The following is a 57,671-nucleotide window of genomic DNA, read 5'->3' as shown; positions in this document are numbered from 1 at the left end:
CGACACCCTGCCCCCGAACATCCCCAGCGACTCCGCGGCCCAGACCCAGCTCAACTCGCTCACCGTCGCCCCCAAGGGCCCGCAGTCCGGCTACGACCGAAGCCTCTTCCCGCACTGGAACGTGGTCGACAGCCCCTGCACCGCCCGCCAGGTCGTGCTCAAGCGCGACGGACAGGACGTCGTCACCGACTCCAACTGCCAGCCCACCGCGGGCAGCTGGTGGAGCGCCTTCGACGACGAGTGGGTGAACGACGTCCCCGGCGACATCAGCGTCGACCACCTGGTCCCGCTCAGCGAGGCCTGGAAGACCGGCGCCGCCGACTGGTCCACGAGCCAGCGCACCGACTTCGCCAACGACGTCACCAGCTCCCAGCTGTGGCTGGCCACCCCCTCCAGCAACAGCGCCAAGGGCGACAAGGACCCCTCGGAGTGGATGCCCACCAACACGGCCGTCCACTGCGACTACGTGAAGTCCTGGATCAACGTGAAGCACGTCTACGACCTCACGATCACCTCGACCGAGGAGTCCACCCTCCAGAGCACCCTCGACACCGCCTGCTAACGGCGACGTCGGCTGACCTCCGCGGACACGACGGAGAGTGACGCGGCCCGGCACCCGTGAGGGGCCGGGCCGCGTCCGCGCTCCCGCCCGCGCAGCGCCTCCGGTTTCTGGCACACCGACGCCTCCGCTTCTCACCCCCCGGCCTCATGCAGCACTATGGGTGATGGCTAAGGGCGGAACTCGTCAGCGCCGTCACGAGGAAGGGCTAGCAGATGACCGGTACCAGGGGCACCCGGGGCGCGACCCGTCTCGCGGTTCGCTACTTCGACGACCGAGTGCTCTTCAGCGACAACGAGGCCTGGGCCTACTTCCGGCTCCCCACGGTGTCCTACGAGTTCACGACTCCCGAGGAGCGCCAGGCGCTGGCCACCAACATCACCATCGCCCTCGCCGCCATCCGCATGAACGACGCCGAGGTGCACCTGCGCGTCGCCCACCGCACCTACCCGGCCGCCCAGTGGGCCACCAGACTGGACGAGACCGCCGACGCCGGGCCCGGCTGGTACGACTACCTCGAAGAGATGTACCGGCACGTGTGGGCCAAGGACTTCTGGACCAAGGAGGTCTACCTCGGCGTGCGCCTGGGGCTGCGCAACGCCGGCGCGGGCCTGGGGCTGTTCTCCCAGCTCTTCGGCGCCTACCAGCGCACCGAGCAGGTCCTGGGGATCAACGACGACGCGATCGACGACAAGGAGATCGCGCGCTGGACCGACCAGTCCGAGCGCCTCGGCCGCGCCCTGGCCGCCAGCTCCCTGCACGCCCGGCACGCCACCTCCGACGAGATCGCCTGGCTCATCCGGCACGCCGTGAGCGGCACCGCCGAGGAGATCCACCCCTCGGCCACGGGCCGCCGCACCTGGGGCCGGGGCGAGATCGAGCAGCTCGTGGACGGGGTCATCCACAACGGCCGCTCCACGCTCCGCCTCGAACAGCCCGCGGGCTCCACCCACGTGGCGTTCCTGTCGTTCGCGCGCTTCCCGGACCTCATGCCCTTCCCCGACGGCGAACCCTGGCTGCACCACGCGGACGCGCTGCCGTTCCCCGTGGAGATCTCCCTGCGGATGAAGCTCATCCCGCCCGCGAAGGCCTCCAAGGACGTCGGCCGCAAGCTCGCGCACGCCCGCGACATGGACGCCCACATCCGCGAGGCCGGGGTGGAGGCGCCCATCGCGCTGGCCGAGCAGATCGACGCCGCCCGCATGCTGGAGCACGGCATCACCAAGGAGCGCCTGCCGTTCGTCTACGGGTGGCACCGGCTCATGGTGTCCGCGCCCACCGAACGCCTCCTGGGCCAGCACGTCGAGGCCGTGGTGGAGCACTACCGCGACATCGGCATCGACGTCATCAACTCCACCGGCGACCAGTTCTCCCTCTTCAACGAGTCGCTGCCCGGCGACCGCATCCGCCTCAACGCCTACGCCCAGCGCCAGCCGCTGCGCACCATCGCGGGCGGCATGCCCACCGCGACCGTGGACGTCGGCGACCGCACGGACCACCACGGCGGCGGCTGGGTCGGCCCGTACGTGGGGGAGACCATCGGCCGGGCCCGGTCCATCGTGCACTTCGACCCCATGGTCGCCGCGGCCCGCAACCGCCCCACCGCCATCGCCATCACCGGTGAGCCCGGCGGCGGCAAGACCACCCTCGCGCTGCTGATGATCTACCAGCTGGCCCTGCGCGGGGTCACCGTGGCCGCCATCGACCCCAAGGGCGACGCCGAGTCCCTCGTGGAGCTGCTCAAGCACCGGGGTCGCAAGGCCCGCGTCATGTCGCTCGGATCGGCCCAGCCCGGCCTGCTCGACCCCTTCGCCTTCGGGGACGACCTCGCCGCGAAGAAGACCATGGCCACCGAGACGCTGCGGCTCCTGCTGCCCCGCATGAGCGAGGAGCGCGAGTCGGCCATGATCCAGGCGGTCGCCACCGTCGCCAACCAGCCTCAGCCGTCCCTGGCCAAGGTGGTCGACCACCTCGTCTCCGCCGAGGACGCCGCCTCGCGCAACCTGGGCGCCGTCCTGGGCTCCATGGCGGAGATGCGGCTGGCGTCGCTGTGCTTCGACCCCCAGGGGGAGGCGCGCATCGACACCGAGGGGTGGACCACCGTGTTCACCCTGGGCGGTCTCACCCTGCCCGACTCCGGGGTCAACCGCGACGACTACTCCTACGAACAGCGCCTGTCCGTCGCGCTCCTCTACCTGGTGTCCCAGTTCGCCCGGCGCCTGATGAACGGCCTGGACCGGCGCCTGCCCAAGGCGATCTTCCTCGACGAGGCGTGGGCGGTCACCTCCACCCCCGAGGGGGCCAAGCTCGTCCCCGAGGTCTCCAGGATGGGCCGCTCCCGCAACACCGCGCTCATCCTCGTGTCCCAGAACGCGGGCGACATGCTCAACGAGCAGGTCACCAACTGTCTGTCCTCGGTGTTCGCCTTCCGTTCCAGCGAGGCGCACGAGGTCGCCGACGTCATGGCGCTGCTCGGGGTGGACGTCAACGAGGACCACATGGCGGTGCTGCGCAACCTCGGCAACGGTGAGTGCCTCTTCCGCGACCTCGACGGCCGCTCCGGGCGGATCGGCGTCGACCTGGTCTCCGAGGGGCTGCTGCGCTGGCTGGACACCAACCCCACCCGCGAGCGGCCCGCCGGGGACCCGCTGGTGTCCGCTAACGGCCGCGAGCAGTAACGCGCGGTTCCGGAGCAGGTCAGCGGCGGCGTCCGCGGCCACGGGCGGACATCGGATGACAAAGGGTGCGGGGAAGTCGGGTTCGGGCATGACGAGGATGGGGATCAAGGAGATTACCCCCGGCCCTCCGATCCCGGCCCGCTGAACCCCGCCTCCCCGCACCCCCCGACCGACACTCACGAGGGACCGCCCATGAGTGAGGACGTCATCCGGCCGCGCCCCGTCGTCGACACCACCCTGCCCGAGGAACTTCGTGAGGACCTCCTCCGGGAGGCCGTCGCCCCGGAGTCGAGACACGCGCGCGACGACGGGCAGGCCGCCAGCCGGGCCCTGCGCCTGCGTGAGGGCGGGGTGCAACTGCTGGGGGTCGGCTTCACCCTCGTCCTGGCCCTGCTCACCGCCGGGTGGTACCTCGGCATGGTGATCGTCAGCATCGGCCTGATCGCCTACGTGGGCGCGCTGGCCGTGCGCAAGGAGGCCGACCCGCTGGTGCGGGCCGTCGGCGGCGCGATCGGCGCGGGCGCCTTCGCGGCCGCGCCCCTGTGGTTGTTCGACCTGCTCCCGCAGGACCCGCCGGGCGGCGTCCCGTGGCTGCTGTTCGGTCTCCTGGTGGGCCTGGTCACCGCCGACACGCTCACGGCCCAGGTACCGGAAACCCCCGAGGAGCACCACCGGGACCGCGTCCTGTTACCGGACGACATCAGCGCGGCCGACCACGGCCTCCTCGTGGCGGTCCAGCAGACCATAGACAGGGTCACCGACGCCCGCGTGGAACTGGGCTCCTCCGACACCCTGGACACCGCGCGGGGCCTCTCGGTCCTGCGGGAACAGGAGTGGCGGATCGCGTCCCTGCTGGCTCGCCAGCGCGAACTGCGGCGGGGCTACGTCCGGCGCTGGCAGCAGGCGTCCTCACCCCGGGTGCGGGAGGTCCTGCGCCCCCAGCGGGAACACCTCACCGCGGTGGAGGGGCACATCCGCGCCAGGGTCGACCAGATCGTCGAGTACGGGCGCCTGGTGGACGAGTCGGTCCTGGCCCACCGGGAGTGGGAACAGTGCCAGGAGGCCCTGGCCGCCACGGACGACTACGCGGATCTGCGGGCCGAGGCCTCCCTGATGTCCCTCCCGTCGCCGGAGGTGGCCGACCTCGCCGACACCGCCGAGGTGGCGCGCCGGGTGCGCGACGACAGCGTCGCCAGGGTCCACGCCGCCACCACCGGCCTCGCTGAACTCCCCGAGCACTAGCCGAGGCCGAAGTAGGCCCGCGACCTGGCCGGGACGAGCAGCAGCCCACCGATCGTCAGGGTGTAGATCAGCATCAACGCGTAGATGACCATCAGTTCGGGCGTGTAGATGAACACCGTGAACATGCTCATCGCCAGCGTCACCGCGCCGATCCCCTGCACGACCACCACCAGACCGAACACCAGGCGTGACCTCGTGAGGAGACCGAAGGCGGCGAAGGCCGACAGCACGCCCCACACCGCGAGGTACACCACGGTGCCCCAGCCCGTGGCGGCGTCATCGTCCCCCACCCGCCCCAGGTTCACCGCCGTGAGCACGAACAACACCAGGGCGTTGAGCGCCAGCATGGCCATGACGGTGAGGACGGCGGTGGGCTTCTCCCGGCTGTTCCCCCCGGCAGGGCGGGCGCCGGTGTGCCCGGTGCCCGGTACGAACCGGGCGCTCGCGTCCTGCGCGGGCGCGGCGGCCGTCGATCCCGGATACCCCACCATCGGGGGCCCGACAGGGTGCGGCCGAGGTCCGGAGGAGGCACCGTTCGCCGGTCGTACCGGGTTCGGGGTGGGACGGCCCCCACCGGCCGTCCCGCTCCGCGGGTACGCGGCCTGGGTACCACCGGTGGGACGGAACGAGGGCCGTGCCCCCGAGGCCTCCGGGCCCGGCGACGGACCCCGGTGCGTCTCCACGAGCCCCTGCGTCGCGTGACGCTCCCGCTCCAACAGTTCCAGGGCCTCCCGCGGGCTCGGCCGTGCCGCGGCGTCCCGGGTGAGCAGAGCCGCTATGAGGGCGAGCAGGGCCAGGCTCCTCGGGGAGTTCGCGGCCTCGTTCCTCGACGGCCTCGGCACCGGGGCGGTCATCACCGCGCTGATCATCCCCGTGATGCTGTCCCGCCTGAACGGTGAACGCCCTTCCATGAGGCAGTACAGGGTCACCCCGAGGCTCCACAGGTCCGAGGCCGGCAGGGCCCGTTCGCCCTCGAACCGTTCCGGGGCCATGTACTCGGGAGAGCCGATGAACACACCGGTCTGGGTGAGTGCCGTGCCGCCGTCCACGTTCGCGATCCCGAAGTCCGTGAGGACCGTCCGGTCGTCCGCGGTGAACATGATGTTGGCGGGCTTGACGTCCCGGTGGGTGACCCCCGCCGCGTGCGCCGCCGCCAACCCGCCCAGAAGTGAGCGGGCGGCCTGTTCGACCCGCTCGACCGGCATCGGCCCGCCGGCGTCGATGTGGTGCTGCAACGAGGTCCCGCTCAGCAGCTCCATCACGATCCACGGGCTGGCGTCGTGCTCCAGCACGTCGTGGATGGTCACCACCGCCGTGTGGCTGATGCGCGCGGTCGCCTGGGCCTCCCGGAGCGTGCGGGCGTGCGCCTCGGCCCTGTCCTCGGCGGACATCCCCTGGGGGAGGAGGACCTCCTTGACCGCCACGTCCCTTTGCAGGGCGGGGTCCCAGGCGTGCCAGACCGTGCCCATGCCGCCCGCGCCCAACCTCTCGCGCAACTCGTAGCGGCCGATGGAGGTACGCCCGGGGGTCGGCATGGGGGTGCTTCCCTTCTGGCGGTGTGGGGGAACCGTTCCGCCGTGCGGAAAGGGGACGCCGTGGGTACGAACCGGACCTGCGGGGGGCCGATCGATGAGGATGGTCCGGCGAACTCCAAGAGTAAGCCTGCCCACAACCCCTCGTACCAGAGCCGGAGAAGGTGACCGATAGCGGTCAAAGCCCACTGCGACCCTCGGAGAAACGGCACCGAGTCCGCAGGCGGGGACGGAGAGGAACGCCTTTAGTGCCGAGAGTCACAAACCGTCCGGGCGCTTTCCCGCGCGGGTCGGTTTCCGGGGATCTCCACAGAGGACCTCGCTCCGATTCCGGGAGAAGTTCCGGGAGCCCGGGGGGGGGCTTGGTCGGACCTGATCGGACCTGGTTGGGCCTGGTGGGACTGGTGGGACCCGGTGTGGCCCGGTGGGTGCCAGACGGGTCTGGTGGAGGAGGGTTCGTCGGTGTGAGGTGGCTGTTCCCGTGGCCCCGCCACGTCACTCCCAGGTGGCCGTCTCAGGGTCGACGCCGTGCGTGCGGGCGTTGGCGTCGATGGCGTCGCGCAGCCACACGGACAGGCCGGGTTCGATGGCCTCGTAGTTGGACCGGAACCCGGGGTCGTCCACGTTCGTGCGGCCGAGGATCACGTGCATGGAGTGGGTGCAGTCGAAGTACTCACTCATGGCCTCCCGGTGCCGTTCGGCCAGGGCGTCGGCCCTTCGGCTCCCCGGCTCGACACCCTCCCGCACCGCCTGGGCCAGGTCCGCGTGCAGGGCCTCGACCCCCGCCGCGATCCGTCGCCAGTCCTCGGCCGTGCGGTCGGCCGCGCGCTCGGCGAACTCCGCCCACTGGGCGGTGTCACCCCACTGCTCGCGGGCCTGCGCGGCCCAGGAGGGCCGCCAGGTGTCACCGAAGATCTCGACCTGCTCCTCTGGCGGAAGCAGGACGCCCTCCCGTCTGGCCTCGGCGAGGCGGTCCAGGGCGTCGGCCATGCGCTCCAGCCTGCGGATGCGTGCGCGCAGCTGGTCGCGTTGGTTGATCAGGGAGTCGGCGGCCTCGTCGGCGTCCGCCTCCAGGAGCTTCGCGGTCTCCTCAAGCGAGACGCCGAGCTCGCGGTAGACCAGCACCCTCTGGATGCGGGCGACGTCCGAGGCGGTGTAGAGCCGGTAACCGGCGGCGGAACGCTCGCTCGGACCGGCCAGACCGATCTCGTCCCAGTGGTGCAGGGTCCTGACGGTGACCCCGACGAACGCGGCCACCGCGCCGACCGTCCTCGCGCCGTAGTTCATTGATCCACGCTATCCACAGACCGAAGCAGGCCCCTGAGGACCCGTCGGGCCGGGTTCCTGGTTCCGGAAGGCTGGGAACCAGGAACCCGGAACCCGGCTCTCGGTCCTTGGTCCTAGTTCTCGCGGCTCCGGACCTCGGGGCCCTCGATCCCGTTCTCCCGCAGGTACCGGGCGGTCTCCGGGTCCTGGGGGTCGTACGGGCGGGCCGCGGTCATGATCACCCGGGCGTTCTCAGGGGTGCGGACCTCGACCTCCACCGAGTTCCACGGCATCCGCCGAGGACCGGTGGTGGACCCGGGCAGCCGCTCCTCGCAGGCCGCCACGATGTCGTCGATCTGGTTCAGCACGCAGGAGAAGCTCACGCTCGTCGAGGGAGTCTGCTCGGGGCGCTCACCCGGTACGAGCAGGACGTCCTGGAACGCCCAGCGCCGCAGGTGGACGATCTGGCCGGGGACGGAGAAGAGGTCGAAGAACCCGAGGCCGCTGATCCAGAACTCCTTGGAGGCCTCGAGGTCGTGCGTGGGCACGGTCACGAACATCGGCATCCCGTAGATGCCCCGGAACAGTTCCGGGGGTGCCGTGTCGGGGCCGGGCTGGGGTACGGGGCTGACGCTGAACGCGTGGAAGGTTTCGCTCATGAGGCTGATCGTGGAGCCTCACGCCGCGTGAGGGTCAAGCCGCTGGGGCTCGGGGGCAGGAAGGGCTCGTGGACCGCGCTCCGTTTCGGTCCTCCTCCAATAGGGACTGCGGGTTCCGCGTAAGACCGGGCTGGTACCGGGTCTCAGTCCGCTTGGTTGTCGTATGTCCACTTTTGGCTGCGAAAGGTTCTGTGACGCCCCTCATAGTCCACATCTGGTGAGGAAATTGTGGCCTTGAGGATTTTGGGTGTTACGGCCGCCCCGAGAAGCCCGCTACCTGCACAAATGAGGGGAACACCCGCATTTGGCCATGAGTCTCCGGCCCGTTCGGGGACGACGACCGAAAAACCGGTCGCGTTGCAGCCATCTCCCAACCCCGTGATGACGCACCATAGAGGATGGGGTAAAGACATGCGGGGGCCTTGTGTCCGTGTGCGGTCGCGCGCCAGGTGGTGTCGCGGCGGGCGTGCGGTCGGGAGGCCCTGGTGTCTGCCAACGATTTCCCCGCACGAACCACGACGCAGGAGCTCAGCAGATGACTCATCAGCACGTCCACCGGCGGGGTTGGCGACGCATCCTGATGACGTTCCTGATGTTGTGTGGACTCATCCTCATCCCGCTGAGCTCCGCGCAGGCGAACCCGATGTGTCCCGGCAACCCGGCACCGCTCCCGGAGTCCGCGGGCAGTGGTTCGGACGGGCTCCTGGTGCCGCCGCAGTCCCAGTCGGCGATCGAGGGTGCGCCTGACTCGATGCCACCCGATGCCAGCATGTACGGCCAGTACGGAACTGCCGGACAACAGTGGCACATGATCACAGAGTCCTGTGTGGACAAGATGGGGCTGGGCGCTCAGGCCACCATCGCGAATTCCGCCTGGGACCTGTCGAAGACCATCAACCAGTCGACCATCACTGTCTATCAGGCCGCGACTTCAGACGGCCTCCTGGCCAGCTTCACTGAAGCAGTCGAAAGCGTGATTGTCGCGCTGCGAGAGGGTATTTGGCGGCCTCTTATCCCGACGATGGTCATCTTGGGAGCGATCTGGCTGGGCTGGTATGGACTCATCCGTAAGAGGATGACTCTAACGCTCGAGTCTTCGGTTTGGATGATTGCCGCCACGGCGATCGGTATGTGGATTCTTGTGAACCCTGCTCAAGTAATGGGCATGGGCAGTGCCCTCGTCAATTCCGGTACCCAGCTGGTCACCAGTGCTGTTGGGCAGGTTCCCTACGGCGGGGGATCGGGGGCGTGTCCTGCTGGCGCTGAACCCCCCGAGCGTGCCAGTTGGGAATCCGAGGCTGATTTCCAGGTTCGCCGGAACGCCGACATGCTTTGGTCGAGCCTGGTTTGCCAGCCTTGGGTGGCTGGGCAGTTTGGTAGTTCGAGTCTGGCTGAAGACGCCTCGATCGACCATTCGATGGATCTGATTTCGGCCCAAGGTATCAGCCGAATCGAGCAACAGCAGATCTCTGATGGGGAACTCGACCCCAGTGCGCTCGCCGCTGAGAAGCAAGAGTCCTATGAGGCGATTGCGGCAGACGTTGAATCCACGTACCCAAGCGTGTATCCGCTCTTTGCGGGGGATGATCAGGGTAGTCGCTTGGGTGTGGCGACCCTGGCTCTCTTTGCATCTATTTTTGCGGGGGGTTTGATCCTTGCCGCCGCAGTGGCGCTCATCGTTCTGAAGATCGCTTTTATTCTGCTTTTCATGCTCGCCCCGGTGTTCCTGCTGATCGGTATCCACCCTGGTTACGGGCGGATGGTTTTGCTGCGTTGGGTCGAGCTGATGGTCGGGTTCCTGCTTAAACAGATTTTCATCGTCCTTTTGATGGCTCTACTTGTCATGAGCTATGGAATCGTGATGTCCACCAGTCTTGGGTGGGGGTTGCAGATGATTCTGCTTGCCCTGTTCACTGTGGCAATCTTCATCTACCGCAAGACGTTCGCCTACCTCTTCGCCTCGGTCAACGCGAACACGTTCACCTCGCGCATCGTGACCGACGCGGCTCGTAGCCAGGCACTGGACAAGAGCGCGATGGTTCTTCCTCCGGTCGCCTACCTCAAGACGCAGAACTGGGGTCGCCGTCGCGGGGCCATGATCGCCGGTGCGGCCGCAGGGGTTCCCGCTGGCGGAGGCGCTTCCGCAGGCGCCACCGAAACCGCGGAAGAGGTTCCGGAGAGCGGTGGCAGCACCCGTGCCGAGGGCGCCCGTGTCCGAGGGACTGCGGGCTACGGACGGGTCCGAGGAAACGACAACGCTCCGCCGCTCAACGTCAGTCGGAGCGGTGGGCCCGGTTCGCAGCGCCCCACCACCGGTGCTCGGAACGGCGACCAGGCGCCGAGTCTTTCTGGGAACGGCGGCACGGGTACCGGCGGTGGTGCAGCCAGCAGCGGACCCATTCCGCCCCGGCCTGCTGGCGGCTACACCGGCACTGGCGACAGTGGATGGGCGGGCGTCTTCGGTACCGGCGGTGGAGGTAACGGCCCGAACCGCAACGACGGCGCCGGCTCCGGCACACGCTCCGGTGGCGGCGTGTTCGGTGGCGGAACGAGCAACTCCCGAGCGGCGAGCGCTGATCGCGCCGAGCCCAGCACGGGGCGCGGCATCTTCAACGGCCGCGAGGACACCCCGGCACACGGAAACCTCGGCCGGGGTTCGCGCTGGGGCGGTCCGAAGGAGAAGCGTGAGCGGCCCGCTCCGCAGCGCCCCGCACGACCGGCCCCCGCTGATCGCGGAAGGCGCGACGGCGGTGAGGGCGGCTGGCTGACCGGGTCCGGCAAGAGCAAGGACAACGCTCCCATCACCCCCTTCTGGGGGGAGGGCGGCTCCTCCAGCACACGGGACCGTAAGCGAGACGTCCCCTTCTGGCTGAACGACGACTAGTGACCCGGTCACTGAGCAGACGACAAGGCAACCGACCACCATGCCCAACCCTCTCCCCGAACGCACCCAGCGACTGGTCGTCATCGGCCTGATCGCCACTCTGGCCGGGTTCGGGATCTACTTCAGCCTCGGCGGGTTCGGAGGCGACCAGACGGAGGACCCCGCTGGTCCACCGCGTGAACCCGGGACCGCCCAGGGGGAGGCCGAGCCACCCTCCTCCAATTCGGGAGGCCTGGCCACCGTCCCGCCCAGTCCGATTCCGACCACCGCAGCAGAGGACCTGGAGGTCCTTGCCTGGCTTCCGTTCGCCGAAGAGGAGCTCCAGGCGGCGGGGGCGACCGCGCAGGCCTTCGCCGAGGCCTACGGAACCATCGACTACTCACAGGACCCCGAGACCTACTACGCGTCCATGGAGGCGCTGGCGACCGACGAGTACGCGGAGGTGCTCTCCGACGCGAACCGGGTGGGCGCCTTCTGGGCTGAGATGAGCGAGGCCGAGGCGGTCGCGGAGGGACGCGCGGAGGTTCAGGAGATCCGCACCTTCGGCACTGACTCGGTCACCTTCGTGGTCACCACGCAGTCCATCACCGAGACCGGTGACTCCGAGTTCGACGAGGACCTCGGCGACTTCGCCGTCACCGTGGTTCGCGACGGCGGAACCTGGGCGGTCTTCGACTTCCAGCCAGCCGACGCCGGACAGTTCGGGGAGGAGTGACCGCTTGATCTCCGCTTTTCGCACCGCCGCCCCCAACGGACGGACGGGTTCCTGCCTGACCAGGGTCGCCGTACTGGCCGCCATCGGTGTGGCAGGTCTGGTGTTCCTGACGCTCATGGTGATTCCAGCCCTCACCAACAACACCCAGGTGGCCTCCTGGTTGGCTTCGGGAGTGGTCTGCGCACCCAACGCCGACGCAGACCAGCCCGACAGCAGTGCCTACGCCATGGACACCATCCCGGAGAACTACCTGGAGCTGTACCAGGAGGCGGGGGAGGACCGGGGGGTTCCGTGGAACATCCTCGCGGGCATCGGGCAGGTGGAGTCCCATCACGGACGTTGGGAGGGGCCGGGGATCACCGAGGGCCACAACGACTGGGGAGCCTCCGGGCCCATGCAGTTCGGGTCGCTGGACGGTTCCGCGGCGGGGAACAGTTGGGGCGGCGAGCCGATCCAGCCGGTCGAGGAGCGGCCGGAGGTGGGCTACGGAGTGGACGGCAACGACGACGGGGTCGTCAATGTCTACGACCCCGCCGACGCCATTCCCGCAGCCGCCGACTACCTCCTGGCGCACGGCCTGGAGGACGACGTTCGCCAGGCGATCTTCGGTTACAACCATGCCTGGTGGTACGTGGATGATGTGATGGAGTGGGCGGAACGGTATGCCGACGGCGACTTCAACACCTCGGACTCCATTCGGACCGCGGTTCTCTGTGAGCTGGACGAGGACGGAGTGCCGATCGGACGGGCACCCGACGACCTGACCCAGGCGGTTGTGGACTGGGCGCTTGACCAGCGTGGAAAGCCATACATCTGGGGAGGGACCGGGCCGGACGGATACGACTGTTCCGGTCTGACGATGAAGGCCTACGAGAGCATCGGTGTGACGGTTCCACGTGTTTCCCAGGACCAGTGGAACTTCGGACCGAAGATTCCCCCGGGTGAGGAACAACCCGGTGACCTGGTCTTCTTTGACGTGACCCGAGCCGGAGAACCGCCTGGGCCCGGCCACATGGCAATGGTGATCGGGGACGGCCTGATGGTCGAGGCCTGGTGCACCAACTGTGGACCGATCGCGGTGCGCGAGTACGATGACCCCAATCGTGCGGACATCGTGGGGTTCACCCGTCCGCTTGAGCACCCCGAAGTGAAGGCTCAGCTGGAGGCGCAGGCGTAATCGTGGTGGAGACCGAGGAAACGGATTCGAAGCGCGGGAAGCCAGCGAAGAAGGGCCTACACGGCTGGAGGGCGACGCTCACGGTCTTCGGATGCGGCACGCTCGCGGCCTTCGGTGTGTTCGGTGTGGTCGTCGGAGTTCTGAGTCTGCTCGTCAGTTCCGTTTCTTCCGGAATTTCAGGAGACACTCCTGAGGCCCCGGTCGCTGTTGAACAGCGGGGGAATCCTCGAGCTGAACTGGATCCGGGCGGGCTCGAGGTCTGCGGTGACTACATGGCTCTGCCCAGCATGAGGGATATCCATGTAGAAGAGACGATCTCCATTGTTCATTCGGATCCTGCCGAGGACGCGGGTTTCGAGCAGGATTCTCAGCGCTTGGTTTCGGGTGAGTGCAGTTTCACTGTACGGCCACAGTTCGGCACGACTGCGCTCTGGTACTTCGATTTTGACTTCGAAGCTGTTGTTCATGATCCAAACGAGAACAAGGATCAGCTTGCTTCAGGGATCTTTGAAAAAGCTCTCGAAACTGTCCCGGAAGAATTCTCCCAGATTGAGTCTCAGTCCACCCCTAACTGGGCAGACGCCGCGCAGTCCTACTTTGGCGAGAACTCCAGCGGAGTTTCCCAGTACCTGGTTGTGGCGCGGACCCGAAGCGCGGTATACACGATCACTTTCTCAGGGGACCCTGAGGGAATCGAAAGCGGTCGGGTGCCAGATTTTGACTTTGAAAGGCAGGCCGATGCCCTTGGGTCGCGGTTGCATGACAGGTTCTTCAGTCTCATTCCGGAGTAGATTCCCGAAGAGGATTTCTCGGCTTCCCAGAGGGATGCCCTAGGCCACGCCTGCCATGAAGTGGTGGCGGCACAGGGTCGTGTACGACTCGTTCCCGCCGATGTGGACCTGCTCGCCCTCGTAGATCATGACTCCGTCGACCACACGGGCGTTGTGCGTGGCGCGGTTCCCGCACCAGCAGCGCGCATAGACCGGCAGGATCTCTATCTTGTCCGCGAGTTCCACCAGACGCTTCGACCCCGGGAACAGGGCGCCCTGGAAGTCGGTCAGGATGCCGTAGCAGTACACATCGATGCCCATGCCGTCCACGACGCCCGCCAGCTGCCCCACCTGCTTGAACGACAGGAACTGGGCCTCGTCGCAGATGACGTAGGACGCCTTGCGCTCGGCGACGTCGTCGTACAGGTCCAGGGAGTCGCCGACCTCGACGGCCGGTGAGGTCAGGCCCAGCCGGGAGGAGATGATCCCCGAACCCGCGCGGTCCTGTTTCGTGTACAGGACGCCCTCACCCCCGCGGGAGTGGTGCTCCTGGAGCGCCATGGTGCTCTTGCCCGAGTTCATCGAACCGGTGAAGTACTTCAGCTCCGCCATGTCTCTTCCTCGGTCGCGGGCGCTGCTTGGGGGAGGCCCGGACTGCCGCCGAGGCCAGCAGCGAAGATACCAGCGGGGAGCAGGGGCCGTTCACACCCGTCCGGGCTCCTCCTGCCCGTGATCGCGGTTTCGGTGTGGGGTTCACGGGCTGTTGCGGGGCTTGTGCGGTCCGGCTTGGGGCCGGTCCGAAACCGGCTGACTCTGCTTGTGGGAAGTAGCACGCGCGGGTGCGCGTCCGCGGTTATGGGTTCGTGACGACGCGGGAGGCGGGGGAGCGTACCGTCTTGGGGTGCGCGGTTCCCTTGTGGGCCCGATCGGTCACCTCCGGCGCTCCCTGGTTGTGGTGGTTCGGGAATCCGCGCCAAGTATGGACGCGCTTGGAAGCGTCCGAAACGGCTTCGATATATTTGGGTGCGCCTGGTACTCATTCAAGGTGCCGGTGTGAGGGGGAAAGTGACGTTGCGGCGGGATCAGGTCACCCAGTTCGTGGAAAGCCGTGGGTTCTCCAACGCCATGCTTGCCGTGATTCTGGTCAATGCCGTCATATTGGGTTGGGCAACCTATGGGGGTTCTGCCCTTCCGTATCTCGAAGGCGTCGAGTGGTTCGTGATCGGCCTGTTCGTGGTCGAGATGTTCCTCAAGTTGTACGCCTGGCGCGGGGGCTTCTGGCGGGACGGCTGGAACTGGTTCGACTTCGCGGTGGTCGTGATCTCGTTGATTCCGGCGGCCGGTCCCTTCGCGGTGCTGCGCATCCTCCGGGTCCTGCGCGTGCTGCGCGTGGTCACCGCGGTCCCGCAGATGCGCCAGATCATAGGCGCGCTCTTCAAGGCCGTCCCTGGCATGGGCACGGTGATCGGGCTGCTGCTCATCGTCGTCTACACGTCCGCGATCCTCGCCCAGCAGATGTTCGGTGAGACCGTCCCGGAGTTCTTCGGGAACCTCGGCACGACCCTGTACACGATGTTCCTGCTCATGACCACGGAGAACTGGCCGGACGTCTCGGACGCGGTGCTGGAGCACCATCCGTCCGCCTGGATCTTCTTCGTCATCTACATCGTGCTCACCGCGTTCATCATCCTGAACCTGGTGATCGGTGTGATCGTCACGTCGATGGAGCAGGAGTTCAGCAAGGGCCGTTGGGCGGAGGACCAGGAACTCGAACTGGTCCAGCACAACGCGGTCATGGACCGCCTGGTCGAGCTGAGCGAACAGGTGCGCCGACTCGAGGACCGGCTCGGGGCAGAGGGTGGCGACGCTCAGGACGGGGACGACGCCACCGCGAAGGTCTCCGTCGGGGACGGCGGGGATCCACCGTCCGGCCAGGAGTCTTCGGGTGGCGGCTCGGGCTGACTCGGCTCCGCTCCCGGTGAAGTCAGGGCGGCGGTTCGTGTTGGCACCCTCGCCCTGAGCGGTGGAGAGCCGGAGCGTCAGGGGAGATCCCGAGGGGGTCCATCCCGATCTCCCTTCGCTCCCTCACCTCCTGAAGCTGTCAGTCGCGAGGGAGGACAAAGGCTCCCTTGCCGTTGACGATGCGAACATAGCCGCGTTCCTCAAGAAAGCCGGTCGTCTTTCGGACGGTCCCTCGTGCCAGGCCGAACTCCTGGACGAGCCCGGTGATGCTCGGGATCTGCCTGTTGGGTGGATAGTCGCCACGTTCGATCCGCGCGATCAGTACGGCGGCCAGCTGTAGCCACACAGGATCTGGGCCTTCGTAGTCCAACTCGCTATCGGCGTTGTAACCAGCGGGAATGCTCGCTTCTGCCATGTACCCGAGGCTGGCATGCAGTGGTCAAGCTAGTTTGTCTGGGGCAGGCTATGGCCAGGCATGGCATGGTCAAGTTATGGTTACATGCACCTGAACGAGAAACCCCGGCGACGTGCTGGAACACGCCCCGGGGCCATGGCCGACCTGAAGAAAGCAGGACGACATGCAGATCCTACTGGGCCTCCTGGCCGTGCTCGCCGTACCCGTGCGGCTCGCACGCCCGGCGCGCGGCCTCCACACCTCCCCCTACGGCTTCACCCGGGGACTGGTCGCGGAACTCCGACGACGCTCCCGCAGGGTGCGTCGGTACGCGGACACCCTCCCCGAGGCCGTGAGGGTGTGCTGCGCGTGAACGCCCCCACCCCGTTCGAGTCCGGTACCCGTCACCGTCTCCCGCAGCGCACCGCCTCCAAGTACCACTCTCGGCAGTCACTCCGCTCCGGATCCGGCCCCAGCGCCGACGATCTGGTCGCGGAGATCCAATGGGTCCTCGACAACCCGGGGCGGCCCGCGCACGCGACCCGCACCCTCGCGCGGGCGGATCTGCTGTTCTCCGAACTGGATCGCCTGGTCGTCTCCGGTGGGTTCCTGCCGAGTACCTGGCGGGCGTCCTCGCACCCCATCGAGGCCCGCGTACGTCACGGGATCGCCCACGAGTACGCGACCCAGTGCTACGACGCGGTCAGCGAGGAGTTGAGGGAGACAGGGGGAGTGGTCGTCGCGTGGCGGGCGCTCCGTGCGGCGGCCCGGGCCTGGGAGCGGCTGGACAGGGCCCTGACGGAACGCGCTCCGCTCCCCGAACCCTGGAACCGCGAATAGCCCACGTCCCGGGGTGAACCGCCCGGGCACACCGCGACCCGCGCCGGGTCAGGGGCCGGTCAGGACGACCAGCTGCCGGGTCGCCCGGGTCATCGCGACGTAGCGGTCGACGGCCCCCTCCACACCTTCCCCGAAGCGTTCCGGGTCGACGAGGACGACCAGGTCGAACTCGAGCCCCTTGGCGAGTTGCGGGGTGAGGGAGCGGACCCTCGCCGTGGCTCGGAACGCGGGGTCGCCGATGACACAGGCGGTTCCCTCGGCGTTCTCGGCGAGCCAGGAGTCGAGGACCGCGTCCAGTTCCGTGCGCCGCCCGTACTGGACGGGCACTCCGCCGCTGCGGATGGAGGTCGGGACGTTGGCGTCCGGCAGTACGGCGCGGATGACCGGCTCGGCCTCCGCCATGACCTCCTCCGGCGTCCGGTAGTTGACGCTCAGGGACGCGAGGGTGACCCGGTCGAAGCCCACGCGCTCCAGGCGTTCGCGCCACGACTCCGCGCGGCCCTGGCCGTCGGTGAAACCGTGCCGGGCCTGGGCCCGGTCGCCGACGACGGTGAAGCTCCTGGACGGGCACCGGAGCAGCAGCATCCGCCACTCCGCGTCAGTCAGCTCCTGGGCCTCGTCCACCACGATGTGCGCGAACGGACCGGCGAGAAGGTCGGGGTCCGTGCCGGGCAGCCCGTCCTCGTCGATGAGGGTGTCCTGGAGGTCCCGGTGGTTCAGCATCGTCACCAGCCCCTCGCCGTCGTCGTCGGCCTCCAGCAGGTTCTCGATCACGGAGGACCTGCGCTCGTGCTCGGCGGCGACGGAGGCCTCTCGGCGGCGCCTGCGTTCGGAGGCCCTCGGGTCGCCGAGGCGCTGCCGCGCCGCGTCGAGGAAGGGGAGGTCGGAGACCGTCCAGGCCTGGGCTTCCTCGCGCTGGAGCCTTCTGACCTGGTCAGTCTCCAGCCAGGACGCGCACAGCCGCAGGTAGGCGGGGACGGACCACAGGTCCCCGACGAGGTCGGTCGGCTCCAGCAGCGGCCAGGCCCGGTGCAGGGTGTCGAGCAGCTCCGCGTCCCGCAGCAGCGTCCCCTTCAGCATCGGCGGGCTGATCTCCTCGTCGTGCCGGTCGGCCAGCTGGTCCGAGAGGATCTCCACCAGCTCGTCGAGGATGTGCTCCCGGGCGTCGTTGTGCGCGACGCCCGGGTCCACCGACCCGAACGCCTCGGCCCAGTCGGCGGCGCTCAGCCAGAGGTCGCACCAGGGGGTCGAGACCGTCATCCCCTCCTTGGGCGGCCGTTCGTAGAACCGGACCGCCGGTTCGATCGCGCCCACCAGGTCCACGGACTCCTTCAGCCGCGCGGCCTCGGGATCGGTCTCGGTCCTCGTGGTGCGGCCCTCGGGCACGAGGTCGCGCACCGTGCAGGTCTGGACGCCCTCCTCGCCGAGACTGGGCAGGACGTCGGCGACGTAGGCCAGGTACGGCTGGTGGGGGCCGACGAACAGGACCCCGCCCCGGCGGTGGCCCAGACGCGAGTCCGAGTAGAGCAGGTGGGCGGTGCGGTGCAGGGCGACCACGGTCTTGCCCGTCCCCGGGCCGCCGTCGACCACGAGGGCGCCGCCGGCCCCGGCGCGGACGATGGCGTCCTGGTCGGCCTGGATGGTGCTGAGCACGTCGCGCATCCGGCCCGAACGGTTGGCGCCCAGGCTGGCGATGAAGGCGGACTGGTCGTCGAGTGCGGCGTGGCCCTCGAAGCCGTCCTCCGTGAACACCTCGTCCCAGTAGTCGCTGACGCGGCCGAGGTTCCAGCGGTACCGGCGGCGGCTGGCCAGGCCCATCGGGTTGGCGTGGGTGGCCGCGAAGAAGGGTTCGGCGGCGGGGGAGCGCCAGTCGATCAGGAGGCGGTCGCCCTCGTCGTCGGTGAGGCCGAGCCGCCCGACGTACACGGGTTCGAGGTCGTCCGCACGGACCATGCGTCCCAGGCACAGGTCCGACCCGAACCGCCGCAGCGTGCGCAGGCGGGCGGAGAGCCGGTGCACCTCCATGTCCCGGTCCATGACCTCGCGCACCTTGCCCGTGGGCGCCCTGCGTCGCTCGTCCAGTCGGGCGGAGAGGTCGCTGACGGACCGTTCGAGGGTGTCCCGGATGGCCGCCAGGTGCCGTTCGTCGTCGGAGACCAGGGCCGGGTCGGCTTTGGGAGAGAGGTGTTCGGGAAGCTCGAAGACGCTTCTGGCCTGCTGTTTCACAACGTCCCCCGTGTCGTTGGTTCTGCTCACGGTCGACCATTCTGAGGGGCGAGGGGGGTCTTGCGGCAAGCCCCGGGGTGAGCTATAAGTTAAGGGTGGCAGGGAGTGTCCTTGGACCCCCGAAGCCCTTCTGAACCGTCCTCCGCCGGTCGCACGGCGTGGCAGGACGCGACCCCCTGGTGAGTTCGCGCTCCGGCGCGCCCGTGGGCAACGGGCCCGCCCGAGCGCGCCCGAAACGGCGCGAGGTCCGGCCCGTCATGGGCCCTGGCGGGCGGCCCCAGCTCCGGACCGCCCGCCCGGACCGAGCCCGAGAACGGGCTCACTGAGCGCTCTCGGACAGAGCCCGTACCGGTTCGTAGAGGGGGCGGCCGAACGTAGTGTCCGTTTGTGGTGGGAACATCCTCTGTGTCGCTGGGTGTCTGTTTGGTGGCGAGAAGGTTCTGGGTCGGCCTCGATCTTGGGTTTTCTCTGTTCTCCGAGGCGAAAGCGGTATAGGAACGACGGGGACGGAAGGCCAGCGGGGCGCCGCGTGCCCCCTGCTTAGGAGAGAGCGACATCGATGGACGTTGAGCCCGAAAACGACGGCCGGACCCCCAGGCAGCGGGACCGGGACCGCAAGTACCGGGAGCACGTCGCCAGAGTCCAGCGCCGGGACCGGCTCGACAGCTGTGTCACCGACGTGCGGCTGATCTACCAGGGCCTGCGGCACCGCGCCGAGCGCGGCTCCCTGGAGTGGAGCGAGTTCGACCGGCTCTGGCGCTACCACGGAGAGGTCGAGAAGACCGTCTCCCAGTTCACCGCCGCCGAACAGGACCAGATCCTGGAGGAGTACCCGAGGCTCGCCGCGCAGCTGCGGTCCGAGTACCGGCTCTGAGCCAGCCGAGCCCGTGTCGCCCGGGGAAACGCGGAGGGCACGTCGGTAGTGTGCCGTCCATGACCTTCGCGAACGTCGGCACCCTGGAGACCGCCCCGGGCAGGCGGGACGAGGTCGTGGCCGTCCTGACCCGACCCAACCCCGAGCTGCGTGCGGCCGGTTGCCTGTCGTACGAGGTGGGCGTCGACGACGGCGCCCCCGACAAGGTGTTCGTCATCGAACTCTGGGAGTCGGAGCGCGCGCACCGCGCCTCCCTCGAACTCTCCAGCGTCCGGGCCGCGATCGCCGAGGCCCGGCCCCTGCTGAGCGGCCGGACCGGCGGGGAGCGCTTCACCGTGGTCGGTTCGCCCCTGCACGACTGACCGGGCTCAGATCCAGGACTGGTTGAGGGCCTGCGGTCCGGTGGGTTCGTCGTTGGGGCCGACCTCGTGGTTGCCTCCGTTTCCGTTCGTCCCGTCCTCGCGCGCGCCGCTGTCGTCGGGATCGCGGTCACCGGGGTGGCTTCGCGCGCGGGAACGCAGCTCGCGGCGCAACCTCTCCAGCTGACGCAGGCTGGACAGGGTGTCGGGGTGTTCGGGCCCCTGCACGCGGCGGCGGTCCGCCACCAGGTCCTCCAGGGCGCGGACGGCGCCGTCCGTGTCGTGCGCGCGCGCCTGCCAGCACGCCAGGTTGTGCCTGCTGGTCAGAGTGCCGGGATGGTCCGCGCCCAGCACCTCCTCCTGGACCTCGACGAGTTCGCGGAGCTCGCTCACCGCGCCCTCCGGATCCCCCGCGACGCCGCGCCAGTGGGCGAGGTTGTGCAGGGTACTGAGGGTGTTCGGGTGGTCGGGTCCCAGGTGCTCGCGCTGGTCGGCCAGGAGCGAGCGGGAGGCGTGGACCGCCGTGGGCAGGTCGCCGGACTCGGCCTGGCACACCGCCAGGTTGCCCCGGGTGCTCAGGGTCTCCACCCGGTCCGCGCCCACCACGCGGTCCAGGTCCGCGAGGAGTCTCCGGTAGAGGGTGATCGCCCCGGAGGTGTCCCCCGCCTGCGCGCGGAGGTAGGCCAGCCCGTGGCGGGTGCGCAGCGTGTCCAGGTGGTCGGGGCCCAGGACCCGGAGCTGGCGTTCGTACAGCTCCTCGAAGGCGCGTTGGGCCTGTGAGAGGTCGGCGGTCGCCCCCGTCCAGTACGCGAGGGGGTCGCCGGTGACGGGTGTCCCTCCCCGGACGCCGTGCCGGAGGAAGTTCCCCGTCTGCTCGGCGCGGTTGACCGGTCCGGGTTCCAGGGTGTGCGCGACCGCCTCGGTCAGCACCTCCCAGTACGTCACGGCCCACTCCACCTGCCGGGACGAGTCGAGGCCGCTCCCGGCGCGGAACAGCACCGGGTGGATGCCCTCCTCCCACAGCCAGCTCCACACCCGGACCCGTCCCGTGGTGCGTTCGCGCAGCACGGCGGTGTTCGAGCGCAGACGGCGGCCCAGGGCGGAGTCCCGGGCGGTGTCCGGCCACACGTCCACCAGCCCGTCGGCGATGGCGCGGACCGCCTCCCTGGTGGGCCTCGTGCGGGTGTGTTCGAGGGTGGCGCGCTGGGTGAGGTGATGGGCACCGATCACCAGAGGCGTGTCCCGGGCCACGAGGTTGAGGCGCTCCAGGGAGGCCAGCGCGAGCCGGACCTCGTGGCGGGTCAGGGTGCGCGCGGGGAAGGTGCGCCGCCCCAGATAGGTGCGGACGGGGCGGGAGACGGCGACCTGCTCCGGAGTGGCGGCGGAGTCCAGGAGGGCGATCAGCCCCATGAGGGGTCGGGCCACCCCCTCGGGGCGGTGGGCGTCGGCGCGTTCCACGGCCAGCTCCCACGTGGCGGAGACCGGGGAGTCGGTGTCCCAGTGGGGGAAGGACTCCCGGCGCTCGGCCGCGCGCCGGTGGAACAGGGCCAGGTAGGCGGAGGGGGAGAGCTGGAGGTCGGCCATGTACGCGGTCGCCTGGGAGAGGGCCAGGGGCAGGTGGTCGAGGGCGGCCGCGAGCTGGCGCAGTTCGCCGTCGGTCTGCGCGATCCCGGCTTCCACGAGTGCGGCGCGAAGGTAGCCGCCCGCCTCCGCCTCGGAGAACCCCGGGACGGTGTGCGGGGGGTGTCCGTGCGGGGCGAGGTCGTGGCGGGTGGTGACGAGCATCCGGCCGTGGGCGCGCTCCGGCGGCGGCCACAGGTCCTCGACCTCGTCCGGGTCGGTGAGGTCGTCCCACACCACCAGCCAGCGGTGCCCCTCGGCGTCCACGGGGTCGTGCAGCCAGGACAGGAATTGCCCGGCGGCGAGCTCGGGGTCGTCGGGGACCCGGGCGAACAGCTGCCGTGCGGCCTGGGCGTAGGCGAACACGACCCCGTCCCGGGTGGTGGCGTCCGCCCACAGCAGGACCTCGGGACGCTGCTTCGGCACCGCGTGCCCGCTGAGGAATCGTGCGTGGTGGGCGGCGAGCTGGGTCTTGCCGACCCCGCTCCCACCGGACAGCACCTGGTGCGGGGCGGGGGAGCCGAACCCGCCCAGGGCCTCGTCGAGGGTGTCGGACAGGGCGCGTCGCCGGTGGTGTTCGGCGGGTTCCGGTACCAACCCCACGCTGATCGGCCAGTTCACCGGGTTTCGGCTGGTGTGGAAGTCAGTTCCAGAGGTTGGCGTGCCCGTGGGGACGGGGTGGTCGGGGCGTGGGCCGAGGTGGTGGTCCTCCGCGGCCTTGCCGTTGCCGTGTTCGTGGCCAGAGCTCAACAGCCACACCCTTCCCGGGGTCCGAGGGAGTCGCGCGCCCAGCGTGCTTACGTGTCGTATGCCCCGATCGGGACTCGGGAACCCCGGGGGCAAAGGGGTTTCGGTCGATCCAGTTCCCATCACGGAGGGGAGTCAACCCCGTCGTTTGCGCTATCCCAGGTCAGTGGTTCGAAGGAGGCTCGCGGTGACCGTTGGGGTTTCGGGGAACTCTTCGTGAACGAGGGCGTCCGCCCGCCTCCCCTGGGTGCTCCGTGGGCTCAGCCCCGGAGGACCTCCTCGATCAGGGCGTCGCGTTCACCGGCCGTCTCGGCGCGCAGGGCGTTGGCCACGGCGAACAGCTGTTCCGGTGCGACGGCGCCGTGGGGATGCACGCTCGCGATGGCCCCGTCGTCCAGGCGTGTGCGGACCTCGCTCAGGTGGGGGCCGCACCCGTTGTCCGTGCCACGGTGGACGACCACCATCGAGTCCTGTTCGGAGCACTCCACCCCTGGGAAGCCGCAGCCGTCGTGGATGCCCGACGCCCGCTGCTCCGGGGTCCAGCTCAGCACGTGCAGGGCCTTCGGCGAGTTCTCCTCGGGCCGGTCGGCGCCCACGCCCGGGCCCGCCGCCACCTCCCTGGTGGCCGACGACCCGTCGGGGCCGTCCGGGGCCGGGGCCGCGCCGTCCTCCGGCTGCGGCGGGACCTTGCGCTCCGGTTCGGTTCCGAGGGGGTCGGCCTCCTCCCCGGCCACGTAGGTCATCCGCAGGCCGCCGTGCACCTCGTGGACCCGGACCGGCGACCACTTCGGGTGGTCCAGGACCGCGATCGTGTGCCCGAACCCGCTGATCTGGCTGATCGAGCGCCGTTCGGTGGACCGGTCACGCGTGTGCTCGGCAGCCATGGGCAGCAGCAGGAGTGCTGCCGCGGCGACCGCCACTCCGGGCAGGACACCGTGCCGGTGGCGTCTGCGGCCGAACACGACGCACGCACCGAGCGCGGCCGTGGCCACGACCGCGCTCACCACGGCGCCGTTCACCTGGGAGTCGCCCGGTACGGGGGCGAACGTGGGCGAAAGGAGCGCCATCACCAGGGGAGTGGCCAGGGAGGTCCCCGCCACCAGACAGGCGCACAAGGCAGGCTGACGCACCCCGGCCCCTCCGAGCAGGCACGCGGCGATCAGCACCATCAGCACCGTGCCGCCGACCGCCACCGGTGTGACCAGCAGGGTCTCCAGTTCCGGCCGTCCCAGACCTAAGCCGAGGGCCAGATCCCAGACGGCGACGGGGAACAGTGACATCAGCGGCGCGCCCACCAGGCACACGAAGAGGATCGCGCCGACCGCGGCGACCCGGGGTCGGCCCGTTGGCGTTCGTGTGAGCACGCCCTCCATCAGACCCGAACCATCCTCCTGCGCGGGGACGCCACGTTACGCCTGTCGTCGCTCGGACACCAGGGGCGAGAACCAGGTTTGGTCCCCGCAGGCGGTTCGTCCGGTCTCAGTGCCCCAGTTTGCGTACGTACGGACGCCGGGCCTGGTCGAACTGCTGCCACCTGGGGTCCATCTGGGTGCGCAGCTGCACCTTGCCCTCGGGCCATTCCATGAGGAGGTTCTCGAACTCGGGCAGCACCCCGGAGTCCGGGTCGAGGTAGTAGACGTACATCCGCTGCCCGGCGACGGTCTGCTGCATGAACAGCGCGCCGTTGTCACCCAGCAGGCCGGACAACCGGGCCTCCAGGTCGGCGAGCGACACGAGGGAGGTCTCCTGGGGGAGCCGGTCGGCGTCGGCGTCCGCGTACGGAACCAGGACCTGCACGAACAGGGACAGGGCGGGGAAGTCGCGGCGGGTCACGGGGTGCCGGACCAGGACCTCGATCGGGCCCTGCAACGGGAGTCTGCCGTGCAGCGTCACCCAGCCGTCGGTCCCGCCGAGGAGGTCGCCCATCTGCTTGGCCACGGCCGGCATGGAGGTCGGCGGGAGCGGGTCCATCGGCCGCTCGTCCAGCGACGTCACCTTCCCGACCCAGCGCACGAACTGGTCCTCGCCCAGGGCCAGCAGCGTGACGTGCTCGGCGACCGCCTGACGGGTCTCGCCGGACAGGAACATGTTGTCCGGGTGGTAGACGCCCACCTCGATCCTGCTCGTGCCCTGGTTGACGCGCATGGACACGGACACGTGGGACAGGTCCAGTTCGTGGTCGTCCCAGCGCACCGTGTTGCCGAGCTGGTCGTGGTCGGCGGGGCGGACCGGCAGGAACCGCCACTCGGAGTCCTCGGGGGCGGACCGGGACCAGCGCTCGGACTGGACGCGCGCCTCCTCGGAGACGCCGGGGCGCAGGGTCAGCGCGTAGGAGGGCGCGTCGGTGAGTTTGGAGGGGTCGTCCAGGGCCGCGAGCTGTTCCAGGAGCTTGGCCGGGTCGACGTCGGCCGACAGGTCGAGGTCCTCCAGCCCGCCCTGCGGCTGGGGCGCGGGTCCCACCTCCCAGTCCAGATCCGGATGGATCGCCTTCACCAGTGCGGAGACCCGCTCGGCCACCTCGGCGGGGGCCGGGGCGTCGGACTCGACGGACTCGGCCAAGGGCGAGCGCACGGTGGGCCAGGCGTCCCAGAAGGCCGTGACGGCGGCCGTGGACGCGGTGGAGTCGGAGGAGTCGGCGGAGCGGCGACGACGGAACAGAGCCATGCCCATGATTTTCGCAGAACCAGACGACCACCCTCGCCCCGCCCCGGGGCGGGCGCGTCCCAGAGCACACCGCCGGACGGGCCCGGGCGTGGCACCCTCCTCCGCGGGGCGCATAGGCTGGAGGGCGTTATGACTTTGCGTGTACTGGCCGCCATGTCCGGCGGGGTCGATTCCGCGGTAGCCGCGGCCCGTGTGGCCGAGGCGGGGTACGACGTCACCGGCGTTCACCTGGCCCTCTCCAAGAACCCACAGTCCTACCGCACCGGCGCCCGGGGCTGCTGCACGGTGGAGGACTCCCACGACGCCCGCCGCGCGGCGGACGTCATCGGCATCCCCTTCTACGTGTGGGACATGTCGGAGGAGTTCGACCGCGAGGTGGTCCAGGACTTCGTCGCCGAGTACGAGGCGGGCAACACCCCGAACCCGTGCCTGCGCTGCAACGAGAAGATCAAGTTCGAGGCGGTGCTGGACCGGGCCGTCGCGCTGGGCTTCGACGCCGTCGCCACCGGGCACCACGTCCGCAAGGTCGACGGCCGTCTGGTGCGCAGCGTCGACGAGGGCAAGGACCAGTCGTACGTGCTGGGCGTGCTCAACGCCGAACAGCTCGACCACGCGATGTTCCCGCTCGGCGACTGCACCAAGGACGAGGTGCGGGCCGAGGCCGAGCGCCGTGGGCTCTCGGTGGCGGACAAGCCGGACAGCCACGACATCTGCTTCATCGCCGACGGCGACACCGCCGGGTTCCTGAACCGGCGCCTGGGCGAGAAGCCGGGTCCGATCCAGGACGAGGACGGCAACGTGGTGGGCACCCACCAGGGGTCGCACGCGTTCACGATCGGCCAGCGCAAGGGCCTCGGGCTGGGCGGAGCCCCGAACCCGCGGTACGTGCTGTCCATCGAGCCGGTGAACAACACGGTGACCGTGGGTCCGCGCGAGGCCCTGCGGGTCGACGAGATCGTCGGGACGCGGCCGGTCTGGAGCGGCGGCGGTCCGCTGACCGAGCCCACCGACTGCCACGTCCAGCTGCGGGCGCACGGCGAGGTGTACGCGGCCACGGTCGTGCAGCGAGAGGCCGAGGACGGTCCGGAGCTGCTGGTCCGGCTGGCCGAGCCCGCGCGCGGCGTCGCGGCCGGGCAGGCCGTGGTGGTCTACGACGGCGACACCGTGCTGGGGTCGGCGACCATCCGGTCGACCGCGCGTTCGGAGGAGGCCCGGGGAGCCGCGTCGGCGTGACGTTCGGTGATCGAACACCGGTGAAACCGTCACAGTAGGACACACAACACGCGCTTTCTCGCCTGCGACCCTTGCCGAAGTTAGGTAAGGCAATGCAAAGTTGTGGGGTCAAGGTGTAAGGGGTCCGGTCCATGCCGCAGTTCGCGTTTCTCGAGGGTCAGCCCTTCTGGGTCATCTACTGCACCCTGCTCGTGGTGATCCTGCTGCGCGCCCCCGCGACCTACTGGATCGGCCGGGGGCTGGGCGCCGGGGTCACGCGCAGCCGCATGGGTGAGCGCCTCGGCCCGAAGCTCGACTCCGCCAAGCGGCGCATCGACCGCTACGGCGCGCCCGTGGTCACCCTCAGCTTCTTCACCGTGGGCATGCAGACGGCGATCAACTTCTCCGCCGGTGCCGTGCGAATGCGCTTCCCGCGCTACTTCGCCGCCGTGTTCGTGGGCGGTCTGGCCTGGGCGGGCCTGTGGGGCGTGGTGATCGCCGGACTGGTCGGCACCTGGCTGGAACTCTTCCTCAAGTCCCCGTGGACGGCGGTGGGCGTGGTCGTGGCCGCCGCCGTGGCGGTGACCGTGCTGGTGGTGCGCTCGCGCGTGGCCAGCCGCTCCCGTGACACCGAGGGGGCGCCGGACGCGGAGCCGGTCCGCGTCGGTGAGGGCACCGAGCCCGCCGACCCGGACTCCCCCCGCATCTGAGCCCCCCGGCCCCGCGAACACGTCCGGGCGGAGCGCGCGACCGAGTTCGCTGACCCCCGCGCACGGCGAACACGGTCCGGGTGGAACACGGAACCGGGATCGCTGTCTCCCGGGCGTGGCGAAACCCTCCGGCCCCCGCGCACCGTGAACACGTCCGGGCGGAACGCGAGACCGAGTTCGCTGACCCCCGCGCACGGCGAACACTCCGTGGGGGACCGAGCCGCCCCCGCGACTCCCGCGCCCTCTAGCGTGGGGGCATGCGTATCTCTGTTGACGCCGTCCTCTTCGACATCGACGGCACACTCGTGGACTCCACCGGCGCCGTCGAGCGGACCTGGCGCCTGTGGGGCGAGGCCCACGGCATCGACCCGGACGAGATCCTCGCCGTCTCCCACGGCAGGCGCTCCGAGGACACCATCGCGATGTTCCTCCCCCAGGACCAGGTGGCGGACGCCACCGCCGAACTGGAGGAGCTGGAGCTGGCCGACCTCGACGGCGTGACCGCCCTGCCCGCCACCCGCGAACTCCTCACCTCGCTGCCCGTCGAGCGCTGGGCCGCCGTCACCTCGGGCTCACGCAGGCTCATGCGCACCCGCCTGGAGGCCGCGGGCCTGCCCGTCCCCGAGGTGCTCGTCACCGCCGACGACGTCACCGAGGGCAAACCCCACCCCCAGGGCTACCTCCGGGCCGCCGCCCGGCTCGGCTTCGACCCCGCCCGCTGCCTCGTGGTGGAGGACGCCCCCGCCGGGGTGCGCGCGGGCCTGGCCTCCGGCGCCGCCGTACTGGCGGTGGCCACCTCCCACAGCCGCACCGACCTGGAGGGGATCGGCGCCACCGAGCTCGTCGACAACCTCACCTTCTGCACGCTGGAGACCACCCGCGGCGAACTGGTCCTGAGCACCCCCTGAGTCCACCGGCGAGCCGAGACGGGCCGGTTGCCCTAACCTTGGGCAACGTGAGTCAACAGCAGCCCCAACCCTGGCCCGTCGCGTCCGCAACCGGAGTCGGTTCCTGGCCGGGGGAGGACCCCGACGAGGCCATGAGGACCATCGTCGGCGAGCTCCCCGACCTCCCCCACCTGCCCGAGCTCCCCGCGCGGGGAGTCGGCGCCGACATGATCGGGCGCGCCGCGGGCCTCCTCGTCGACCTGCCCGTCGAGGTCCAGCCCACCGGATGGCGGGTGGTGGACACCCCCGGCCGCGACCTCGCCCGCGCCGGAAGCTTCCTCTCCTACGACCTGGACGCGCTCACCGAGCACCTCCACGCCTACGAGGGTCCGCTCAAGGTGCAGGTGGCCGGACCCTGGACCCTGGCCGCCGCGATCGAGCTCCGCAACGGGCAGCGCGTGGTCTCCGACCCCGGCGCCCACCGCGACCTCGCCGAGTCCCACCTGGAGGGGGTCCTCGCGCACGTCGCCGACGTGCGCCGCCGCGTCCCCGGTGCCCGGGTCGTCGTCCAGGTGGACGAACCCACCCTGCCCGCCGTGCTGACGGGCAGCCTGCCGACCGCCAGCGGTCTCAGTGTCCTGCCCGCCGTGGACCGCGTCCGGGTCGAGGCGGTCCTGCGCACCCTGTTCGCCGCGATCGACAACGCCGGCGCCGTGCCCGCCGCACACTGCTGCGCGGCCGGGGTGCCCGTCGACCTCCTGCGCCGCAGCGGTGCTCGGGCCCTGAGCGTGAACGCGCGCCTGCTCGGGCGGGCGCACGACGAGATGGTCGGCGACGCCGTCGAGTCGGGTGTCGGCCTCCTCCTCGGCGTCGTCCCCTCGACGGACCAGCCCGAACCGCACCCCTCCGGGGCCTCCGGAACCGCCGCCGACGCCGCCACGGCCGCCGCCCGCAGGTCCCCCGGAATGTCGGACCCGGCGACTATCGTCGACCCCGTAAGAGAGCTCTGGAACCGGTTGGGATTCAGCCCTGACCTGCTGTCCCGGGTGGTCGTCACCACGCCCACCTGCGGGCTGGCGGGGGCCTCCCCCCGGCACGCCAGGGCCGCCCTGGAAGCGGCCCGGGGCGGGGCACGGGTCCTGCGGGACGAACCCCGCAGGTAGCGACAGCGGAACTCGGACCCGGCCGCCCCGACCTCCGAAGAGCCCCCCGGTCCCGTCCGACACCCCCCGATCCGGCCCCGTGAGAGCGACAAGAAAGGCAGCCGTGAGCGCGCCCGACAACACCACCGTCCCCGACGAGGTACGCGCCCGCCACGCCGAGCTGTGCCGTGAGCTGGACGACCACAGCTACCGGTACTACCTGGGCAACCCGATCGTCTCCGACGCCGAGTACGACCAGCTCATGCTCGAACTGCGCGGCATCGAGGAGCGCCACCCGATCCTCGTCAGCCAGGACTCGCCCACCCAGAAGGTCGGCGCGCCCATCAGCGTCGACTTCGCCGAGGTCGAGCACCTCGTCCGGATGGAGAGCCTGGGCAACGCCTTCGACTCCGAGGAGCTGTCCGCCTGGGCCGACCGCGCCTCCGCCGAGGTACCGGTCGACGCCTACCTGTGCGAACTCAAGATCGACGGTCTGGCGGTGGACCTCGTCTACGAGCGCGGGCGCCTGATCCGGGCCGCCACCCGTGGCGACGGCCGGGTCGGCGAGGACATCACGCTCAACGTCCGCACCATCGGCGTGGTCCCCGAACAGCTCGACGAGAGCGCCCGCCCCGCCCCCGAGCTGCTGGAGGTGCGCGGCGAGGTCTTCCTCCCGGTGGAGGACTTCGAGAAGCTCAACCAGCGCATCGCCGCCGACGGCAGCCACGCCCCGTTCGCCAACCCCCGCAACGCCGCCGCCGGTTCGCTGCGACAGAAGGATCCGAGGGTCACCGCGACCCGGCCGCTGTCGATGATCGTGCACGGCGTCGGCGCGTACACGCCCGCCGAAGGGGGCGAGGGGACGGCCTTCACCAGCCAGTCGCAGGCCTACACCCTCCTCGGCGAGTGGGGGCTGCCGCTCAGCGACCGCTACAAGGTCGTGGGCACCATGGACGAGGTCCGCGAGTACGTCGCGCACTACCAGGAGCACCGGCACGACCCCGCCTACGAGATCGACGGCATCGTGGTCAAGGTGGACGACTTCTCCCTCCAGCGTCGGCTGGGCTCCACCAGTCGCGCGCCCCGGTGGGCGATCGCCTACAAGTACCCGCCGGAGGAGGTCACCACCAAGCTGGTGGACATCAAGGTGGGGGTGGGCCGCACCGGCCGCGTCACCCCGTACGGCGTGATGGAGCCGGTCCTGGTGGCCGGGTCCGAGGTCGAGTTCGCGACCCTGCACAACGCCCAGGAGGTGGCCCGCAAGGGCGTGCGCATCGGCGACACCATCGTCCTGCGCAAGGCGGGCGACGTCATCCCCGAGATCGTCGGCCCGGTGCTCGACCTGCGCGACGGCACCGAACGCGAGTTCGTCATGCCCGAGCGCTGCCCCGAGTGCGGCACCGAACTCGGTCAGCAGAAGGAGGGCGACGTCGACCTGCGCTGCCCGAACGCCCGCTCCTGCCCGGGACAGCTGCGCGAGCGGGTGGCGTTCATCGCCGGACGCCGGGCCCTGGACATCGAGGCGCTGGGCTACGTCGCGGCCACCGCGCTCACGCAGCCGCTGGAGCCCGTCGAACCCGCGCTCAGGGACGAGGGCGACCTGTTCGACCTCACCGTCGAGCAGCTGCTGCCGATCCGTACGCACGTCCTGGACCCGGACACCACCGAGCCCAAGACCGATCCCAAGACCGGCGAACCCAAGGTGGTCTCCTTCTTCGCCAACATGAAGGGCGAGCCGAAGAAGACGGTCGAGAAGCTGTTCGAGCAGTTGGAGGAGGCCAAGGACAAGCCGCTGTGGCGCGTGCTGGTCTCCCTGTCCATCCGGCACGTGGGCCCGCGTGCCGCCGAGGACCTGGCCCGCCACTTCCGGTCCATGGACGCGATCCGCGCCGCCTCCGAGGAGGAATTGGCGTCGGTGGACGGGGTCGGCCCGACCATCGCCCGGTCCATCCACGAGTGGTTCGCCGTGGACTGGCACGCCGACATCGTCCGAAAGTGGGCGGCTGCGGGTGTCCGTATGGAGGACGAGGGCCAGGAACCGGGCTCCCGGGTCCTGGAGGGTGTCACCGTCGTGGTCACCGGTTCCCTTGAGGGCTTCTCGCGGGACGGCGCCAAGGAAGCCGTCGCCGAGTGCGGCGGCCGGGCCACCGCCTCGGTCTCCAAGAAGACCGGTTTCGTGGTGGTCGGGGACGCCCCCGGTTCCAAGTACGACAAGGCCGTGAAGCTCGGCGTCCCGGTGCTCGACGAGGCCGGGTTCCGCGTCCTGCTGGAGGACGGCCCCGAGGCCGCCGCGAGTCTGCGGATCAACCCCGTGGAGGAGGCTCCGGAGGGGTAGGCTCCGCCTCACGCTCCCGGCACGGGGGCTGGCGCGCCACGCGCGCACCCGGTGCCGCGGACCTGATCACGAGCGCCCCTCCGGGGCGCGGGCAGGGACCCGAGACGGGTCCCTGCCCTTTGTGGCTCGCGAATCTCTTCACGGATAGTTCATGCGATGCGACAGTTGGTGACGAAACCCCGTAAGCTGTGCGACAACACCACCGGATACGGACAGAGCCCTATCCGGGATAACGGTCATCAGTCACGAGGACACCGATGAAGGACCCCATCAGTACCCGGGACATCGGCCCCCGGGTCGGGACGCCGCTGTGGCTCTACATGGCGGCCGCCACCGCCGCGGGCGCGGCGCTGCTCGCTGTGTCCAGCGTCGAACTGGGCCTCGACCAGCTGACCAACCTGGCCAGGGAACCGCTGGTCTGGGTCCTGCTGTGCATGGTGATCCTCGGTGAGCTCAGACCCATCGCCATGCCCGGCCAGGCGCCGGGCAGCGGTGCGCCCACCTCACTGCCCTTCACCTTCGCGCTGGTCATCTTCTACGGTCTGCCGGTCGCGGCTCTCATCCAGTGCGTCGCCACCGTCGTCGCCGGTGTGGCCCGGGGCCACGCGCCCCACCGCACCGCCTTCAACGGCGCCCAGTACGTCCTCTCCCTCGGCGTGGCCGACGCCGTCCTGCGCCTGACACTCCCCGGGATCGTCACCTCCCCGTGGGTCCCGGCCGGGGGAGAACTGGTCGGGGTCGCCCTCGCAGGCGCCGCCTCGTTCCTGGTCAACCGGGTCCTGGTGCTCTGCGCGGTGGCCATGCACGAACGCGTGCCGCTGCGCCAGGTGATGTTCAAGGGCCTGGGCCAGCAGGTGTACGTGAACGCGGTCCTGTTGAGCCTGTCGCCGCTCATCGTCATCGCGATGACCCACTCGGTGCTCTACGTGCCACTGTTCGCCTTCCCCCTCGGGGCCCTCTACTCGAGCGCCCTGCTGTTGGTGAAGCGCGACCACCAGGCCAACCACGACGAACTCACCGGGCTCGCCAACCGCAAGCTCCTCACCGTCCGCGCCCGTCGCGAGGTCGACCAGGCCCGCCAGCGCGGCAACCGCGTCGGTCTGCTCCTGCTCGACCTGGACCGGTTCAAGGAGGTCAACGACACCCTCGGCCACCCGACCGGCGACCGCCTCCTCCAGACCCTCGCCCGACGGCTCATCCACAGCGTGCGCCCGAGCGACCTCGTGGCCCGCCTTGGCGGCGACGAGTTCGCCATCCTCCTCCCTCAGGTCCGCGACGCCGCCGCCGCGCGTGAGGTGGCGCTGCGCCTCAAGGGCGCCCTGGCCGAACCCGTACGGCTGGACGGCATGGACTTCGACCTCCAGGTCAGCACCGGTATCGCCCTGTACCCGGACGACGCCCCCGACTTCGAGCTCCTCATGCAGCGCGCCGACGTCGCCATGTACGTGGCCAAGGCCGACCGCACCGGCGTGGAGAGCTACGACCCCGGCAAGGACCGCAACTCCACCGCCCGGCTGAGCATGTACAGCGAGCTGCGCCGAGGGCTGGCGGAGGGCGCGCTGGAGATGTACTACCAGCCCAAGGTGGACCTGGCCGACGAGCGGCCCGTGGGCCTGGAGGCGCTGGCCCGCTGGCGGCACCCGGTCCGCGGCCTGCTCACCCCGGACGAGTTCATGCCGGTGGTCGAGCACTCCAACCTGTTCCGGGCCTTCACCGGGCAGGTCCTCGACATCACCCTGGCGCGGGCGGCCCTGTGGCGGAAGCAGGGCCAGACCCTTCCGGTGGCGATCAACCTGGGCGTGCGCGAACTCCTGGACCCGGACCTGCCCGAGACCGTCGCCGCCGCCCTGCGCGAACACGGTGTCCCGCCGAACCAGTTGGTCCTGGAGATCAGCGAGCGCACCCTCATCGAGGACCCCGACGCCGCCACGGCGGCCGTCGGACGCCTGCGCGCCCTTGGCGTGGGGCTGACGCTGGACGACTTCGGCACCGGCCACTTCACCCTCGCCCAGCTGGCCGGTCTGCCGCTGGACGAGGTGAAGATCCACGAGTCCTTCACCGCCCGCCTGGTGGACGGAACGGCCAACGGTCACACGGTGGTGCGCGGGGCGATCGCCCTGGTCCGCGCCCTGGGCATGCGGGCCGTAGCCGAGGGGGTGCAGTCGCGCGAACTGGCCGAGGCCGCGCTGGACACCGGCTGCCAGTCCGCGCAGGGCCACTACTTCGCCCGGCCGATGATCGCGCGTGACGTGATGACCTGGGTGGCCGCCCACGACACCGGCACCCCCGTCTGACGCCCGGAGTCCGGCACCCGAACCGTGTCATGGGCCTCAGGTGACGGAGAGCGGCACCGGGACCGGCGGCGGGACAATAGGATTGTCCTGATCACCCGTCCGCCGAAGAAACGGTTCTCACCTGATGACCGCCATCACCCGTGATGAGGTCGCGCACCTCGCCCGGTTGTCGCGGCTGGCGCTCGACGAGAGCGAGCTCGACACGCTCGCCGCCCAGCTCGGTGACATCCTCACCGCCGTGGCCAAGGTGCAGGAGGTCGCCCAGGGCGACATCCCGCCGAGCTCGCACGCCCTGCCGCTGACCAACGTCTACCGCCCCGACGAGGCCCGGACCGGCCTCACCCCCGAGCAGGCCCTGGCCGGCGCCCCCGCGGTGGAGAACCAGCGCTTCCGGGTGCCGCGCATCCTTGGGGAGGAAGAGTAGATGAGCGACGTCATCGGGCTCAGCGCCGCCGACCTCGGCGCGGCCATCAAGGCGGGTGAGGTCTCCGCCGAGGAGGCCACCACCGCCTACCTCGACCGCATCGAGTCGGTCGACGGCGACATCAACGCCTTCCTGCACGTGCGCCGGGAGACCGCGCTCACCCAGGCCCGCGACGTGGACGCCAGGCGCTCCGCCGGAGCGGACCTCGGCCCCCTCGCGGGCGTGCCGGTCGCGCACAAGGACGTGTTCACCACCAAGGACATGCCCACCACGGCCGCGTCGAAGATCCTGGAGGGCTGGCAGCCCCCCTACGACGCCACCGTCACCGAGCGCCTGCGCGAGGCCGGTCTGGTCATCCTCGGCAAGACCAACATGGACGAGTTCGCCATGGGCTCCTCCACCGAGAACTCGGCCTACCAGATCACCCGCAACCCCTGGGACACCGACCGCATCCCCGGTGGTTCCTCGGGTGGTTCGTCCGCCGCGGTGGCCGCCTTCGAGGCGCCCCTGGCCACCGGCACCGACACCGGCGGCTCCATCCGCCAGCCCGCGGCCGTGTGCGGCCTGGTCGGCGGCAAGCCCACCTACGGCGGCTCCTCCCGGTACGGGATGATCGCCTTCGCCTCGTCCCTGGACACCCCGGGCCCGTTCGCGCGCAACGTGCTGGACGCCGCCCTGCTCCAGGAGGCCTTCTCCGGCCACGACCCGCGCGACTCCACCTCGATCGACGCCCCCGTGCCGCCGGTGGTCGACGCCGCCAGGATCGGTGACGTCGAGGGCCTGCGCGTCGGCGTGGTCAAGGAACTGGACAACGACGGCTTCCAGCCCGGCGTGCGCCAGCGCTTCCGCGAGACCGTGGAACTGCTGGAGTCCCTGGGCGCCAAGGTCGTCGAGGTCTCCTGCCCGAGCTTCGACGCCGCCCTGTCGGCCTACTACCTCATCGCGCCCAGCGAGGCCTCCTCGAACCTGGCCCGCTTCGACGCCATGCGGTACGGCCTGCGGGTGGGCGACGACGGCACGCGCAGTGCCGAGGAGGTCATGTCGCTGACCCGCGCCCAGGGCTTCGGCCCGGAGGTCAAGCGCCGGATCATGCTGGGCACCTACGCCCTTTCGAGCGGCTACTACGACGCCTACTACGGCAGCGCCCAGCAGGTGCGCACGCTGATCAAGCGCGACTTCGACGCCGCCTTCGAGAACGTGGACGTGCTGGTCTCGCCGACCACCCCGACCACCGCGTTCCCGATCGGTGAGCGCGCCGAGGACCCCATGGCCATGTACCTGGCCGACCTGTGCACGATCCCGTCCAACCTGGCCGGGAACGCGTCGCTGTCGGTGCCGTGCGGCCTGGCCCCGGAGGACGACCTCCCGGTCGGCTTCCAGATCATGGCCCCGCCGCTGGCCGACGACCGCACCTACCGGGTCGCGGCCGCCGTCGAGCGCGCCCTGAACGAGCGGGACGGCGCGCTGATCGCGCGCAGCCCCTACGCGGTCTCCTAGAGACCGCACGACGCCCTCCGTTCCCCAGTGGGGAGCGGAGGGCGTTCGCGTTCGCTGGCTAACCGATCAGTTTCGTGATCTCCTCATGCAGGCCCTCGGGGACGTCGACGCCCCACCGCTCCCCGGCCTCCCGGGCCAGCTCACGACTCCAGGCCCAGCTGCTCGCCAGCGCCCGGTGGACCTCCGCCGGGGCGGCCGTACCGGTTGTCGCGGTGTGGCGCGCCACGTCCGGGGCGGGCAGGTCCGCCTCCAGGGCCCGGCTCGGGGTGAGCCAGTGCGCGGTGGAGCCGCGCAGCAGCCGCACCAGCTTGAGCTGGGGCGGGGAGACCATCGTGGCCAGCGCCGCGTGGGCGCGGGCGGTCTCGCCGCGGGCCAGCACGTGGGCGGCCATGAGCGTCCAGTTGGCCAGCTCGCCCATGAGCTGTTCGGCGGTCGGGGCCGGGTCCGGCGGGACGAACCCGGCCAGCGGGCGCACGGCCTCGGCGAGTCGGCCGGTACGGTCCACCAGCACTGCGGCACCGGTGTCGGGCAGGTGGATCATGCCCTTCCAGGTACTGATCTCCGCGATGGCGGGCCCGGCGGGCTCGAAGTGGAACTCGCCGCGCATGAGGTCGTCGAAGACCACCGCGAGGATGCCGAAGAGGTTGGTGTAGGCCAGCCGGAGCGGGCCGAGGCGGGACACGAACTCCCGGCCGTCGAGGTCCCCGGCGTGCTCGTCGGCGACGTACACGTAGGCGTCCAGGTCGGAGAGGGCGTCGGCCTCTCCCGTGCTCCAGGACCCGTAGAGCAGGACCGCCTCCACGCGGGGGTCGGCCTCGGCGACCTCGCGCAGGCGCTCGACGCGCCGTTCCAGGGCGGTGGGCGGGGTTCGGTGGTGGTTGTGCACGGATACTCCGTCGTCTCGGGGTGTTCCGGGCAGCACGAAGGCACCGCCCGGGAGGGAACCGTTCGGGCGGCGGGCCCTGGTGGGGTACTCCGCCGTCCCTAGGAGGGACGGCGCTCGGTCACCGCGATCGCGCACATGGAGGGCATTCTAGTGCCAGCGGCTGGTGGGCTACTCACCGGTCCCGGCGGCGGCCCTGCGGCGTCGGACGAGGAGGAGAAGGGCGCCGCCACCGGCGACGGTGACCAGCGCCGCGACGACCAGGGCGACCACGGCACCGCCCGTGACGGCCAGTCCGCCGCTCTCGGACACGGAGGCCCGGTCCGCGACCGGGGAGGGAGTGGGCTCCTCGGTCGGCTCCACGACGGGCGGGGTGCCGCCCGCCGCGTCCCAGGCCACCGTGGCGACCTCGGACACGACGATCTCGCTGTCCTGGGCCGTGATGAGCGTCTGCGTGGGCTCGTCGGGGTCCTCGCCCTTGAACAGGCGGCCGATCTCCACGGCGGCCGTGGTCTCCAACACGAGGGTGGCCTCACCCGCGTCGGCGTCGGCCGGGACGGAGAAGGCGACGGTGTCGCCGCTGCTCACCTCGTCGACGCCCCGGCCGCTCCCGATGTCCACCAGCTCCACGCCGTCGGGCGCCTCCAGCCGCACGGGGATACTCTCGGCGCTGGTCTCGACGGTGAACGCGCCGATCTCCTCACCGGCCAGGCCGGACCCCTGCCCCGGGGTGACGGTGAGCGCGGAGGCGGGTTCGTTGGCCAGTTTTCCGGCGTCGCGGACGAGGTGGTCGTACAGGTGGGTGACGTTGCCCGCGTTGACGTTGTCGTCGAGTTCGGGGCTCTGCTCCACCCGCTCCAGGTGCAGGCCGTTGCTGTAGTGCCAGATGGCGGCCTGGGTGGCGGTGAGCGCCTCGGACTCGGTCAGGCGCGCCATCCCGGCGCGCTCCTCCAGCTCCCCGACCCCGACCACCGGGTAGGAGTTGCGCAGGATCCAGTTCACCTTGCCGGGCTCGGCGAAGTCGCCCTGCCCCGGGTAGTTCTCCCACTGGTCCTCGCGGTACAGGGCCTCCTCGACCAGCCCGGTGCGGAAGTCGATGCAGTACGTGGTGAGCCTCTGGTCGCTGTCGTCCAGGTGCACGTTGAAGGTGGCCGTCGTGGTGAAGGGCTCGCCCCGCATGGTGACCGAGTGGCCGTGTTCGGCGACGCCGGTGTACTGGCCGCGCACGGACCCCTGGTAGGGCGCGGGATCGGCCGCGGACGGGGCCGCGAGCCCGAACACGAGTAGGGCCGTGGTCGCGGCGGCGAGGGCCGAACGCCCTGAGGGGGAGCGGAGGGACACGTGCGTCACTTCTCTTCCTGAGGTGTTCCGCCCGGGGCGACGGGAAACAGTGCGATTCAGGTGGTGAAGGAGGGCATTGGGGGGTGGTGCGTCCGTCCGCCGAGGTTTTCACGGTGCCACGGACCGCACAACGGAGTCCTTTGTATCTGGCCGACATCAGCCATGTGCGGGATCGCATGTAAACCATTCGGCGTAATGCGCGTGGTGGGGTCGGAAAAAGGACTTCCGTTTTGTTCACGCATGACAAAGGGCCCGCCCCGCGAGTGAATCGCGAGACGGGCCCCTGTACGGGTGGTGCGGCTACCTAGGCGTCCGTGCCGGCGGCGCTGCCGCTGCGGCGCTTACGGGCCAGGTAGAGGGCGCCGCCACCGGCACCCAGGGCGGCCACACCGGCGGCCACGAGGCCGAGCAGCGCGCCACCGGTGACGGGGAGGCTGGGCTCGTCGTCCTTGCCCGGGGCGGGCTTGTCGTCCTCGGAGGGAGCGTCGGTCGGGGTGGGCTTGGGCTCCGGCTCGTCGGTCGGCTCCGGGCTCGGGTTCTCCGAGGGCTCCTCGGACGGCTCCGGCTCCGGCGTCGGGGTGGGCTGGTCGGCCTCGGCCCACTCCGCGGAGGCGGCGGCGTTGACGGTGACGTCGCTGTCCTCGGCGGTGATCAGGGTCTGGGTCGCCTTGTCGGGGTTCTCGCCCTTGAACAGACGGCCCTGCTTGATGGTGGCGTTGGCCTGAAGGCTGAAGGACGCCTCGCCCGCGTCGGCGTCGGCGGGGACGGAGAACCCGACCTTGTCGCCGTTCTCGACGGTGGTGACGGCCTCGCCGGACTCCAGGTCCACCAGCTGGACGCCCTCGGGGGCGGTCAGGTCGACGGGGACGGTGGCCGCGTTGGTCGAGATCTCGAACTCGCCGACGGTCTCACCGGCCTTGCCGGCGGCGCTGTTCGGGTTCACGCTCAGGGTCGGCGCGGGCTCCTGGGGGAGCTCCTCGGCGTTGGCGACCAGGTAGTCGTAGATCCCCTTGACGTTGCCCTGGCCACGGGTGAGGGAGGCGCCGTTGCTGTAGTGCCAGATGGCGGCCTGGGTGGCGGCCAGCGCCTCCTTCTCGGTGACGCGGGCGGCGTTGGCGCCATCGGCGGCCTCGGCCAGGTCCTCGGCACTGACCGTCGGGTAGCCGTTCTGGAGGATCCAGTGGACCTTGCCGGGCTCGGCGAAGGACCCCTTGCCCGGGTAGTTCGCCCAGCTGTCCTCCTGGTACCAGGCGCTCGAGCGGATGCCCGTCTCGATGTCGATGCAGTAGGTGATCAGCTCGCTGCCGTCCTCAAGGCGGAGCTTGAAGAGGTTGGTGCCGATCGTGCCGGCGCTCATGGTGACGGTCTCGCCGGACTGGTGGTTGCCCACGTACTGGGCGCGCACCGAGCCCTCGTAGGTCTCCACGGGCTCCGCGGCGGCCGGGGCGGCCAGGCCGAAGGTCAGCAGCGCCGCGGCCGAGACCGTGAGACCCGCGCGACCGGTGCTCCGGAGGTTGGGGGAGTGCTTCACGTCGTGTCCTGTCATGAGGTGCCGCGCCACACGGGCCCTGGGGCGTGCGGCGGCGGGAGGAGGAAGAGGGGCGCGTCCGGGAGGGGCCGGCGCGGCTTCGGGCTTCGAGAGAGCCCGGAGGCACACGAGAAGAGGTTTGTGCCTGTCCGATATTAGCGATCTGTCGGGGTACCTCCAAGCCGAACCGGAGGGAATTCTTGGCGCCCCCGCCCTGAACTGCGGCTTCTCCGTAAAAGACGGAGGGCCCGCCCCCGTGATCTCTCACGCGGACGGGCCCTCGTGCGGTTCGCTCCCCGGCCGTGCCGTGTCCGGTGTCCGGATCCACGGTGCGGCCGGGGTCACCGGCTCAGGGGGCGACCCCTCAGGCGTCGGTGTCCTCACCGTTGGCCGCCTTGCGCTTGCGGCTCAGGTACAGGGCGGCGCCACCGGCGCCCAGGGCGGCCACACCGGCCGCGACCAGACCAGTGAGCGCGCCACCGGTCACCGGGAGGCTCGGGCTGTCGTCCTCCCTGGGCGGGGTCGGCTTCTCCTCGGCCGGCTCGCTGGGCTTCTCAGCGGGCTCAGAGGGGGACTCGCTGGGCGAGGGGGTCTCGCTCGGCTCGTCGGTCGGCGGGACCGGGGTCTCGCCCTTGGCCCAGGTCGCCGAGGCCGAGGCCGTGGCGTTGGTGGGCTCACCGTCGACGGTGATCAGCGTCTGGGTGGGCTTCTTCGGGTCCTTGCCCTGGAAGAGGCGCCCGGTCTCGACGGTCGAGGTGGCCTCCAGGCTGAAGGACGCCTCACCCGCCTCGGCGTCCTCGGGGACCGCGAAGCCCACCTTGTCGCCGTTCTCGACGGTGGTGACGGCCTCACCGGACTCCACGTCGACCAGCTGGACGCCCTCGGGGGCGGTCAGGTCGACGGGGATCTCGGTGGCGTTGGTCTCGATGACGAACTCGCCGACGGTCTCACCGGCCTTGCCCTCGGCGGAGGACGGGGTGACGCTCAGCGCGGCGCCGGGCTCGCGCTCGGTCTCCTCGGCGTTCTCGACGAGGTACGCGTAGACCTTCTCGACGGCCTCGCTGTTGCCCTCGCTGAGGTCCATGTCGTTGCTGAAGTGCCAGATGGCGGCCTGGGTGCCCGCGAGGGCGTCGCCGTTGCTCAGGCCCTCGACGCCGGCCGCCTCACCGAGCGCGGCGGCGTCGGTGCGCGGGTAGGAGTTCTGGAGGATCCACAGGACCTTGCCGGGCTGGGCGAAGGAGCCCTCGCCCGGGTAGTTGGCCCAGTCGTCCTCCTTGTACTCGGCGCCGCCGACGATGTTGGTGCGGAAGTCGATGCAGTACGTCGTGAGGACGCTGCCGTCGGTCAGCTCCAGGTTGAAGAGGCTGGGCCGGACCTCCTCGCCGTCCATGTGGACGTTCGGGCCGTTCTCGGCGTTGCCGGTGTACCGGCCTTCGAGGGAACCCTCGTAGGTCTCCACCTCGTCGGCGGCCGCGGGGGCGGCCAGACCGAGGGCTAGGAACGCCGCGGCGCTGGCGGCGAGACCAGCGCGTCCGGCGGTGCGGGGGAGGGAGAAGTTACTCAAGTTGTGTCCCGGTGTCTTCTAGGGGTAACCGGATGGAATCCGCCCAGGTCGATGGGGAGCCGTGTGCGGAGGGCGCGGTCGCCACGGATGGCACCCTCGATAGTGAGGGAGGGCCGCTGAGGTGCGCCCGGCGGGCGTCGCACCATGTCGGGGGCAGGGGCGCGGTGGCCGTTCGGGCCGGGCACGGTCTTTCCGGTTGGGGCTCGCTGACGCGGGAACGGGCCGCGTGCGCCGTGGGAAAGCCGACCGCCCGCTTGATACTAGCGATCGGATTCACCACTTCCAACCCGCTCCGGAGAAAATGTGACTCATAACGGGTCGCAAAAAACTCCCGCAGGGAGAAGTCGCATTATGTTCTGGTGTTATGGAACGTGAGTTCGGAGAAGAGTGAGTTCCCCGGTTCTCAGTCCCGTCGCTTTCTGCCCAGAACCAGGATGAGCAGGCCGGACACGACCAGCGCCCCGGCGATCACCAGCAGGCCGGACAGCCACGTGCCGGTGAGGGCCAGGCCGCTCTCGGTGTTCCGGTCCTGCGCCTCCGGGGTCGGTGTGTCCTCCACCACGGGCTCGGGCGAGGGCAGCTCACGGACCTCCGGGGCCTCGGGCCCGGCCGTCTCGGGCTCGGGCTCCTCGGTGGTCTCGCCCCTCGGCTCCTCGCCGCGCCAGGTGAACGTCGCGCTGGTCGAACTCGTCGCCGAACCCGGCTCGGCGGTGATCAGCGGCTGCGTCCGCACCCCCTCGCGGCCGGTGAACAGCCGCCCCTCCTCCAGGGGCACATCGCTGCCGCGGAGATGGAGGGTGACCACCCCGGCCGGGACGGACGGGTCGACGTCGAGGTAGACCTCGTCTCCGTCGTGGGCCTGTGAGATCTCCTCCCCCTCCGCGTCGACCAGCCACGACGCCGGGGCGCCGCGCAGCGAGAGCCGCACCGGCCCCTCGCCCGCGCTGGAGACCGTCAGGGGGCCCAGCGGTTCCTCCGGGGCGACCGCCTCGGTCTGGGCCGGGGAGACCTCCACGGAAGGGGAGGTGGTCCCGCTTTCGGCGTCCGCGCTGCCCTCCACCAGGTACGCGTAGAGGGTCATGACGTCGGGGTGGTTGGTGTCCGGGTCCAGCTCCACCCCGTCCAGCACGTTCCACAGGGCGGCCTGGGTCGCCGCGATCGCGTGCGTCTCCTCCAGGAACAGCACCCCGGAGGCGGCGCCCAGTACGGGCAGGGGCACGTTCGGGTAGGAGTTGGACACCACCCAGTTGGCCCGGTGCGCGGGGGCCGAATCCCCGGGGGTTACGGTCCACTCCGGACGGTCAGCCCACGCCGACTCCACGTAGGCGGTGCGCGGCCGCACCTCCTCGTCCACGACCAGCGCGTAGGCGCGTACGGAGTCCTCGTCTGCCACGCGCAGACTGAACAGCGCCGTGTCCACCTCGTCGCCGTCAGTGAGCACGACGGGCAGGCCCGCGACCGGATCTCGGTCAAGACGGGAGAAGTCGTCGGCCGCCGCGGGGGCGGTGGTCAGGGTGCCGATCAGCGCGGAGGCGGAAAGCAGCGCGGCGCACCGAAGCAGGATGCCGGACATGCGCGGGCGCTCCTGTTGTGACATGCGGAAGGGGTCGAACGCCCCTACCGGCGAAATCGTTTTCCTGGGCAGTAAAGACTAACCGTCCGGCACCCGTCACAGCGGGAGATCATCTCTACAGCGGCCCAATCGTGTGCTCGCCGTGACATCCGTCAGCGGCACCCCGCCCGGGGACGGGACCGCCGGACCTCTCAGCCTCGGTAGGCTGACCTGGAAGGTATGTCCTCTACTGAAACGGGTTTGCGGCGATGGCCCACGCGGTGACTCCCAGCTTTGAACAGGCGCTGAACACGTACGAACCCGTGCTCGGCCTGGAGACCCACATCGAGCTGGGTACCGCCTCGAAGATGTTCTGCCCCTGCCCCACCGCCTTCGGCGCCGAGCCCAACACCCAGGTGTGCCCGGTCTGCCTCGCGTTCCCCGGCTCCCTGCCGGTGGTCAACGAGAAGGCCGTCGAGGGCGCGATCCGGCTCGGACTGGCGCTCGACTGCTCCATCGCCCCCTGGGGCCGGTTCGCGCGGAAGAACTACTTCTACCCGGACATGCCGAAGAACTACCAGATCTCGCAGTACGACGAGCCGATCTGCGTGGACGGGCACCTCGACGTCACGGTCGACACCCCCGAGGGGCCGCGCGTGTTCCGCGTGGAGATCGAGCGCGTTCACATGGAGGAGGACACCGGCAAGTCCTCGCACGTCGGTGGTTCCACCGGCCGCATCCACGGCGCCAGCCACTCCAACGTCGACTACAACCGCGCCGGTATCCCGCTGCTGGAGATCGTCACCAAGCCGATCACCGGCACCGGTGAGCTCGCCCCGCTGGTCGCCCGCGCCTACGCCGCCGAACTGCGCGACCTGGTCCGCTCGCTCGGCATCTCCGACGTCCGCATGGAGGAGGGCTCCATGCGCTGCGACGTCAACGTCTCCATCAACGAGCGCGGCGCCGACAAGTGGGGCACCCGCAGCGAGACCAAGAACGTCAACTCCCTGCGTTCCGTCGAGCGGTCCGTCCGCTCGGAGATCGAGCGCCAGGCCGGTGTCCTCGACGCCGGGGAGCGGGTCGTGCAGGAGACCCGCCACTTCCAGGAGCACCTCGGCCGCAGCACCTCCGGCCGCTCCAAGGAGGAGGCACAGGACTACCGCTACTTCCCGGACCCCGACCTCGTCCCGGTCGCCCCGTCCGAGGAGTGGATCGAGGAGCTGCGCGCCACCCTGCCCGAGCTCCCCGCCGCCCAGCGCGCCCGGGTCACGTCCGAGTGGGACCTCTCCGACACCGAGCTGCGCGACCTGGTCAACGCCGACGCCATCGGCCTGGTCGAGGCGACCGTCACCGAGGGAGCGCCCTCGGCCGAGGCCCGCAAACTGTGGCTGAACGAGCTCTCCCGCCGCGCCACCGAGCAGGAGGTCGAGCTCTCCTCCCTGCCGATCACCCCGGCGCAGGTCGCCCGGGTCATCGCGCTCGTCGCCGAGGGCACGCTCACCAACAAGCTGGCACGCCAGGTCGTCGAGGGCGTCCTCGCGGGTGAGGGCGAGCCCGACGCCGTGGTGGAGGCCCGTGGCCTGAAGGTCGTCAGCGACGACGGCGCGCTGGGCGCGGCCGTCGACGAGGCCATCGCCAGCAACCCCGACGCCGCCGACAAGGTGCGCGGGGGCAAGGTGGCCGCGGCCGGCGCCCTGGTCGGCGCCGTCATGAAGGCCACCCGGGGCCAGGCCGACGCGGGCCGTGCGCGGGAGCTCATCCTGGAGAGGCTCTCCGGCCAGTAGGGGGCGGGCGGACCGCCCGTCGGCGCCGGGGTGTGAGGTAGGGCTCCTCCGTTCGGCCCGGGTGGGCGGAACCGCCGTCGGTCCCGGTTCGTTGCCCGGTGCGTGAGCGGCGTCGGGGGGACTCGGTCCCCTCGGCGCCGCCGTCGCTTCCGGGGAGGGGAGCACCGGGCGACACTCACTCTGGGTGATGGTTCTGTCGTCATCTCTCGTCCGCTCCTCAATCGCTGTGTGACCTTGGTTGCGTAGGGTGTCCACGCACGGGGGTGTGTCCGGCCCGTCCGGTCCATCCCGCCACCGTTCGTCCCGGTCCCGTGGGAACCCGGGCGGCAACCCGCGGTGCGGCACGGCGCCGCGTCCTGATGCGAGTGATCACGAGGTGGGTGCTCCATGTCCGAGGAGAGAGCGCGACGGCGGCCGGGGGCCGCCCGGGTCGCCGCGCACCCGCTGGGAGGCCGGTGATGGGAACGAGGGCACGCCGCCTGGGGCTGTTCGGGTTGGGCGCGCTTTTCCTGCTCTACCTCGCGGGGACAGTCATCCCTTCGGGAGAGGCCACGCTGACCGCGTCCCTGGGGCAGTGGCCCACCGCAGTGGTGGCCGGAGCCGCTGGTGGCTCCCTGCTCTACGCCTCGCGGCGCTGGGCCCGGACCGGTGCGGACCGGGAGGCCCACGTGGACGGGGCGGACGGTCCCGCCGCGCTGCGCTTCCTCGGGCTGGCCGCGCTCGCCTGGTGCGCGGGTGGTCTCACTCACGCCATCACCCGCTCCTTCAGCGGAGCGTCGGTCCTCTCGCTCACCCTGGGTGACCTCTTCGCGCTCGCCGCACTGCCACTCTTCGTGATCGGCTTCACGCGGTTCGCTCCCTGGCCCGGCGGCCTGCGCACGGCCGTGCGGCACATCACCGACAGCTACGTGTGCGCCGCCGCGGTCTTCTCCGTGGTGTGGATCCTGCTGTTCTCCCCGCTCTACGAGGAGCTGGGCGAGGGGGCCGGGTTCCTCGGGTTCGCGCTGGTCTACCCGGTCGCCGACATCGTGGTGCTGTGCCTGCTCATTCCCCTGGTGTTCATGTCGCCGCACAGCACCCGGCGCGCGGTGCTGGTGGCGATCGGCGCGCTGGTCGTCATCGCGGCCTCGGACATGGTCGGCGCGGTGACGCGCCTGACCGGCCCCCCGGTGGCGGGCGGCGTCGAGCAGCCGGTGCGCTTCCTCGGGTTCGCCCTGCTGGGCGCGCTGCCGTGGCTGGTGGAGCACCGTCCGGGCGCGGCTCCCCGGAGGATCACCGGCCGGGGGCTCTACCGCTTCGCGCCGGAGATCGCCGCCGTGGCTTCGGTGTTCGTGGCCACCGTCGTGCTCACTGTCGCGGCGCTGCGCCTGCCGGACGTCGCCCCCGTACTGCCGCTGGCGGCGGGGACGGCGGTGCTGGTCCTGCTGCTGCGGGTCGTGGGGATGCTGGAGGAGAACTCCACGCTCGCCCGCATGGTCCGCAACCGCGAGGGGCACTTCAACGAACTGGCGCGCAACAGCGGCGACGTCATCCTGGTCCTGGACCGGGACGGCGGTGTCCACTACATGAGCCCGGGCACGGCGGAGGCGTTCGGCTACCGGCTGGACGACGTCCTGGCCGCGCCGGTGACCACGCTCATCCACCCCGAGGACCTGGCGCGGACCAAGGCCGTCACGAGACTGTTCACCGAGCGGTCGAGCCAGGGGGTGCACCTGCGGCTGCGGGTGCGCGCCGCGGACGGCACCTGGCGGCACACGTCGTCGACGATCTCCCTGTACGAACAGCCGGGTGAGCCCGACCGCCTGCTGGTCACCACCAGCGACATCAGCGCCCAGGTCGCCCTCCAGGACGAGGTCGAGCACCTGACCTTCCACGACGGCGTCACGGGCCTGCCCAACCGCGCCTACCTGGAGGAGCGGGCCAGCGACGTCCTGGCACACCGGGCGATCAGTGACGACCCCTCCGGGGACGTCGCGGTCATCTTCCTGGACCTGGACGGGTTCACCGCGGTCAACGACTCCGCCGGGCACGTGCGCGGCGACCACATGCTGGGACAGGCGGCCCGGCGCCTGCGCGGAGAGCTGGGCGCCAACGCCACACTGGCCCGCTGGGGCGGGGACGAGTTCGCGGTCCTGGTGGAGGACGTGCCCAAGGCGCAGCGGGTGGTCGACCTCGCCGAGCGGCTGGGCCGGGTGATCGCCTCCGAGCCCTTCCAGGTGGCGGACCGGGACATCCTGCTGACCGCCAGCATCGGGGTGGCCTTCGCCGACGAGGCCACCGACAGCGGGGAGCTGCTGCGCAACGCCGACGTCGCGATGACCCGGGCCAAGGAGCGCGGGGCCGGGAACGTGGAGGTCTACGCCGCCCACATGCACGAGATGGTCGTGTCCCGGCTGGAGCTCCAGATCCGGTTGCGGCAGGCGCTGGCCAACGGCGAGTTCTTCCTGGAGTACCAGCCGGTCGTCGACCTGGGCACCTCGCAGGTGAACGCGGTGGAGGCGCTGGTGCGGTGGGACCGTGACGGTGAGGCGGTGGGCCCGGGCGAGTTCCTGGGCGCCGCCGAGGAGTCGGGTCTGATCGTGCCCCTCGGGGAGTGGATACTGCGAGAGGCCTGCGAGAAGGTCGCGGTGTGGCGGGTCTCCGACTGGGACATCGGCCTGTCCGTGAACCTGTCGGTGAAGCAGGTGCTGTCGCCGAGGTTCGTGGAGACGGTCGAGGGCGTGCTCGCCGAGACCGGTCTGCCCGCCGAGGTGCTGACCCTGGAGGTGGACGAGGAGGTCCTCCTCGACGACCGGGGCGACGCCGTGGCACGCCTGGGCGAACTCCGCGAGCTCGGGGTGCGCCTGGCCATCGACGACTACGGCATGGGCTACGCCTCGCTGGCGCACCTGCGCGAGCTGAGCGTGGACGCGATCAAGATCGACCCGTCCTTCATCGCGGACCTGGGTCGCGACGACACGGTCACCCTGCTCACCCACACGATCATCCAGCTCGGCCGCGACCTGGGCGTCCAGGTGGTCGCCGAGGGCATCGAGCGACCGGAGCAGCTGGAGCAGCTGCGGGTGATGGGCTGCGACCACGGTCAGGGCTTCCTGGTCGCCCGTCCGATGCCCGCGAGCGGTGTGGAGGCCCTGGTGGGCGGGGAGGCCGGGGCCAACCTGTAGCCGTCCGGAATCGGGTGGCCTGGGATGTTAAGTCCGGCTTACGAACGATGGTTCGAGCCCCTGTCGCGTGTTCTGCGTTACACGCGACAGGGGCTTTGGCCTTGTCCTCGCAGGTCAGAGGGGTGGGGTCGGTTCCCGTGCGGCCGTATTCTGACATTTTCGTCTCACATAATGAGACAAACTTCAGTTCTGGTTGACGCGCGACCGTTCCGTCGGCCAATGTTGTCAACGTGCAGAACAACTCCCTGATTCTCGTACTTGGTCGGCGCGCAGCCCACTGAGTTTCCTCTGCTGCGCGCCACCCTCGACCGCCACCCGGCGGTGGGGGTTTTTTTATTGCCGCACCAGGCCGAGAACCGGCAACCACCACCGCCAGAGCCGCAGCACCGCTCTGGACCCTCGCTGAAGGATCTTGAGATGACCGAGCAGATGACCGGCGCCCAATCGCTGATCAGGTCGCTGGAGCACGTCGGCGTTGACACTGTCTTCGGGATTCCCGGCGGCGCCATCCTCCCGGCCTACGACCCGCTCTACGACTCGGTGAAGGTGCGCCACATCCTGATGCGCCACGAGCAGGGCGCCGGGCACGCGGCCGAGGGCTACGCCTACGCCACCGGCCGACCCGGGGTGTGCATGGCCACCAGCGGGCCCGGGGCCACCAACCTCGTCACGCCGCTGGCCGACGCCCACATGGACTCGGTCCCGATGGTCGCCATCACCGGGCAGGTCGCCGCCCCGATGATCGGTACCGACGCCTTCCAGGAAGCCGACATCTGCGGCATCACGATGCCGATCACCAAGCACAACTTCCTGGTCAAGGACGTCCGCGACATTCCCCGCACCATCGCCGAGGCCTTCCACATCGCCTCCAGCGGCCGCCCCGGCCCGGTGCTCGTCGACATCTCCAAGGACGCCCTCCAGAACAGCGCCGACTTCGTCTGGCCCGAGCGCCTGGACCTGCCCGGCTACCGGCCGGTCACCAAGCCCCACGGCAAGCAGGTCCGCGAGGCCGCCCGGCTGATCGCCGACGCCAAGCGCCCGGTCCTCTACGTGGGCGGCGGCGTCCTGCGCGCCGGGGCCTCCGCCGAACTGCGGGTCCTCGCCGAACTCACCGGGGTCCCCGTCGTCACCACGCTGATGGCCCGGGGCGTCTTCCCCGACAGCCACCCGCTGTACGTGGGCATGCCCGGCATGCACGGCGACGTCACCGCCGTCGGCGCACTCCAGAAGGCCGACCTGATCGTCGCCCTCGGCGCCCGGTTCGACGACCGTGTCACCGGTCGCCTGGACAGCTTCGCGCCCGACGCGAAGATCGTCCACGCCGACATCGACCCGGCCGAGATCTCCAAGAACCGCCACGCGGACGTGCCCATCGTCGGCGACTGCCGCGAGGTCCTCGCCGACCTCGTCGTGGCCGTCCGCGCCGACCAGGAGAAGGGCCGCCAGGGCGACTACGAGGCCTGGTGGCACCGGCTCAAGCAGCTGCGCACCACCTACCCCAAGGGCTTCGACGCCCCCACCGACGGCAGCCTGTCACCCCAGGCGGTCATCCAGCGCCTGGGACAGGTCGTCGGCCCCGAGGCCACCTACGTGGCGGGCGTCGGACAGCACCAGATGTGGGCCGCGCAGTTCATCGACTACGAGCGCCCCGGCTCCTTCGTCAACTCCGGCGGCCTCGGCACCATGGGCTTCTCCGTCCCGGCCGCCCTGGGCGCGAAGGTCGGCGACCCCGACCGCGTGGTCTGGTCGGTGGACGGCGACGGCTGCTTCCAGATGACCAACCAGGAGCTGGCCACCTGCGCGATCGAGGGCATCCCGATCAAGGTCGCCGTGGTCAACAACGGCAACCTGGGCATGGTGCGCCAGTGGCAGACCCTCTACTACGAGGGCCGCTACTCCAACACCGACCTCCAGACCTCGCCGCTGGACGAGAAGGTCCGCATCCCGGACTTCGTCCGCCTGGCCGAGGCCTACGGCTGTGTGGGCCTGCGGTGCGAGCGACCCGAGGACATCGACGCGACCATCGAGAAGGCGATGTCGATCAACGACCGCCCCGTGGTCGTCGACTTCACCGTCAACCACGACGCCATGGTCTGGCCCATGGTCGGCCCCGGCGTCAGCAACGACAACATCCAGTACGCGCGCGACATGGCGCCCAACTGGGAACACCAGGACTAGGAGTAGGGCCGAACCACCATGAGCCGTCACACGCTTTCCGTTCTGGTCGAGGACACCCCGGGCATCCTGGCCCGGGCCTCCGCCCTCTTCTCCCGTCGTGGGTTCAACATCGACTCGCTCAGTGTGAGCACCACTGAGTACACCGGACTGTCCCGGATGACGATCGCGGTCAACTGCGACCTCCACCCTTTGGAGCAGGTGACCAAACAGCTCAACAAGCTGGTCAACGTCGTCAAGATCGTGGAGATGGACACCACCGCGTCGGTGCAGCGCGAGCTGCTCCTGGTCAAGGTCAAGGCCGACGCGTCGAGCCGCACCCATGTGCTTCAGACGGCCGAGCTGTTCCGCGCGCACGTCGTGGACGTCAGCCCGGACGTCGTCGTCATCGAGGCCACCGGCGACCCCGAGAAGCTCGATGCCCTGGTCAGGAACCTGGAACCCTTCGGGATCCGGGAACTCGTGAAGTCAGGGCTGGTCGCCCTGGGGCGGGGGCCCCGTTCGATCACCGACCGCTCCCTGAGGGCGGTCGACCGCAGCGCCTGAGCCGTCACCGGCGAATCGGCACCCGGCGGAGCTCGAACTGAAAGGCTGTCCGGACACGGCCGGACGGCTCACCCCGCCCCCAAAGAACGTGAGAAACAAGGAGCAACCCCAAGTGGCAGCACAGATGTACTACGACGACGCCGCCGACCTCGCGCTCATCCAGAGCAAGAAGGTCGCCGTGATCGGTTACGGCAGCCAGGGCCACGCGCACGCGCTGTCGCTGCGGGACTCGGGCGTGGACGTCCGGGTCGGTCTGGCCGAGGGCTCCAAGAGCCGCGCCAAGGCCGAGGAGGAGGGCCTGCGGGTCGTCAGCCCCGCGGAGGCCACCCGCGAGGCCGACGTGATCATGATCCTGGTCCCGGACCACATCCACCGTGACCTGTACGCCCAGGAGATCGAGCCCAACCTGGAGGCGGGCAACGCCCTCTTCTTCGGGCACGGCTTCAGCATCCGCTACGGCCTGATCAAGGCCCCCGAGGGCGTCGACGTCGCCATGGTCGCCCCCAAGGGCCCGGGCCACCTGGTCCGCCGCCAGTACGAGGCCGGGCGCGGCGTGCCCTGTCTGGTCGCGGTCGAGAAGGACGCCAGCGGGCAGGCCTGGGACCTGGCGCTGTCGTGGGCCAAGGGCATCGGCGGCACCAAGGCCGGTGTCATCCGGACCACCTTCACCGAGGAGACCGAGACCGACCTCTTCGGCGAGCAGGCCGTCCTGTGCGGTGGCACCGAGGAGCTGGTCAAGGCCGGTTTCGCCACCCTGGTCGAGGCGGGCTACCAGCCGGAGATCGCCTACTTCGAGTGCCTGCACGAGCTCAAGCTGATCGTCGACCTCATGTACGAGGGCGGCATCTCCAAGATGAACTGGTCCGTCTCGGACAACGCCGAGTACGGCGGCTACACCCGCGGCCCGCGCCTCGTCACCGAGCAGACCCGCGAGGAGATGCGCAAGATCCTGGGCGAGATCCAGGACGGCACGTACGCCAAGGAGCTCATGGACGAGTTCGACGCCGGTCAGCCGACCTTCGGCAAGCGCCGTGAGGCCGAGCAGAACGAGCAGATCGAGAAGGTGGGCGCCGAGCTGCGTCCGCTGATGAGCTGGCTCAAGGGGTAACAACGCCTCTCGTAACTCGAAATCCCCACCGGGGGCGGGGCGGTCGCTCCGCCCCCGGTGGCGTTCGCGGGGGAGGGTGACTCTTCTTTCGTCGGCGGTTCCGCCATCCGCCCGACGGGCTTCCCTACCCCGCTAGTAGACTTTGGACCGGCCGTCACACCCGACTCGGGCAGCGCCTCCACCTGCGCGATCGGGTCGCACCACCCGAAAAGGAACAGTTGTGACCAAACCCGTCGTACTCGTCGCGGAAAAGCTTTCGCCTGCCGGAATCGCGCTTCTTGAGGAAGACTTCGAAGTACGCCATGTGGACGGTGCCGACCGGTCCCTGCTGCTTCCCGCCCTGTCCGGTGTCGACGCCCTGATCGTGCGCAGCGCCACCCAGGTGGACGCCGAGGCCGTCGCCGCGGCCAACCGCCTCCAGGTCGTCGCCCGCGCCGGTGTCGGCCTGGACAACGTGGACGTGGACGCCGCCACCAAGGCCGGCGTCCTGGTGGTCAACGCCCCCACCTCCAACATCATCAGCGCCGCCGAGCAGGCCATCAACCTGCTGCTCGCCAGCGCCCGCAACACCGCCCCCGCCCACAACGCGCTCATCAACGGTGAGTGGAAGCGGTCCAAGTACACGGGTGTGGAGCTCTACGAGAAGGTCGTCGGCGTGGTCGGCCTCGGCCGGATCGGCGCCCTGGTCGCCCAGCGCCTGCTGGCCTTCGGTACCCGGGTCATCGCCTTCGACCCCTTCGTGCAGCCTGCCCGCGCCGCCCAGATCGGCGTGGAGATGGTGACCCTGGACGAGCTGCTGGAGCGCTCGGACTTCATCACCATCCACCTGCCCAAGAACAAGGACACGGTGGGCCTGATCGGCGACGAGGCGCTGAGCAAGGTCAAGCCCTCCGTGCGGGTCATCAACGCCGCGCGCGGCGGCATCCTCGACGAGGAGGCCCTGTACCGGGCGCTCAAGGACGGCCGCGTGGCCGGTGCGGGCATCGACGTGTTCGCCAAGGAGCCCACCACGGACAGCCCGCTGTTCGAGTTCGAGAACGTCGTGGTCGCCCCGCACCTGGGCGCGAGCACCGCCGAGGCGCAGGAGAAGGCGGGCACCCAGGTGGCCCGCTCGGTGAAGCTGGCCCTGTCCGGCGAGTTCGTTCCGGACGCGGTGAACGTGCAGGGCACCGGGGTCGCGGAGGAGATCAAGCCGGGTCTGCCGCTCACCGAGAAGCTCGGCCGGGTGTTCACCTCGCTGGCCGGGGCGCTCGCCGCGAGGATCGACGTCGAGGTGCGCGGCGAGATCGCCCAGCACGACGTCAAGGTCCTGGAGCTGGCCGCGCTCAAGGGCGTCTTCACCGACGTGGTCGAGGACACCGTGACCTTCGTGAACGCGCCGCTGCTCGCCAAGGAGCGCGGTGTCGAGGTCAACCTGATCACCAGTGACGACAGCACCGACTGGCGCAACCTGATCTCCGTGCGCGGTGTGCTGGCGGACGGCACCCGGGTGTCGGTCTCGGGCACGCTGACCGGTCCCCGCCAGTCCGAGAAGCTGGTGGAGATCAACAACTACACGATGGAGATCGGCCTCGACGAGCACATGGTGTTCCTCTCCTACGAGGACCGCCCGGGCATCGTCGGCAAGGTCGGCGCGCTGCTCGGCGACGCCGAGGTCAACATCGCTGGCATGCAGGTCATCCGGGACCAGGAGGGCGGCAAGGCGCTGATCGCCCTGACCGTGGACTCCGCCGTGCCGGACGAGATCCTGACGTCGATCGCGGGGGAGATCGACGCCGAGATCGCCCGCCAGATCGACCTGGAGGACTGACCGGAGCCGGTCGGCTCGGGGGCCGTTCCGCACGGATGTCGACATTCGATATCCGCGCGGAACGGCCCCTTCTTTTCGTGTCACATGAATTTCCTATTTATGCCGCTATGAGGATTGATTTTCTCCTTTGTAATGCGGTCCAAAGAGTGTGTCTGTGGTTGGCAAACATCGTGACACGCCCGCCAGCCTGGTTCTTCGTCTCCGTGGTGCGGATGTAAGCGTGGCCGAGGGTCGGCTGCGGGTGGTCATTCCTCGTCGGTCGGTTCTCGGGAAATCCGGTGTTCCGCGCGAATGGGGTCTGAATTGCGTTTTCTGCGGCGGCGTCTCGTTCTCATGTCCTTTCTTTCGGTGCTCGCGGTCTCCGCGGCACTCGGATCGCTGTTCTTCGTGGGGTTGGTCGACCTGTGGTCGGCCGTGCAGATCACGGTCCTGGCCGGGCTCACCGGCCTGGTCGCACTGCTCGTGGTCCAGACACGGCGGACCGCCGCCCAGATCCGCCACCTCCGTCGGGGCCTCGACCGACAGGTCCGCGAGGTGGCCGAGATCGCGGGCGAGAACCGTGCCGAGATGTTCGGCCGCGCAGACGACCTGACCGACCGCCTGGACTCGGTGGCCGAGTCCGTGTCCGAGCTGCGCACGGAGATGAGCGGTCGGCTGTCCGAGGTACAGGTGATCAAGACCGCCCCCGTGCACAGCCGGGCGGTGTCGTGAGGGAAGGGGCCCTGACCGAGGCCCTCCGGGGGCGCGGGCCGGGGCGCCTGGTGCTGTGCCACATCGGTGAGGGAACCGATCCGGGCCCCGCCCGGCCCGGGGACGGGCTGGAGGTCGTCGACCTCCGGAAGGCGGGCGGGCGTGAGTTCGACGAACCGGTCGAACGCGTCGTGGTCCTCGCGGCCACCACGGCGGACCTGCGTGCGGCGGTCCCGCTGAGCACGGGGCTGCCCTCGGCCGCCGACCTTCGGGTGGTGGTCGCCGCCTCGGCCCGGCACACCGGCCCGCCCCTCCCCACCCCACCGGGCCTGGGGCAGTGGGAGGGCCTGCTCCACTTCCAGGTGGGCCGCCTCCAGGGCCGGGGGTGGTCGTGCTCGTTCGCCTTCACCGATCCGGTCGACTCGGGGGTGGTCCTGCGGGCGGTCGCGCAGGCGATGGTGGGTGGGCGGCGAGGCCAGGCCCCGCCGCGAAGGGAGAGCCCGGACGTCGTTCCGGCCACGGGTCCCACCTGGGCCGTACTGGGCCGTCCCGGCGCGCTGTCGGCCCGCCCGACGATCCGGGAGCTGTCGGTGGACGACGTTCCGGTGGTGGACGAGCGGGTGGTGAACCCGATGGGTTTCACCCGGGGCTCCACCTCCCGTGTGGGCCGGTTGGTCTCGCGTGGCGGGCGTTGGGTGCTGGTCGCCGGGAACGGTGTGCGTTGGCGGGTGCCCGAGGACGGCTCCGTCTCGGACGTGGACGTGGCGGGTCTGCGTGACCTGCGCGCGGTGCGTGTCGAGTGGGGGCGGCACAGCGGCCCGTTGGCGGCGGTACGCGCGGTGGCCGGACTCGCTGCAGCGGGGATTCCGCTGGTGAGCGGCCCGGTGCCCGGATGGGCGCGGTGCCTGGGCGGGGAACTCTCGGACCTCCTCACCTCCGTGGAGGAACGGGTGATGGTGGACCCGCAGGCGCGTGAGGAGCACAGTGTCCGGTTGCGGCGGGCGGCGCTGCGGGCGCACGGGTCGTATGGTCGGGCTCGCCGCCTCGCTGAGTCGGGCGGTCCTGCGGTGCCGGCGGAGCCCTCGGTGTCGGTGGTGCTGTGCACGCGGCGACCGGAGATGGTGCGGTTCGCGCTGCGGCAGGTGGCCCGTCAGCGGGGCGTGGGCGTGGAGGTCGTGCTGGCCCTGCACGGGTTTGCGGTGGACGCTCCGGGGGTGGCGGAAGCGGTCGCGGAGTTCCGGCGGGGCGGCCGCTCGCTCGTGGTCTGGGAGGCGCCGGAGGACCTGGTCTTCGGTTCGGTGCTCAACGGTGCGATCGCGCGGGCCAGCGGAACCCTGGTGGCGAAGATGGACGACGACGACTGGTACGGGCCGGAGCACCTCTCGGACCTGCTGGAGGCGCGCCGCTACTCCGGGGCCGACCTCGTCGGGAGCATCGTCTCCTTCGTCTACCTGGAATCCCTCGACCGCACGGTACGTCTGGCCGGGAAGACCGACGCCCTGTGGCACAGGGCGGCCGGAGGCACCCTGATGACGGACCGCAGGACGCTGGAGGAGGCGGGCGGATTCGCCCGGGTGTCGACCGCCGAGGACACGCACCTGCTGGCGGCGATCGAGCGGATGGGCGCCCGTATCCACCGGGGGCACGGCTGCAACTACGTACTGCGGCGCAAGGCGGACGGCCACACCTGGGGCGTCGGCGCGGGCTACTTCCTGCGGCTGTGCGGCGAACAGCAGCTTCCGGGGTGGCGGCCCAGCGCCCTCCTGGAACCGGATCCGGAGGACCTGCCGACCACCGTCCTGGCCGGTACCTGGACGGATCTGGCCGAGTCGGAGGAGGAGCGGATCCGCTTCGCGGGGACGACCCGGTGATCGAGGCGCTGTTGACCCGTGCGCGACGGGCGCACGGCGCGCGGACGGTCCTGATCGCCCACACCGGCGCGGGCGCCGCCGGAACCGCCGCGACGCTGGCCGGGGAGACCGGGGGCCGGCTCGTCGACCTGGGACGGGGCGGGGGCGGAACGGGCGGACGGACGAAGCCCCCGGTCGACCTGCTCGTACTCGTCGCCGTGACCGCCGCGGACCTGCGCGCCGCCGTCCCGCGCGCCGAGCGGCTGCCCGCCGCGACCGGGTTCGGTATCGCGGTCCAGGGCACGGCGCCGCGCCAGTCCCCGCCGCTGCCCTCCCCGCCGGGGCTGGGGCAGTGGTCCGGTCTGCTGTACTCGCGGACACGACGACTGCCGGACCAGGGCTGGCTGTGGGAGTTCTCCTTCGCCGACCCGGTCGAGGCGGCACTGGTGCTGGAGGCCGTCGCCCGGGGACTGGCGGGCAATCGGCGCGGGCCCGGCTGGGCCACGCCGACCAGTGCGCGGAACCGGTCGGCGACCGATCCGTCCTGGCTTCACCTGGGCGGACGGGGGGCGGTGGCTCGGGCGGCCGAGGCCGCCCGTCTTTCGGTGGACGATGTTCCGGTGGTGGATGAGCGGGTGGTGAACCCGATGGGTTTCACTCGGGGGTCCACTCCGCGTGTGGGGCGGTTGGTCTCGCGTGGTGGGCGTTGGGTGCTGGTCGCCGGGAACGTGCGTTGGCGGGTTCCCGAGGACGGCGCTGTGTCGGACGTGGACGTGGCGGGTCTGCGTGACCTGCGCGCGGTGCGGGTGGAGTGGGGGCGGCACAGCGGCCCGTTGGCGGCGGTGCGGGCGGTGGCCGGACTGGCCGCGGCGGGCATCCCCCTCGTGGGTTCCCGCCCGCCGCTCTGGGCGCGCCCCCTGGGGAAGGAGCTGCACGACCTGCTCGCGCACTCGCCCGAGGAGGGGCTCGCCGACGAGCTCTTCCGTGAGGAGCACAGTGTCCGGTTGCGGCGGGCGGCGCTGCGGGCGCACGGTTCGTATGGTCGGGCCCGCCTTCTCGCTGAGTCGGGCGGTCCTGCGGTGCCGGCGGAACCCACGGTGTCGGTGGTGCTGTGCACACGGCGGCCCGAGATGGTGCGGTTCGCGCTGCGGCAGGTGGCCCGTCAGCGGGGAGTGGACGTGGAGGTCGTGCTCGCGCTGCACGGGTTCGCGGTGGACGTTCCGGGCGTCGCGGCCGCGATCGCGGAGTACCGGAGGGGCGGCCGATCCCTCCTGGTCTGGGAACCCCCGGGCGACCTGGTCTTCGGTTCGGTGCTCAACGGTGCGATCGCGCGGGCCAGCGGAACCCTGGTGGCGAAGATGGACGACGACGACTGGTACGGGCCGGATCACCTCTCCGACCTCGTGCTGGCCCGCTGCTACTCCGGTGCCGAACTGGTGGGATGCGCGGCCGAGTACCACCACCTGGAGCACCTCGGCCTGACCGTGCGGCGTCTGGTCCCGTCCGAAGTCTTCGGCCAGCACGTCACCGGCGCCTCGATCCTCACCGACCGCACCACCCTGGAGGAGGTGGGCGGCTTCCGACCCCTACGGGTCAACGAGGACGCCGGACTCCTCGACGACGTGCGGGACGCGGGCGGTTCCACCTACCGGACCCACGGCCTGGGATGCGTCATCCGGCGCCGGGGAACCGGCCACACCTGGCGTGAGACCTCCGGCTACTTCCTGCGCGAACCCCTGCGCCAGTGGCGCGGTTGGCGTCCCAGCGCACTGCTGGAGTCCAGCCCGGAGGACGCCCCGGCACCGACGACCGAGACGACGACACCCGACTCTCCGACAGCTGGGAGCGACCGATGACACTTGTCCAGGGCGGTCCGGCGGAGGCGCCGTCGACGCCCCGTCCGTTCATCCGCCGCAACGACTACTCGGTGCTGGAACCGCCGCCGCTGGGGGAGTGGGAGCCGGACCTGTCGGTGTGCGTGGTCGTCCCGGCGTACGGAGGGCAGGT

At 70.5% G+C, this 57,671-nt stretch carries 43 protein-coding genes (1 of these 43 running past the window's edge); 29 read left to right on the top strand and 14 right to left on the bottom strand.

Translation table 11 applies throughout. The features are described from left to right. The 3 genes from BDW27_RS11360 to BDW27_RS11350 all read left to right on the top strand — a co-directional run. A protein-coding gene (locus BDW27_RS11360) for an HNH endonuclease family protein (RefSeq protein WP_017545823.1) crosses the window boundary here: on the top strand, nt 1–562 show its 3' portion. Its footprint begins 95 nt before the window's first position; only the last 562 of its 657 coding nucleotides appear in the window; its start codon lies beyond the left edge, outside the window; the stop codon is at nt 560–562. 212 nt (nt 563–774) lie between these two features. Further along, nucleotides 775–3,237: an ATP-binding protein gene (locus tag BDW27_RS11355; RefSeq protein ID WP_017545822.1), complete on the top strand. Its 2,463-nt coding sequence runs from the start codon at nt 775–777 to the stop codon at nt 3,235–3,237. Nucleotides 3,238–3,429: 192 nt separating this feature from the next. Continuing rightward, complete coding sequence (locus tag BDW27_RS11350) at nt 3,430–4,479, top strand: hypothetical protein (protein ID WP_110049272.1); 1,050 nt, start codon at nt 3,430–3,432, stop codon at nt 4,477–4,479. Here BDW27_RS11350 and BDW27_RS11345 read toward each other — a convergent pair. The 3 genes from BDW27_RS11345 to BDW27_RS11335 all read right to left on the bottom strand — a co-directional run bounded on the left by BDW27_RS11345 (nt 4,476) and on the right by BDW27_RS11335 (nt 7,936). Then, entirely contained in the window at nt 4,476–6,014 is a 1,539-nt protein-coding gene (locus tag BDW27_RS11345; protein WP_110049271.1) for a serine/threonine-protein kinase, read from the bottom strand. The genes BDW27_RS11350 and BDW27_RS11345 overlap by 4 nt on opposite strands. Nucleotides 6,015–6,506: 492 nt before the next feature. Further along, entirely contained in the window at nt 6,507–7,298 is a 792-nt protein-coding gene (locus tag BDW27_RS11340) for a MerR family transcriptional regulator (RefSeq protein WP_110049270.1), read from the bottom strand. Nucleotides 7,299–7,411: 113 nt separating this feature from the next. After that, nucleotides 7,412–7,936, bottom strand: coding sequence for a glycosyltransferase (locus BDW27_RS11335; protein WP_110049269.1), 525 nt, complete (start codon nt 7,934–7,936; stop codon nt 7,412–7,414). Between the two features lie 535 nt (nt 7,937–8,471). Between BDW27_RS11335 and BDW27_RS11330 the strand changes: the two genes are divergently transcribed. The 4 genes from BDW27_RS11330 to BDW27_RS11315 are packed head-to-tail and all read left to right on the top strand — an operon-like array spanning nt 8,472 to nt 13,503. Then, entirely contained in the window at nt 8,472–10,820 is a 2,349-nt protein-coding gene (locus tag BDW27_RS11330; protein WP_110049268.1) for a type IV secretion system protein, read from the top strand. Between the two features lie 40 nt (nt 10,821–10,860). Next, complete coding sequence (locus BDW27_RS11325) at nt 10,861–11,535, top strand: hypothetical protein (protein WP_017545818.1); 675 nt, start codon at nt 10,861–10,863, stop codon at nt 11,533–11,535. A gap of 4 nt (nt 11,536–11,539) precedes the next feature. Further along, nucleotides 11,540–12,712: a bifunctional lytic transglycosylase/C40 family peptidase gene (locus BDW27_RS11320; protein ID WP_110049267.1), complete on the top strand. Its 1,173-nt coding sequence runs from the start codon at nt 11,540–11,542 to the stop codon at nt 12,710–12,712. 2 nt (nt 12,713–12,714) lie between these two features. Further along, on the top strand, nt 12,715–13,503 hold the full coding sequence (locus tag BDW27_RS11315) for a hypothetical protein (RefSeq protein WP_146223257.1): 789 nt from the start codon (nt 12,715–12,717) through the stop codon (nt 13,501–13,503). Nucleotides 13,504–13,542: 39 nt separating this feature from the next. Here BDW27_RS11315 and BDW27_RS11310 read toward each other — a convergent pair whose 3' ends face one another. Beyond that, nucleotides 13,543–14,094 carry a thymidine kinase gene (locus BDW27_RS11310; RefSeq protein WP_017545815.1) on the bottom strand — a complete coding sequence of 184 codons (552 nt, stop codon included), beginning with the start codon at nt 14,092–14,094 and terminating at the stop codon, nt 13,543–13,545. A 513-nt stretch (nt 14,095–14,607) separates the two neighbouring features. Here BDW27_RS11310 and BDW27_RS11305 point away from each other — a divergent pair. Beyond that, a complete protein-coding gene (locus BDW27_RS11305) occupies nt 14,608–15,444 on the top strand; it encodes an ion transporter (RefSeq protein WP_110049325.1) in 837 nt (278 codons plus the stop codon). 139 nt (nt 15,445–15,583) lie between these two features. Here the strand turns inward: BDW27_RS11305 and BDW27_RS11300 are convergent, their stop codons facing one another. Then, complete coding sequence (locus tag BDW27_RS11300) at nt 15,584–15,859, bottom strand: GntR family transcriptional regulator (RefSeq protein ID WP_026129477.1); 276 nt, start codon at nt 15,857–15,859, stop codon at nt 15,584–15,586. A gap of 163 nt (nt 15,860–16,022) precedes the next feature. On the opposite strand from BDW27_RS11300, the gene BDW27_RS11295 reads away from it, so the two are divergent. Continuing rightward, complete coding sequence (locus tag BDW27_RS11295; protein WP_017545812.1) at nt 16,023–16,211, top strand: hypothetical protein; 189 nt, start codon at nt 16,023–16,025, stop codon at nt 16,209–16,211. Beyond that, on the top strand, nt 16,208–16,678 hold the full coding sequence (locus BDW27_RS11290; protein ID WP_233515730.1) for a hypothetical protein: 471 nt from the start codon (nt 16,208–16,210) through the stop codon (nt 16,676–16,678). Before BDW27_RS11295 ends, BDW27_RS11290 begins: the two co-directional genes overlap by 4 nt. Before the next feature lie 48 nt (nt 16,679–16,726). Here the strand turns inward: BDW27_RS11290 and helR are convergent, their stop codons facing one another. After that, entirely contained in the window at nt 16,727–18,904 is a 2,178-nt protein-coding gene (helR, locus tag BDW27_RS11285) for an RNA polymerase recycling motor ATPase HelR (RefSeq protein WP_110049264.1), read from the bottom strand. A 559-nt stretch (nt 18,905–19,463) separates the two neighbouring features. Here helR and BDW27_RS11280 point away from each other — a divergent pair. Further along, a complete protein-coding gene (locus BDW27_RS11280) occupies nt 19,464–19,778 on the top strand; it encodes a hypothetical protein (protein ID WP_110049263.1) in 315 nt (104 codons plus the stop codon). A gap of 59 nt (nt 19,779–19,837) precedes the next feature. Then, on the top strand, nt 19,838–20,140 hold the full coding sequence (locus tag BDW27_RS11275) for a putative quinol monooxygenase (RefSeq protein WP_017545808.1): 303 nt from the start codon (nt 19,838–19,840) through the stop codon (nt 20,138–20,140). A 6-nt stretch (nt 20,141–20,146) separates the two neighbouring features. Here BDW27_RS11275 and BDW27_RS11270 read toward each other — a convergent pair whose 3' ends face one another. The 3 genes from BDW27_RS11270 to BDW27_RS11260 all read right to left on the bottom strand — a co-directional run bounded on the left by BDW27_RS11270 (nt 20,147) and on the right by BDW27_RS11260 (nt 25,168). Beyond that, the gene (locus BDW27_RS11270) at nt 20,147–22,507 is read right to left on the bottom strand and encodes a tetratricopeptide repeat protein (protein WP_146223256.1); all 2,361 of its coding nucleotides are present in this window, start codon (nt 22,505–22,507) and stop codon (nt 20,147–20,149) included. A gap of 257 nt (nt 22,508–22,764) precedes the next feature. Then, nucleotides 22,765–23,877, bottom strand: coding sequence for a hypothetical protein (locus BDW27_RS11265; protein ID WP_110049261.1), 1,113 nt, complete (start codon nt 23,875–23,877; stop codon nt 22,765–22,767). Nucleotides 23,878–23,983: 106 nt separating this feature from the next. Continuing rightward, nucleotides 23,984–25,168 carry a DUF695 domain-containing protein gene (locus tag BDW27_RS11260; protein ID WP_110049260.1) on the bottom strand — a complete coding sequence of 395 codons (1,185 nt, stop codon included), beginning with the start codon at nt 25,166–25,168 and terminating at the stop codon, nt 23,984–23,986. A gap of 129 nt (nt 25,169–25,297) precedes the next feature. Between BDW27_RS11260 and mnmA the strand changes: the two genes are divergently transcribed. The 8 genes from mnmA to gatA all read left to right on the top strand — a co-directional run bounded on the left by mnmA (nt 25,298) and on the right by gatA (nt 35,669). Beyond that, nucleotides 25,298–26,401 (top strand): tRNA 2-thiouridine(34) synthase MnmA, encoded by a 1,104-nt coding sequence (mnmA, locus tag BDW27_RS11255; RefSeq protein WP_193374252.1) that lies wholly within the window; start codon nt 25,298–25,300, stop codon nt 26,399–26,401. Between the two features lie 131 nt (nt 26,402–26,532). Beyond that, complete coding sequence (locus tag BDW27_RS11250) at nt 26,533–27,090, top strand: DedA family protein (RefSeq protein ID WP_110049259.1); 558 nt, start codon at nt 26,533–26,535, stop codon at nt 27,088–27,090. Between the two features lie 257 nt (nt 27,091–27,347). After that, nucleotides 27,348–27,998: an HAD family hydrolase gene (locus BDW27_RS11245; protein ID WP_110049258.1), complete on the top strand. Its 651-nt coding sequence runs from the start codon at nt 27,348–27,350 to the stop codon at nt 27,996–27,998. Between the two features lie 38 nt (nt 27,999–28,036). Beyond that, entirely contained in the window at nt 28,037–29,140 is a 1,104-nt protein-coding gene (locus BDW27_RS11240; RefSeq protein WP_199560621.1) for a methionine synthase, read from the top strand. Nucleotides 29,141–29,243: 103 nt separating this feature from the next. Continuing rightward, the gene (gene ligA / locus BDW27_RS11235; protein WP_110049257.1) at nt 29,244–31,454 is read left to right on the top strand and encodes an NAD-dependent DNA ligase LigA; all 2,211 of its coding nucleotides are present in this window, start codon (nt 29,244–29,246) and stop codon (nt 31,452–31,454) included. 257 nt (nt 31,455–31,711) lie between these two features. Next, nucleotides 31,712–33,748 carry a bifunctional diguanylate cyclase/phosphodiesterase gene (locus BDW27_RS11230; RefSeq protein WP_110049256.1) on the top strand — a complete coding sequence of 679 codons (2,037 nt, stop codon included), beginning with the start codon at nt 31,712–31,714 and terminating at the stop codon, nt 33,746–33,748. 124 nt (nt 33,749–33,872) lie between these two features. Then, the gene (gene gatC, locus BDW27_RS11225; RefSeq protein WP_017545799.1) at nt 33,873–34,172 is read left to right on the top strand and encodes an Asp-tRNA(Asn)/Glu-tRNA(Gln) amidotransferase subunit GatC; all 300 of its coding nucleotides are present in this window, start codon (nt 33,873–33,875) and stop codon (nt 34,170–34,172) included. Next, nucleotides 34,173–35,669 (top strand): Asp-tRNA(Asn)/Glu-tRNA(Gln) amidotransferase subunit GatA, encoded by a 1,497-nt coding sequence (gene gatA, locus BDW27_RS11220; RefSeq protein ID WP_110049255.1) that lies wholly within the window; start codon nt 34,173–34,175, stop codon nt 35,667–35,669. 58 nt (nt 35,670–35,727) lie between these two features. Here the strand turns inward: gatA and BDW27_RS11215 are convergent, their stop codons facing one another. The 5 genes from BDW27_RS11215 to BDW27_RS11195 form a co-directional block, all read right to left on the bottom strand. After that, nucleotides 35,728–36,555 carry an aminoglycoside 6-adenylyltransferase gene (locus BDW27_RS11215; RefSeq protein WP_110049254.1) on the bottom strand — a complete coding sequence of 276 codons (828 nt, stop codon included), beginning with the start codon at nt 36,553–36,555 and terminating at the stop codon, nt 35,728–35,730. Between the two features lie 168 nt (nt 36,556–36,723). Beyond that, nucleotides 36,724–37,902, bottom strand: coding sequence for a thioester domain-containing protein (locus BDW27_RS11210; RefSeq protein WP_110049253.1), 1,179 nt, complete (start codon nt 37,900–37,902; stop codon nt 36,724–36,726). A gap of 295 nt (nt 37,903–38,197) precedes the next feature. Continuing rightward, nucleotides 38,198–39,424 carry a thioester domain-containing protein gene (locus BDW27_RS11205; RefSeq protein ID WP_233515728.1) on the bottom strand — a complete coding sequence of 409 codons (1,227 nt, stop codon included), beginning with the start codon at nt 39,422–39,424 and terminating at the stop codon, nt 38,198–38,200. Between the two features lie 361 nt (nt 39,425–39,785). Beyond that, complete coding sequence (locus BDW27_RS11200) at nt 39,786–40,985, bottom strand: thioester domain-containing protein (RefSeq protein ID WP_110049251.1); 1,200 nt, start codon at nt 40,983–40,985, stop codon at nt 39,786–39,788. 403 nt (nt 40,986–41,388) lie between these two features. Further along, complete coding sequence (locus tag BDW27_RS11195; protein ID WP_199560620.1) at nt 41,389–42,558, bottom strand: thioester domain-containing protein; 1,170 nt, start codon at nt 42,556–42,558, stop codon at nt 41,389–41,391. Nucleotides 42,559–42,806: 248 nt separating this feature from the next. Between BDW27_RS11195 and gatB the strand changes: the two genes are divergently transcribed. The 9 genes from gatB (at nt 42,807) to BDW27_RS11150 (ending at nt 57,520) form a co-directional block, all read left to right on the top strand. Beyond that, nucleotides 42,807–44,321, top strand: a complete 1,515-nt coding sequence (gene gatB, locus BDW27_RS11190) for an Asp-tRNA(Asn)/Glu-tRNA(Gln) amidotransferase subunit GatB (protein ID WP_110049249.1) — start codon at nt 42,807–42,809, stop codon at nt 44,319–44,321. 458 nt (nt 44,322–44,779) lie between these two features. After that, the gene (locus tag BDW27_RS11185; protein WP_110049248.1) at nt 44,780–47,485 is read left to right on the top strand and encodes a bifunctional diguanylate cyclase/phosphodiesterase; all 2,706 of its coding nucleotides are present in this window, start codon (nt 44,780–44,782) and stop codon (nt 47,483–47,485) included. Nucleotides 47,486–47,887: 402 nt separating this feature from the next. Further along, complete coding sequence (locus BDW27_RS11180) at nt 47,888–49,663, top strand: acetolactate synthase large subunit (protein WP_255421481.1); 1,776 nt, start codon at nt 47,888–47,890, stop codon at nt 49,661–49,663. Nucleotides 49,664–49,681: 18 nt separating this feature from the next. Then, entirely contained in the window at nt 49,682–50,206 is a 525-nt protein-coding gene (ilvN, locus tag BDW27_RS11175) for an acetolactate synthase small subunit (RefSeq protein ID WP_017547239.1), read from the top strand. A gap of 112 nt (nt 50,207–50,318) precedes the next feature. Continuing rightward, nucleotides 50,319–51,314: a ketol-acid reductoisomerase gene (ilvC, locus tag BDW27_RS11170; protein ID WP_199560618.1), complete on the top strand. Its 996-nt coding sequence runs from the start codon at nt 50,319–50,321 to the stop codon at nt 51,312–51,314. A gap of 220 nt (nt 51,315–51,534) precedes the next feature. Then, nucleotides 51,535–53,124: a phosphoglycerate dehydrogenase gene (gene serA, locus BDW27_RS11165; protein WP_110049247.1), complete on the top strand. Its 1,590-nt coding sequence runs from the start codon at nt 51,535–51,537 to the stop codon at nt 53,122–53,124. A 333-nt stretch (nt 53,125–53,457) separates the two neighbouring features. Next, nucleotides 53,458–53,835 carry a hypothetical protein gene (locus tag BDW27_RS11160; RefSeq protein ID WP_110049246.1) on the top strand — a complete coding sequence of 126 codons (378 nt, stop codon included), beginning with the start codon at nt 53,458–53,460 and terminating at the stop codon, nt 53,833–53,835. Further along, complete coding sequence (locus tag BDW27_RS11155; protein WP_110049245.1) at nt 53,832–55,685, top strand: glycosyltransferase; 1,854 nt, start codon at nt 53,832–53,834, stop codon at nt 55,683–55,685. Before BDW27_RS11160 ends, BDW27_RS11155 begins: the two co-directional genes overlap by 4 nt. Beyond that, nucleotides 55,682–57,520, top strand: coding sequence for a glycosyltransferase family 2 protein (locus tag BDW27_RS11150; RefSeq protein WP_233515727.1), 1,839 nt, complete (start codon nt 55,682–55,684; stop codon nt 57,518–57,520). The genes BDW27_RS11155 and BDW27_RS11150 overlap by 4 nt, the downstream gene beginning before the upstream one ends. Nucleotides 57,521–57,671: the final 151 nt, after the last annotated feature.

Origin of the sequence: Nocardiopsis sp. L17-MgMaSL7, assembly GCF_003182025.1 — a bacterium.
In the GTDB taxonomy this organism is placed as follows: Bacteria; Actinomycetota; Actinomycetes; order Streptosporangiales; family Streptosporangiaceae; genus Nocardiopsis; species Nocardiopsis prasina.
Note: the sequence above shows the minus strand (reverse complement) of the source record. Positions and strands in the feature narration are given on the sequence as shown.

What these genes read in the sequence shown, in the direction of transcription:
- BDW27_RS11355 (WP_017545822.1), top strand. Translation starts at nt 775, where the DNA reads ATGACCGGTACCAGGGGCACCCGGGGCGCGACCCGTCTCGCGGTTCGC.
- BDW27_RS11350 (WP_110049272.1), top strand. Translation starts at nt 3,430, where the DNA reads ATGAGTGAGGACGTCATCCGGCCGCGCCCCGTCGTCGACACCACCCTG.
- BDW27_RS11345 (WP_110049271.1), bottom strand. Translation starts at nt 6,014, where the DNA reads ATGCCGACCCCCGGGCGTACCTCCATCGGCCGCTACGAGTTGCGCGAG.
- BDW27_RS11340 (WP_110049270.1), bottom strand. Translation starts at nt 7,298, where the DNA reads ATGAACTACGGCGCGAGGACGGTCGGCGCGGTGGCCGCGTTCGTCGGG.
- BDW27_RS11335 (WP_110049269.1), bottom strand. Translation starts at nt 7,936, where the DNA reads ATGAGCGAAACCTTCCACGCGTTCAGCGTCAGCCCCGTACCCCAGCCC.
- BDW27_RS11330 (WP_110049268.1), top strand. Translation starts at nt 8,472, where the DNA reads ATGACTCATCAGCACGTCCACCGGCGGGGTTGGCGACGCATCCTGATG.
- BDW27_RS11325 (WP_017545818.1), top strand. Translation starts at nt 10,861, where the DNA reads ATGCCCAACCCTCTCCCCGAACGCACCCAGCGACTGGTCGTCATCGGC.
- BDW27_RS11310 (WP_017545815.1), bottom strand. Translation starts at nt 14,094, where the DNA reads ATGGCGGAGCTGAAGTACTTCACCGGTTCGATGAACTCGGGCAAGAGC.
- BDW27_RS11305 (WP_110049325.1), top strand. Translation starts at nt 14,608, where the DNA reads ATGCTTGCCGTGATTCTGGTCAATGCCGTCATATTGGGTTGGGCAACC.
- BDW27_RS11300 (WP_026129477.1), bottom strand. Translation starts at nt 15,859, where the DNA reads ATGGCAGAAGCGAGCATTCCCGCTGGTTACAACGCCGATAGCGAGTTG.
- BDW27_RS11295 (WP_017545812.1), top strand. Translation starts at nt 16,023, where the DNA reads ATGCAGATCCTACTGGGCCTCCTGGCCGTGCTCGCCGTACCCGTGCGG.
- BDW27_RS11280 (WP_110049263.1), top strand. Translation starts at nt 19,464, where the DNA reads ATGGACGTTGAGCCCGAAAACGACGGCCGGACCCCCAGGCAGCGGGAC.
- BDW27_RS11275 (WP_017545808.1), top strand. Translation starts at nt 19,838, where the DNA reads ATGACCTTCGCGAACGTCGGCACCCTGGAGACCGCCCCGGGCAGGCGG.
- BDW27_RS11265 (WP_110049261.1), bottom strand. Translation starts at nt 23,877, where the DNA reads ATGGAGGGCGTGCTCACACGAACGCCAACGGGCCGACCCCGGGTCGCC.
- BDW27_RS11260 (WP_110049260.1), bottom strand. Translation starts at nt 25,168, where the DNA reads ATGGCTCTGTTCCGTCGTCGCCGCTCCGCCGACTCCTCCGACTCCACC.
- mnmA (WP_193374252.1), top strand. Translation starts at nt 25,298, where the DNA reads ATGACTTTGCGTGTACTGGCCGCCATGTCCGGCGGGGTCGATTCCGCG.
- BDW27_RS11250 (WP_110049259.1), top strand. Translation starts at nt 26,533, where the DNA reads ATGCCGCAGTTCGCGTTTCTCGAGGGTCAGCCCTTCTGGGTCATCTAC.
- BDW27_RS11245 (WP_110049258.1), top strand. Translation starts at nt 27,348, where the DNA reads ATGCGTATCTCTGTTGACGCCGTCCTCTTCGACATCGACGGCACACTC.
- BDW27_RS11230 (WP_110049256.1), top strand. Translation starts at nt 31,712, where the DNA reads ATGAAGGACCCCATCAGTACCCGGGACATCGGCCCCCGGGTCGGGACG.
- gatC (WP_017545799.1), top strand. Translation starts at nt 33,873, where the DNA reads ATGACCGCCATCACCCGTGATGAGGTCGCGCACCTCGCCCGGTTGTCG.
- gatA (WP_110049255.1), top strand. Translation starts at nt 34,173, where the DNA reads ATGAGCGACGTCATCGGGCTCAGCGCCGCCGACCTCGGCGCGGCCATC.
- BDW27_RS11195 (WP_199560620.1), bottom strand. Translation starts at nt 42,558, where the DNA reads ATGTCCGGCATCCTGCTTCGGTGCGCCGCGCTGCTTTCCGCCTCCGCG.
- gatB (WP_110049249.1), top strand. Translation starts at nt 42,807, where the DNA reads ATGGCCCACGCGGTGACTCCCAGCTTTGAACAGGCGCTGAACACGTAC.
- BDW27_RS11185 (WP_110049248.1), top strand. Translation starts at nt 44,780, where the DNA reads ATGGGAACGAGGGCACGCCGCCTGGGGCTGTTCGGGTTGGGCGCGCTT.
- ilvN (WP_017547239.1), top strand. Translation starts at nt 49,682, where the DNA reads ATGAGCCGTCACACGCTTTCCGTTCTGGTCGAGGACACCCCGGGCATC.
- BDW27_RS11160 (WP_110049246.1), top strand. Translation starts at nt 53,458, where the DNA reads ATGTCCTTTCTTTCGGTGCTCGCGGTCTCCGCGGCACTCGGATCGCTG.